This window comes from Streptomyces venezuelae, assembly GCF_008642315.1.
GTDB classification, from domain to species: Bacteria; Actinomycetota; Actinomycetes; order Streptomycetales; family Streptomycetaceae; genus Streptomyces; species Streptomyces venezuelae_D.
In genome coordinates this window covers 1-55,942 of record NZ_CP029192.1, presented here as the reverse complement: position 1 = coordinate 55,942, position 55,942 = coordinate 1, and the positions used below count along the sequence as shown (strand labels likewise).

General features: G+C 72.0%; 52 protein-coding genes and 2 pseudogenes (1 of these 54 cut by a window edge). 38 read left to right on the top strand and 16 right to left on the bottom strand.

Going from position 1 to position 55,942, the window contains the following annotated elements; translation table 11 throughout:
• Positions 1-301, top strand: partial view of a pyridoxamine 5'-phosphate oxidase family protein gene (locus DEJ48_RS00265; RefSeq protein ID WP_411757408.1) — the 3' portion only. The gene continues 116 nt to the left of window position 1, outside the view; the window shows 301 of its 417 coding nt (coding positions 117-417); the start codon falls outside the window, past its left edge; its stop codon occupies positions 299-301.
• Positions 302-330: 29 nt separating this feature from the next.
• Here the strand turns inward: DEJ48_RS00265 and DEJ48_RS00260 are convergent, their stop codons facing one another.
• Positions 331-807, bottom strand: coding sequence for a nuclear transport factor 2 family protein (locus tag DEJ48_RS00260; RefSeq protein ID WP_223831813.1), 477 nt, complete (start codon positions 805-807; stop codon positions 331-333).
• Between the two features lie 175 nt (positions 808-982).
• Here DEJ48_RS00260 and DEJ48_RS00255 point away from each other — a divergent pair, with 175 nt between their 5' ends.
• The 11 genes from DEJ48_RS00255 to DEJ48_RS00205 all read left to right on the top strand — a co-directional run bounded on the left by DEJ48_RS00255 (position 983) and on the right by DEJ48_RS00205 (position 12,515).
• Positions 983-2,458: an FAD-dependent monooxygenase gene (locus tag DEJ48_RS00255; RefSeq protein WP_150213306.1), complete on the top strand. Its 1,476-nt coding sequence runs from the start codon at positions 983-985 to the stop codon at positions 2,456-2,458.
• Between the two features lie 87 nt (positions 2,459-2,545).
• Positions 2,546-3,244 (top strand): antibiotic biosynthesis monooxygenase family protein, encoded by a 699-nt coding sequence (locus DEJ48_RS00250; protein ID WP_150213304.1) that lies wholly within the window; start codon positions 2,546-2,548, stop codon positions 3,242-3,244.
• 97 nt (positions 3,245-3,341) lie between these two features.
• On the top strand, positions 3,342-3,671 hold the full coding sequence (locus DEJ48_RS00245; protein WP_150163894.1) for a TcmI family type II polyketide cyclase: 330 nt from the start codon (positions 3,342-3,344) through the stop codon (positions 3,669-3,671).
• Positions 3,668-4,939, top strand: a complete 1,272-nt coding sequence (locus DEJ48_RS00240; RefSeq protein ID WP_150213302.1) for a beta-ketoacyl-[acyl-carrier-protein] synthase family protein — start codon at positions 3,668-3,670, stop codon at positions 4,937-4,939. Before DEJ48_RS00245 ends, DEJ48_RS00240 begins: the two co-directional genes overlap by 4 nt.
• Positions 4,936-6,147: a ketosynthase chain-length factor gene (locus DEJ48_RS00235; RefSeq protein ID WP_150213300.1), complete on the top strand. Its 1,212-nt coding sequence runs from the start codon at positions 4,936-4,938 to the stop codon at positions 6,145-6,147. Before DEJ48_RS00240 ends, DEJ48_RS00235 begins: the two co-directional genes overlap by 4 nt.
• Positions 6,148-6,221: 74 nt before the next feature.
• Positions 6,222-6,491, top strand: a complete 270-nt coding sequence (locus DEJ48_RS00230) for a phosphopantetheine-binding protein (protein WP_150213298.1) — start codon at positions 6,222-6,224, stop codon at positions 6,489-6,491.
• 13 nt (positions 6,492-6,504) lie between these two features.
• On the top strand, positions 6,505-7,290 hold the full coding sequence (gene fabG, locus DEJ48_RS00225; protein ID WP_150213296.1) for a 3-oxoacyl-ACP reductase FabG: 786 nt from the start codon (positions 6,505-6,507) through the stop codon (positions 7,288-7,290).
• A gap of 41 nt (positions 7,291-7,331) precedes the next feature.
• Positions 7,332-8,276: an aromatase/cyclase gene (locus tag DEJ48_RS00220; RefSeq protein WP_150213294.1), complete on the top strand. Its 945-nt coding sequence runs from the start codon at positions 7,332-7,334 to the stop codon at positions 8,274-8,276.
• 1 nt (position 8,277) lies between these two features.
• Complete coding sequence (locus tag DEJ48_RS00215; protein ID WP_150213292.1) at positions 8,278-9,813, top strand: FAD-dependent monooxygenase; 1,536 nt, start codon at positions 8,278-8,280, stop codon at positions 9,811-9,813.
• A gap of 72 nt (positions 9,814-9,885) precedes the next feature.
• The gene (locus DEJ48_RS00210; protein ID WP_150213290.1) at positions 9,886-11,445 is read left to right on the top strand and encodes an FAD-dependent monooxygenase; all 1,560 of its coding nucleotides are present in this window, start codon (positions 9,886-9,888) and stop codon (positions 11,443-11,445) included.
• A gap of 242 nt (positions 11,446-11,687) precedes the next feature.
• Positions 11,688-12,515, top strand: coding sequence for an alpha/beta hydrolase (locus tag DEJ48_RS00205; RefSeq protein ID WP_150213289.1), 828 nt, complete (start codon positions 11,688-11,690; stop codon positions 12,513-12,515).
• Positions 12,516-12,761: 246 nt separating this feature from the next.
• On the opposite strand, the gene DEJ48_RS00200 is transcribed toward DEJ48_RS00205, so the two are convergent.
• Entirely contained in the window at positions 12,762-13,631 is an 870-nt protein-coding gene (locus tag DEJ48_RS00200; RefSeq protein WP_150220856.1) for a sigma-70 family RNA polymerase sigma factor, read from the bottom strand.
• Positions 13,632-13,932: 301 nt separating this feature from the next.
• Between DEJ48_RS00200 and DEJ48_RS00195 the strand changes: the two genes are divergently transcribed.
• Together DEJ48_RS00195 and DEJ48_RS00190 are read left to right on the top strand one after the other, a co-directional pair.
• Positions 13,933-16,035 carry an MMPL family transporter gene (locus tag DEJ48_RS00195; protein ID WP_223831812.1) on the top strand — a complete coding sequence of 701 codons (2,103 nt, stop codon included), beginning with the start codon at positions 13,933-13,935 and terminating at the stop codon, positions 16,033-16,035.
• Positions 16,036-16,243: 208 nt separating this feature from the next.
• The gene (locus tag DEJ48_RS00190; protein WP_150213285.1) at positions 16,244-16,696 is read left to right on the top strand and encodes a carboxymuconolactone decarboxylase family protein; all 453 of its coding nucleotides are present in this window, start codon (positions 16,244-16,246) and stop codon (positions 16,694-16,696) included.
• A gap of 105 nt (positions 16,697-16,801) precedes the next feature.
• Here the strand turns inward: DEJ48_RS00190 and DEJ48_RS00185 are convergent, their stop codons facing one another.
• Positions 16,802-17,266, bottom strand: a complete 465-nt coding sequence (locus DEJ48_RS00185; protein WP_150213283.1) for a VOC family protein — start codon at positions 17,264-17,266, stop codon at positions 16,802-16,804.
• Positions 17,267-17,465: 199 nt separating this feature from the next.
• Between DEJ48_RS00185 and DEJ48_RS00180 the strand changes: the two genes are divergently transcribed.
• The 9 genes from DEJ48_RS00180 (at position 17,466) to DEJ48_RS00140 (ending at position 28,350) form a co-directional block, all read left to right on the top strand.
• Positions 17,466-17,792 carry a 4Fe-4S dicluster-binding protein gene (locus DEJ48_RS00180; RefSeq protein WP_150213281.1) on the top strand — a complete coding sequence of 109 codons (327 nt, stop codon included), beginning with the start codon at positions 17,466-17,468 and terminating at the stop codon, positions 17,790-17,792.
• Positions 17,789-19,720 carry a hypothetical protein gene (locus DEJ48_RS00175; protein ID WP_150213280.1) on the top strand — a complete coding sequence of 644 codons (1,932 nt, stop codon included), beginning with the start codon at positions 17,789-17,791 and terminating at the stop codon, positions 19,718-19,720. The genes DEJ48_RS00180 and DEJ48_RS00175 overlap by 4 nt, the downstream gene beginning before the upstream one ends.
• Positions 19,717-21,114: an amidase gene (locus DEJ48_RS00170; protein WP_150213278.1), complete on the top strand. Its 1,398-nt coding sequence runs from the start codon at positions 19,717-19,719 to the stop codon at positions 21,112-21,114. The genes DEJ48_RS00175 and DEJ48_RS00170 overlap by 4 nt, the downstream gene beginning before the upstream one ends.
• Before the next feature lie 3 nt (positions 21,115-21,117).
• The gene (locus DEJ48_RS00165; RefSeq protein WP_150213276.1) at positions 21,118-22,617 is read left to right on the top strand and encodes a glutamine synthetase family protein; all 1,500 of its coding nucleotides are present in this window, start codon (positions 21,118-21,120) and stop codon (positions 22,615-22,617) included.
• Between the two features lie 97 nt (positions 22,618-22,714).
• Positions 22,715-24,004, top strand: coding sequence for an adenylosuccinate lyase (gene purB, locus DEJ48_RS00160; RefSeq protein WP_150213274.1), 1,290 nt, complete (start codon positions 22,715-22,717; stop codon positions 24,002-24,004).
• A complete protein-coding gene (locus DEJ48_RS00155; RefSeq protein WP_150213272.1) occupies positions 23,988-24,428 on the top strand; it encodes a GNAT family N-acetyltransferase in 441 nt (146 codons plus the stop codon). Before purB ends, DEJ48_RS00155 begins: the two co-directional genes overlap by 17 nt.
• Before the next feature lie 75 nt (positions 24,429-24,503).
• Entirely contained in the window at positions 24,504-25,265 is a 762-nt protein-coding gene (locus tag DEJ48_RS00150; protein WP_150213270.1) for a response regulator transcription factor, read from the top strand.
• Between the two features lie 68 nt (positions 25,266-25,333).
• Positions 25,334-26,788 carry a multicopper oxidase family protein gene (locus DEJ48_RS00145; RefSeq protein ID WP_150213268.1) on the top strand — a complete coding sequence of 485 codons (1,455 nt, stop codon included), beginning with the start codon at positions 25,334-25,336 and terminating at the stop codon, positions 26,786-26,788.
• Between the two features lie 26 nt (positions 26,789-26,814).
• Positions 26,815-28,350 carry an MDR family MFS transporter gene (locus DEJ48_RS00140; RefSeq protein WP_223831811.1) on the top strand — a complete coding sequence of 512 codons (1,536 nt, stop codon included), beginning with the start codon at positions 26,815-26,817 and terminating at the stop codon, positions 28,348-28,350.
• A 94-nt stretch (positions 28,351-28,444) separates the two neighbouring features.
• On the opposite strand, the gene DEJ48_RS00135 is transcribed toward DEJ48_RS00140, so the two are convergent.
• The 3 genes from DEJ48_RS00135 to DEJ48_RS00125 all read right to left on the bottom strand — a co-directional run bounded on the left by DEJ48_RS00135 (position 28,445) and on the right by DEJ48_RS00125 (position 33,327).
• Positions 28,445-29,530: a methyltransferase gene (locus DEJ48_RS00135; RefSeq protein WP_150213265.1), complete on the bottom strand. Its 1,086-nt coding sequence runs from the start codon at positions 29,528-29,530 to the stop codon at positions 28,445-28,447.
• Positions 29,531-29,659: 129 nt separating this feature from the next.
• The gene (locus DEJ48_RS00130) at positions 29,660-31,303 is read right to left on the bottom strand and encodes a lyase family protein (protein ID WP_150213263.1); all 1,644 of its coding nucleotides are present in this window, start codon (positions 31,301-31,303) and stop codon (positions 29,660-29,662) included.
• The gene (locus DEJ48_RS00125; RefSeq protein WP_150213261.1) at positions 31,300-33,327 is read right to left on the bottom strand and encodes an FAD/NAD(P)-binding protein; all 2,028 of its coding nucleotides are present in this window, start codon (positions 33,325-33,327) and stop codon (positions 31,300-31,302) included. The genes DEJ48_RS00130 and DEJ48_RS00125 overlap by 4 nt, the downstream gene beginning before the upstream one ends.
• Before the next feature lie 745 nt (positions 33,328-34,072).
• Between DEJ48_RS00125 and DEJ48_RS00120 the strand changes: the two genes are divergently transcribed.
• Positions 34,073-34,894 (top strand): AfsR/SARP family transcriptional regulator, encoded by an 822-nt coding sequence (locus DEJ48_RS00120; RefSeq protein ID WP_150213259.1) that lies wholly within the window; start codon positions 34,073-34,075, stop codon positions 34,892-34,894.
• Between the two features lie 189 nt (positions 34,895-35,083).
• On the opposite strand, the gene DEJ48_RS00115 is transcribed toward DEJ48_RS00120, so the two are convergent.
• The 3 genes from DEJ48_RS00115 to DEJ48_RS00105 form a co-directional block, all read right to left on the bottom strand.
• Positions 35,084-36,097 (bottom strand): ParB/RepB/Spo0J family partition protein, encoded by a 1,014-nt coding sequence (locus tag DEJ48_RS00115; RefSeq protein WP_223832406.1) that lies wholly within the window; start codon positions 36,095-36,097, stop codon positions 35,084-35,086.
• Positions 36,098-36,493: 396 nt separating this feature from the next.
• A complete protein-coding gene (locus tag DEJ48_RS00110; RefSeq protein WP_150213255.1) occupies positions 36,494-37,483 on the bottom strand; it encodes a winged helix-turn-helix domain-containing protein in 990 nt (329 codons plus the stop codon).
• Positions 37,484-37,701: 218 nt separating this feature from the next.
• Entirely contained in the window at positions 37,702-38,088 is a 387-nt protein-coding gene (locus DEJ48_RS00105) for a winged helix-turn-helix transcriptional regulator (RefSeq protein WP_150213253.1), read from the bottom strand.
• A gap of 101 nt (positions 38,089-38,189) precedes the next feature.
• On the opposite strand from DEJ48_RS00105, the gene DEJ48_RS00100 reads away from it, so the two are divergent.
• The 4 genes from DEJ48_RS00100 (at position 38,190) to DEJ48_RS00085 (ending at position 40,998) form a co-directional block, all read left to right on the top strand.
• A complete protein-coding gene (locus DEJ48_RS00100) occupies positions 38,190-38,591 on the top strand; it encodes a RidA family protein (RefSeq protein WP_150213251.1) in 402 nt (133 codons plus the stop codon).
• A 92-nt stretch (positions 38,592-38,683) separates the two neighbouring features.
• Entirely contained in the window at positions 38,684-39,445 is a 762-nt protein-coding gene (locus tag DEJ48_RS00095) for a HEAT repeat domain-containing protein (RefSeq protein WP_223831810.1), read from the top strand.
• A 5-nt stretch (positions 39,446-39,450) separates the two neighbouring features.
• Entirely contained in the window at positions 39,451-40,458 is a 1,008-nt protein-coding gene (locus DEJ48_RS00090; protein WP_150213250.1) for a HEAT repeat domain-containing protein, read from the top strand.
• Positions 40,459-40,584: 126 nt separating this feature from the next.
• A complete protein-coding gene (locus tag DEJ48_RS00085) occupies positions 40,585-40,998 on the top strand; it encodes an ANTAR domain-containing protein (RefSeq protein ID WP_150213248.1) in 414 nt (137 codons plus the stop codon).
• Between the two features lie 56 nt (positions 40,999-41,054).
• Here the strand turns inward: DEJ48_RS00085 and DEJ48_RS00080 are convergent, their stop codons facing one another.
• The 3 genes from DEJ48_RS00080 to DEJ48_RS00070 form a co-directional block, all read right to left on the bottom strand.
• Positions 41,055-42,917 carry a C40 family peptidase gene (locus DEJ48_RS00080; RefSeq protein ID WP_223832405.1) on the bottom strand — a complete coding sequence of 621 codons (1,863 nt, stop codon included), beginning with the start codon at positions 42,915-42,917 and terminating at the stop codon, positions 41,055-41,057.
• Between the two features lie 164 nt (positions 42,918-43,081).
• Positions 43,082-43,432: a cytochrome P450 gene (locus DEJ48_RS00075; protein WP_223831809.1), complete on the bottom strand. Its 351-nt coding sequence runs from the start codon at positions 43,430-43,432 to the stop codon at positions 43,082-43,084.
• 198 nt (positions 43,433-43,630) lie between these two features.
• Positions 43,631-44,212, bottom strand: a complete 582-nt coding sequence (locus DEJ48_RS00070) for a TetR-like C-terminal domain-containing protein (protein WP_150213242.1) — start codon at positions 44,210-44,212, stop codon at positions 43,631-43,633.
• A 131-nt stretch (positions 44,213-44,343) separates the two neighbouring features.
• On the opposite strand from DEJ48_RS00070, the gene DEJ48_RS00065 reads away from it, so the two are divergent.
• Positions 44,344-45,576, top strand: coding sequence for an FAD-dependent monooxygenase (locus DEJ48_RS00065; protein ID WP_150213240.1), 1,233 nt, complete (start codon positions 44,344-44,346; stop codon positions 45,574-45,576).
• Positions 45,577-45,724: 148 nt separating this feature from the next.
• The gene (locus DEJ48_RS00060) at positions 45,725-46,465 is read left to right on the top strand and encodes a class I SAM-dependent methyltransferase (RefSeq protein WP_150213239.1); all 741 of its coding nucleotides are present in this window, start codon (positions 45,725-45,727) and stop codon (positions 46,463-46,465) included.
• A 66-nt stretch (positions 46,466-46,531) separates the two neighbouring features.
• Here the strand turns inward: DEJ48_RS00060 and DEJ48_RS00055 are convergent, their stop codons facing one another.
• Positions 46,532-47,245, bottom strand: a complete 714-nt coding sequence (locus DEJ48_RS00055; protein WP_411757520.1) for a S1 family peptidase — start codon at positions 47,243-47,245, stop codon at positions 46,532-46,534.
• Positions 47,246-47,540: 295 nt separating this feature from the next.
• Here DEJ48_RS00055 and DEJ48_RS00050 point away from each other — a divergent pair, with 295 nt between their 5' ends.
• On the top strand, positions 47,541-48,413 hold the full coding sequence (locus DEJ48_RS00050) for a calcium-binding protein (RefSeq protein ID WP_150213237.1): 873 nt from the start codon (positions 47,541-47,543) through the stop codon (positions 48,411-48,413).
• A gap of 208 nt (positions 48,414-48,621) precedes the next feature.
• On the opposite strand, the gene DEJ48_RS00045 is transcribed toward DEJ48_RS00050, so the two are convergent.
• Positions 48,622-49,326 (bottom strand): GntR family transcriptional regulator, encoded by a 705-nt coding sequence (locus DEJ48_RS00045; RefSeq protein ID WP_150213235.1) that lies wholly within the window; start codon positions 49,324-49,326, stop codon positions 48,622-48,624.
• A gap of 154 nt (positions 49,327-49,480) precedes the next feature.
• Between DEJ48_RS00045 and DEJ48_RS00040 the strand changes: the two genes are divergently transcribed.
• The 3 genes and pseudogenes from DEJ48_RS00040 to DEJ48_RS00030 form a co-directional block, all read left to right on the top strand.
• Positions 49,481-50,053 carry a YbhB/YbcL family Raf kinase inhibitor-like protein gene (locus tag DEJ48_RS00040; protein ID WP_150213233.1) on the top strand — a complete coding sequence of 191 codons (573 nt, stop codon included), beginning with the start codon at positions 49,481-49,483 and terminating at the stop codon, positions 50,051-50,053.
• 8 nt (positions 50,054-50,061) lie between these two features.
• Entirely contained in the window at positions 50,062-50,754 is a 693-nt protein-coding gene (locus DEJ48_RS00035) for a metal-dependent transcriptional regulator (protein ID WP_150213231.1), read from the top strand.
• Positions 50,755-50,916: 162 nt separating this feature from the next.
• Positions 50,917-51,375 (top strand): annotated as a pseudogene (locus DEJ48_RS00030) (ATP-binding protein); the annotation flags it as partial.
• Positions 51,376-51,430: 55 nt separating this feature from the next.
• Here DEJ48_RS00030 and DEJ48_RS00025 read toward each other — a convergent pair.
• Entirely contained in the window at positions 51,431-53,017 is a 1,587-nt protein-coding gene (locus DEJ48_RS00025; RefSeq protein WP_150213229.1) for an oxidoreductase, read from the bottom strand.
• Positions 53,018-53,363: 346 nt separating this feature from the next.
• Here DEJ48_RS00025 and DEJ48_RS00020 point away from each other — a divergent pair, with 346 nt between their 5' ends.
• From DEJ48_RS00020 to DEJ48_RS00005, 4 genes are all read left to right on the top strand, one after another.
• The gene (locus DEJ48_RS00020; protein WP_150213227.1) at positions 53,364-53,831 is read left to right on the top strand and encodes a hypothetical protein; all 468 of its coding nucleotides are present in this window, start codon (positions 53,364-53,366) and stop codon (positions 53,829-53,831) included.
• A 299-nt stretch (positions 53,832-54,130) separates the two neighbouring features.
• A complete protein-coding gene (locus DEJ48_RS40890; RefSeq protein WP_317850890.1) occupies positions 54,131-54,343 on the top strand; it encodes a hypothetical protein in 213 nt (70 codons plus the stop codon).
• On the top strand, positions 54,258-54,797 hold the full coding sequence (locus DEJ48_RS00010) for an HAD family hydrolase (RefSeq protein ID WP_317850951.1): 540 nt from the start codon (positions 54,258-54,260) through the stop codon (positions 54,795-54,797). Before DEJ48_RS40890 ends, DEJ48_RS00010 begins: the two co-directional genes overlap by 86 nt.
• Positions 54,798-55,072: 275 nt before the next feature.
• Positions 55,073-55,642 carry a transcriptional regulator gene (locus DEJ48_RS00005; protein ID WP_150213223.1) on the top strand — a complete coding sequence of 190 codons (570 nt, stop codon included), beginning with the start codon at positions 55,073-55,075 and terminating at the stop codon, positions 55,640-55,642.
• 44 nt (positions 55,643-55,686) lie between these two features.
• On the opposite strand, the pseudogene DEJ48_RS40070 reads toward DEJ48_RS00005, so the two are convergent.
• A pseudogene (locus tag DEJ48_RS40070) lies at positions 55,687-55,942 on the bottom strand (hypothetical protein); the annotation flags it as partial.

Below are 55,942 nucleotides of genomic sequence, written 5' to 3'. Positions count from 1 at the left end.
CCTGACGCCGGTGCGCTTCACCTGGGACGCACCGGCCGGCCTGGCCCGCGTGCTGACCGTGAACACGACCCGCAAGGTCAAGAACGTGCTGGCCGCGCCGCACGCACGCGTCGCACTGTGCCAGGTGGACGGCTTCGCCTGGGTCAGCCTGGAGGGCACCGCCCGCGTCGTCGAGGCCCCCGAACGCGTCGCCGAAGGGGTCCGCCGCTACACCGAGCGCTACTTCTCCGGCCCGCCCAGCCCGCCCGGCCGCGTGGTCGTGGAGATCACCGTCGACCGGGTGCTGAGCCTGAACTGCTGACCTGCCGCCCGCGGCGGACCCGCCGGTCATCAGCCGCGGGCGCCGGGCGGCACCCCGTCCACCCAGATCAGCCCGAAGGCGAGCCGGGTCAGCCGCCAGCCGCCCGCGGTGCGGCGGGCCGCACCCGACACCGAGGTGCCGGTGGTGAACAACTCCGGGCCCGGGCCGCCGGGATGGTGCACGTGCGTGGACAGCAGATTGGCGCGCAGCGCCGCCTCGTCGCCCAACAGGTCCACCACCGCGGGCGAGTTCAGATGCTGGGTGCGCGCGAAATTCTCCAGCGCGGCCCGGTGCCACGCGGCGAGCCCGGCCCTTCCCTCGTGCCGGCTCAGCGGAAATGCGACCACCGCGTCCTCGGTGAACAACGTGCGCGCCCACGCGTCGTCGAGCTTTTCGGTGTCCAACGCCAGCAGATAGCGGTCCAGGAGACCGCGCACCGTAAAGGCATCCACCATGGCCGTATCCGGAGAGTCCGGAGTGAAGGATTCAGCTTCAGTCGAGGTCATGCTTGAGAATGCGCCCACAAACCCGCACCGACCAACCCCGCCTGTCAAAGATCTGACGTTGTCCGCACGTTTCTGTAGTGGACTGCAAAAGCTGTGTACCGGCGTCCCTTTACCGGCTGCTCGGGCGCTGTCCATACTCGTAAAACATCAACCACACGACGGCGGATGGGCGACGATGGACAATTATGACGCGGACGTGATCATCGTAGGTGCAGGACCCACCGGTCTTATGTTTGCCGGTGAGTTGGCGCTGCACGGAATTTCCGTGACCGTGCTCGACAGGCTCGCCGAACCGATGCGGCAGTCACGCGCTCTCGGCTTCTCCGCGCGCACCATCGAGGAATTCTCCCAGCGCGGACTGCTCGCCCGCCTCGGCGAGGTCGACGTCATCCCCGCCGGGCACTTCGGCGGCGTACCGCTGGACTACCAGGTGATCAGCGGCGGTTCCTACGGCGCCCGCGGCATCCCCCAGTCCCGCACCGAGGCGATGCTCGCCGGCCACGCCACCGAGCAGGGCGCCCGCATCCTCCGCTCGGTGGAGGTCACCGGCCTCACCCAGGACGCGGACGGAGTGACCCTGCACACGGCCGGCACCGGGGGAGAGGCCAACGGCGGGCAGCTGCGCGCCCGCTACGTGATCGGGTGCGACGGCGCCCGCAGCGCGGTGCGCGGCGCCGCCGGCATCGACTTCCCCGGCACCGAGCCGGCCATCGAGCTGCGCTTCGCCGACATCGCCGGGGTGCGGCTGCGGCCCCGCTTCGCCGGCGAGCGGGTGCCCGGCGGCATGATCATGGTGCTGCCGCTGGGCCCCGACCGCAGCCGCATCATCTACTACGACCGCAGCCGACCGCTGCGCGAGAGCACCGAGCCGATCACCTTCGACGAGGTCGCCGACACCTTCCAGGAACTGTCGGGCGAGGACATCCACGCCGCCACCCCGCTGTGGGTGAGCTCGACCACCGACGTGAGCCGGCAGGCCGCCCGCTACCGGCAGGGGCGGGTGTTCGTGGCGGGCGACGCCGCGCACATCCACTTGCCCATCGGCGCCCAGGGCATGAGCGCCGGCGTGCAGGACGCGGTCAACCTCGGCTGGAAACTCGCCCTCGTCCTCAAGGGCCTGGCCCCCGAGACACTCCTCGACACCTACCACGCCGAGCGCCACCCGGTCGGCGCCCGCATCCTGACCAACACCCTGGCCCAGCGCATCCTCTACCTCGGCGGCGAGGAGATCACCCCGCTGCTGGAGGTGTTCACCGAACTCGTCCGCTACGAGTCGGTCCAGCGCCACCTGGTCGGCATGGTCACCGGCCTGGACATCCGCCACGACGTCGGCGCGGGGGAGCATCCCCTGCTCGGCCGGCGCCTGGCCGACGGCGAGCTGACCTGCGAGGGCCGGCCCACCAGCGTCCACGCCCTGCTGCACACCGGCCGCGGCGTGCTCCTCGACCTCGGCGGCGACAGCCCGCTGCCCGCCGCCGCCAAGGCCTGGTCGGACCGCGTCGACATCGTCACCGCACGGCCCGGCCAAGGCCTGCCCGCCGCCGACGCGATCCTGCTGCGCCCCGACGGCTACATCGCCTGGATCGCGCCCGACCCGGACGCGAGCACCCTGCCCGAGGCCCTGGAGCGCTGGTTCGGCCCCGCCGCCTGACCGCCGCCCGAGCACACCGCCGCCCGCCGCCCGGCCCGCACGCCGCGCACCCACCCCTGACAGTCCGACAGGAAGAGACCCGACGCCATGCCCTACATCTCCACCCAGGACAAGCACCTGACCGTCCTCAACCTGTTCACCACCGACAAGCCGGAGAACCAGGACCAGCTGATCCAGGAGATGCGCAAGATCGTCGACACCGCGGCGTTCGACGGCTGGATCTCCTCCACCGTGCACGCCGGACAGGACAGCCCCGGCACCGCCAACTTCATCCAGTGGCGCAGCGGCGAGGACCTGGAGAAGCGGTACGCGGGCGAGGAGTTCAAGCACCGCACGCTGCCCGTCTTCCAGGACATCACCACCTCCATCCGGCTGCTGCAGAGCGAGATCGTCTACACCCAGCGCCACCCCTCCCAGGGCGAGGCGACCGAGGTCTCGCCCGACCGCGACGACCACACCGTCATCGAGATCTTCAAGGTCTCCCCGGGCAACCAGGACGAGCTGATCGCCGAGCTCGGCGAGGGCCAGTCCTGGCTGGTGGACGTGGAGGGCTACCGCTCGCACAGCGTCTTCAAGGGCCTGCGCGCCCGCTTCCTGGACGGCCCCTTCGCCGTCGTCTACTCGCAGTGGGCGAGCAAGGAGAGCTACGACGCCCACCGCCGGCAGCCCTCCGCGCAGCAGTCCGAGGCGCGCCAGAAGTCGCAGGCCCGCATCGACGCCCTGAAGACCGAGAGCGACTGGAACTCCTACCGGGTCATCCACAGCCGCGCCGCCGCCGGCGCCTGAGCCGCCCGGACCGGCCGCGCGCGCCGCGCGCCCGCCCGGCCGGTCCCGCCCGTCCCCGTCGACCACGGCGCCCGGCGCCCACCGCAAGGAGCGAGGTATGCACAGCACGCTGATCGTGGCCCGGATGGCGATCGACTCCAGCCGCAGCGTCGCCGAACTGTTCACCGACTTCGACGCCACCGACATGCCCCACCGGATGGGCACCCGGCGCCGCCAACTCTTCGCCTACCGCGGCCTGTACTTCCACCTGCAGGACTTCGACTCCGACGACGGGGGCGCCCGCATCGAACACGCCAAGGACGACCCCCGCTTCGTCCGGATCAGCGACGACCTCAAGCCGCACATCGAGGCCTACGACCCGGCGACCTGGCGCTCCCCGGCCGACGCGATGGCCCAGCGCTTCTACTCCTGGGAGGCCGGCGCATGACGCGGCGCCGCGTCGCCATCACCGGCCTGGAGGTCCTGGCCCCCGGCGGCCTTGGCCGCAAGGAGTTCTGGCAGCTCATCAGCGAGGGCCGCACCGCGACCAGGGGCATCACCTTCTTCGACCCCGCCCCCTTCCGCTCCAAGGTGGCCGCCGAGGCCGACTTCTGCGGCCTGGAACACGGCCTGAGCCCGCAGGAGGTGCGGCGCATGGACCGCGCCGCCCAGTTCGCCGTGGTCACCGCGCGCGGCGCCGTGGCCGACAGCGGCGCCGAACTGGCCGAGCACGCACCCCACCGCGTCGGCGTGGTCGTGGGCAGCGCGGTGGGCGCCACCATGGGCCTGGACGACGAGTACCGCGTCGTCAGCGACGGCGGCCGCCTGGACCTGGTCGACCACCGCTATGCGGTGCCGCACCTGTACAACTACCTGGTGCCCAGCTCCTTCGCGGCCGAAGTGGCCTGGGCGGTCGGCGCCGAGGGGCCCTCCACGGTCGTCTCCACCGGCTGCACCTCGGGCATCGACGCCGTCGGCTACGCCGTGGAGCTGGTGCGCGAGGGCTCCGTCGACGTCATGGTCGCCGGGGCCTCGGACGCACCGATCTCCCCGATCACCATGGCGTGCTTCGACGCGATCAAGGCGACCACGCCGCGCCACGACGCGCCCGAGCGGGCCTCACGGCCCTTCGACAGCACCCGCAACGGCTTCGTGCTGGGCGAGGGCGCCGCCTTCTTCGTCCTGGAGGAACTGGAGGGCGCCAAACGGCGCGGCGCGCACATCTACGCCGAGATCGCCGGCTACGCCACCCGCTCCAACGCCTACCACATGACCGGACTGCGCCGGGACGGCGCGGAGATGGCCGAGGCCATCCGCCTGGCCCTTGACGAGGCCCGCCTGGACCCCGAGCAGATCCACTACATCAACGCCCACGGCTCGGGCACCAAGCAGAACGACCGGCACGAGACGGCCGCGTTCAAACGGGCGCTGGGCGAGCACGCCTACGACACCCCGGTCAGCTCCATCAAGTCGATGGTGGGCCACTCGCTGGGCGCCATCGGCTCCATCGAGATCGCCGCCTCCGCGCTGGCCATGGAGTACGACGTGGTGCCGCCGACGGCCAACCTGCACACCCCCGACCCCGAATGCGACCTGGACTACGTGCCGTTGACCGCCCGCGACCAGCGGGTCGACACGGTCTTGACGGTCGGCAGCGGCTTCGGCGGATTCCAGAGCGCGATGGTGCTCACCTCGGCGCAAAGGAGCACCGTATGACGGCGGTCGCGGTCACCGGCATGGGCATCGCCGCCCCCAACGGCCTGGGCGCGGCCGACTACTGGGCGGCCACCCTCGGCGCGAAGAGCGGCATCGGCCGCATCACCCGCTTCGACCCCTCGAGCTACCCCGCCCAACTGGCCGGCGAGATCCCCGGGTTCGAGGCCGCCGACCACCTGCCGGGCCGGCTGCTGCCGCAGACCGACCGCGTCACCCGGCTCTCGCTGGCCGCCGCGGACTGGGCGCTGGCCGACGCCGGGGTGGACGTGGCCGCCTTCGACCCGCTGGACATGGGCGTGGTCACCGCAAGCCACGCGGGCGGCTTCGAGTTCGGCCAGGACGAACTGCAGAAACTGTGGTCCAAGGGCAGCCAGTTCGTCTCCGCCTACCAGTCCTTCGCCTGGTTCTACGCGGTCAACAGCGGCCAGATCTCCATCCGGCACGGCATGAAGGGCCCCAGCGGCGTCGTCGTCAGCGACCAGGCCGGCGGCCTGGACGCGCTGGCCCAGGCCCGGCGCCTGGTGCGCAAGGGCACCCCGCTGATCGTGGGCGGCGCCGTGGACGCCTCGGTGTGCCCCTGGGGCTGGGTGGCCCAGCTCGCCGGCGGACGCATGAGCGACAGCGACGAACCCACCCGCGCCTACCTGCCCTTCGACCGCGACGCCCGCGGCTACGTGCCCGGCGAGGGCGGTGCCCTGCTCACCCTGGAGCCCGCCGAGGCGGCCCGCGCCCGCGGCGCCACCTGCTACGGCGAACTCGCCGGCTACGGAGCCACCATCGACCCGCCCCCGCACAGCGGCCGCTCCTCCACCCTGCGCACCGCGATGCGCACCGCGCTGGAGGACGCCGGCATGGCGCCCGGCGACATCGACGTGGTCTTCGCCGACGGCGCGGGCGTACCCGAGCTGGACCGGGCCGAGGCCGCGGCGATCAGCGAGGTGTTCGGCCCGGGCCGCGTCCCGGTCACCGTGCCCAAGACGATGACCGGCCGCCTGCACTCGGGCGCCGCACCCCTGGACGTGGCCTGCGCACTCCTTTCGATGCGCGCCGGCCTCATCCCGCCCACCGTCCACATCGACCCCTGTCCCGAGTACGACCTGGACCTGGTCCTGTACCAGGCGCGCCCGGCCACGCTGCGCACCGCGCTGGTGCTGGCCCGCGGCCACGGCGGGTTCAACTCCGCGATGGTCGTACGCGCCGCACAGTGAGCCGCCCGGGCGGCGCCCCCGGCGGCCCGGCCGCCCGCGCCGGCCGGGCCCGACACGAAGGAAGCAGACCCGACATGAGCGAGCAGCCCTTCACCCTGGACGACCTCAAGCGCATCCTCGTCGAGGCCGCGGGCGCCGACGAGGCCGCCCCGCTGGACGACGACATCCTGGACACCACCTTCGGCCTGCTGGGCTACGAGTCGCTCGCCCTGCTGGAGACCGGCGGCTGCATCGAGCGCGAGTACGCCATCGCCCTGGACGACGACACGCTCAGCGACGAGCTGACCCCCCGTGAACTGATCCACACCGTCAACGAGCGGCTGGCCGCCGCCCGCGCGGCCTGAAAGGACACCCGCCATGACACAGACCGCCCCCCGCCTCGCGCTCGTCACCGGCGCCACCAGCGGCATCGGCCTGGCCGCCGCCCGCCTCCTCGCCCAGCAGGGCCACCGCGTCTTCCTGGGCGCCCGCACCGCGGAGAACGTGGCCTCCACCGTCAAGCAGCTGCGCGAGGAGGGCCTGGACGTCGAGGGCAGCGCGCTCGACGTACGCGACAAGACGTCCGTCACCGCCTTCGTGAGCGCCGCCGTGGAGCGCTTCGGCCCGGTCGACGTCCTGGTCAACAACGCCGGCCGCTCCGGCGGCGGGGTGACCGCGGACATCGCCGACGAGCTGTGGGACGACGTCATCGACACCAACCTCAACAGCGTCTTCCGCATGACCCGCGAGGTGCTGACCACCGGCCGCATGCGCGAGCAGGGCCGCGGCCGCATCATCAACGTCGCCTCCACCGCAGGCAAGCAGGGCGTCGTGCTCGGCGCCCCCTACTCCGCCTCCAAACACGGCGTCGTCGGCTTCACCAAGGCCCTCGGCAACGAACTGGCGCCCACCGGCATCACCGTCAACGCCGTGTGCCCCGGCTATGTGGAGACCCCCATGGCCCAGCGGGTGCGCCAGGGCTACGCCGCCGCCTACGAGACCACCGAGGAGGCGATCCTCACCAAGTTCCAGGCCAAGATCCCCCTCGGGCGCTACAGCACCCCGCAGGAAGTCGCCGGCCTCATCGGCTACCTGGCCGGCGACACCGCCGCCTCCATCACCTCCCAGGCGCTCAACGTCTGCGGCGGCCTCGGCAACTTCTGACCACCGCCCCGCCCCGCCCGCCCGTACAAGGAGCAGCAGTCATGACGACGCGTCAGGTCGAGCACGAGATCACCGTCGGCGCGCCCGCGGCCACGGTCTACCGCCTGCTGGCGGACGTGAGCCACTGGCCGCAGATCTTCCCGCCCACCATCCACGTCGAGCGCGAGGAGACGGGGAAGAACCAGGAGCGCATCCACATCTGGGCCACCGCCAACGGCGAGGCCAAGAACTGGACCTCGCGCCGCACCCTGGACCCCGACAAGCTGAGCATCGACTTCCGCCAGGAGGTCACCACCGCGCCCGTCGCCGCGATGGGCGGCACCTGGATCGTGGAACCCCAGACCGGGGACACCTCCCGGGTCAGGCTGCTGCACGACTACCGGGCCATCGACGACGACCCCCACGACCTGGCGTGGATCGACAAGGCCGTGGACACCAACAGCACCTCGGAACTGGCCGCGCTCAAGGACAACGTCGAACACGCCCACGCCGCCGAGAGCGAGGACCTGGTCTTCTCCTTCACCGACACCGTTCAGATCAACGGCGCGGCCAAGGACGCCTTCGACTTCGTCAACGAGGCCGGGCACTGGCCCGAGCGCCTCCCGCACGTGGCCACCGTACGCTTCGAGGAACCCGCCCCCGGCCTGCAGATCCTGGAGATGGACACCCGCGCCAAGGACGGCTCGGTGCACACCACCAAGTCCTACCGGGTCGCCCTGGACACCCGGAAGATCGCCTACAAGCAGGTCACCCTGCCCGCCCTGATGACCCTGCACACCGGCTACTGGACGTTCACCGACACCGGCCGGGGCACCACCGAGGCCGCCTCCCAGCACACCGTGTCGATCAACACCGCCAACATCGCCAGGATCCTCGGCGAGCAGGCCACCGTCGCCGACGCCCGCGCCTACGTGCACAGCGCGCTGTCCACCAACAGCCGCGCCACGCTGGGCCATGCCAAGGACTACGCGGAGCGGACGCACTGACATGGACGCGCCAGGCCCCGCCCGTCCCCGCAAGGCCGCCCCGGGCCGCACCGGCGTGCTGGACACCCAGGTCATCGTCGTCGGCGCAGGCCCCGTGGGACTGCTGCTCACCGCCGAACTGTGCCTGCACGGCATCCAGGTGGCCGTCGTCGAACAGCGCCACCGCCCCACCAAGGAGTCCAGGGCCTCCACCCTGCACGCCCGCACCATGGAGATCTTCGACAGCCGCGGCCTGCTCACCGACTTCGCAAGCCCGCCCACCGAGGCGCGCGGCCACTTCGGCGGCCTGCCCCTGGACCTCACCCTGCCCGGCGCCTACCCCGGCCAGCACAAAGTGCCCCAGACCAAGACCGAGTCGGTCCTGGAGGAGTGGGCGCTCTCGCTGGGCGCCGACATCCGCTGCGGCCACCGCCTGGAACTGATCGACCTGGTCCAGGACGGCGAGGCGGTCGAGGCACAGGCCATGGACCGCGACGGCCGCCCGGTGCGGCTGCGCGGACAGTACCTGGTGGCCTGCGACGGCCAGGACTCCACCGTGCGCCGCCTGACCGGCGCAGACTTCCCCGGCCAGGGCGCCACCCGCGAACTGCTGCGCGCCGACGTCGAGGGCATCCACATCCGCGACCGGCGCTTCGAGCGCCTGCCCGGCGGCCTGGCCATCGCCGCCCGCCGCCCCGACGGCGTCACCCGCGTGATGGTCCACGAATCCGGCGCGCCCGCCAGAGAGCGCACCGGCGCCCCGCAGTTCACCGAGATGGCCGCCGCCTGGCAGCGGGTCACCGGCGAGGACATCAGCGCCGGCACCCCGCTGTGGGTCAACCACTTCGACGACGCCAACCGCCAGCTCGCCCAGTACCGGCACGGCCGCGTGCTGTACGCGGGCGACGCCGCGCACCGCCAGATGCCCATCGGCGGTCAGGCCCTCAACCTGGGCCTGCAGGACGCCTTCAACCTCGGCTGGAAACTCGCCGCCGTGCTGGCCGGCCACGCCCCGGCGGGCCTGCTGGACACCTACCACACGGAGCGGCACGCGGTGGGCCGCGCCGTGCTCGCCAACATCCGCGCCCAGGCGATGCTGCTGCTGGGCGGCGCCGAGGTGGAGCCGCTGCGCACGGTCCTGGCCGAACTCCTCGACGACGAGCAGGTACGCACCCGCCTCGCCGGCATGATCAGCGGCCTCGACATCCGCTACGCCGGCCACGACGGCGGCCACCCGCTGGTGGGCCTGCGCCTGCCGCACGCCCGGCTGCGGGTGGGCAGCGCCACCTGCACCACCCTGGAACTGCTGCGCTCGGGCCGCGGGCTGCTGCTCGGCCTGGACGGCCGGGTGCCGGCGGTGGGGGAGCGGTGGGCCGACCGCCTGGACCTGGTGGTGGCCCGCCCCGAGCCGGACTCCGACCCCGGCGAGCTGGCCAAGGCGACCGCGGTCGCGGTGCGCCCGGACGGCTACGTGGTGTGGGCCGCCCCCAGTCAGCAGATGGGCGGCGAGACGGAGTTGGCGGCCGTCCTGGAGCGCTGGTTCGGCACACCGCACTGAGCACCCGCACGACATCCGCACGCCCGCACGACATCCGGACGGCATCCGCGAGCGAGGAGAGGCAGGACAATCATGGCTGGGACAGCGGTGCACACCGACGCCGCCGACGGCACAGACGTCACCGACGTCATCGTGGTCGGCGCCGGCCCGGCGGGGCTGATGCTCGCGGGCGAACTGCGCCTGGGCGGGGCGCGCGTCATCGTTCTGGAGCGGCTCGCCGAGCCGACCGGGCAGTCGCGGGGGCTCGGCTTCACCGCCCGGGCCATGGAGGTCTTCGACCAGCGCGGGCTGCTGCCCCGCTTCGGGCAGGGCCCCAGCCTCGAGGTCAGCCCGCTGGGCCACTTCGGCGGGGTGCAGTTCGACTACACCGCGCTGGAGGACGCCCACTTCGGGGCCCGCGGCATCCCGCAGGACCAGACCGAGGCGGTCCTGGAGGCCTGGGCTCGGGAGCTGGGCGCGGACATCCGGCGCGGCTGGCAGGTGACGGAGCTGGCCGAGGGCTTCGCGGACGGCGACCACGTCGAGGTCGTTGCCGACACCCCCGACGGGGTCCGGCGGCTGCGCGCCGCCTACCTGGTGGGCTGCGACGGCGGGCAGAGCCTCATCCGCAAGGCGGCCGGCTTCGGTTTCCCCGGCCTGCCCGCCACCCGCACCATGTACCTGGCCGACGTCGTGGGCTGCGGCCTCAAGCCCCGCTTCCTGGGCGAGCGGCTGGCGCACGGCATGGTGATGGCGGCCCCGCTCAAGGAGGGCGTGGACCGCATCATCGTCTGCCCGCACGGCGTCCCGGCCCAAGAACGCGAGGACACCGTCACCTTCGCCGAGGTCGCCGCCGCCTGGCAGCACATCACCGGCGAGGACATCAGCGCCGGCAGCGCCCAGTGGGTCAGCTCCTTCAGCGACGCCGCCCGCCAGGCCGACACCTACCGGCGCGGGCGGGTGCTGCTGGCGGGCGACGCGGCGCACATCCACCTCCCGGCGGGCGGGCAGGGGCTGAGCACCGGCGTGCAGGACGCGGTCAACCTGGGCTGGAAGCTGGCCGCCACGGTCCGCGGCACCGCCCCGGCCGGCCTGCTGGACACCTACCACCAGGAGCGGCACCCGGTCGGGCGGCGCCTGCTGATGAACACCCGCGCGCAGGGCATCGTGTTCCTGGGCGGCGAGCAGTCGGACCCGCTGCGCGCCCTGTTCGCCGAACTCATCGGCCACGACGCGGTCAGACGCCACCTGGCCGGCATCGTCAGCCACCTCGACATCCACTACGACATGACCCTCCCCGGCACCGCCCCCTCACCCGCCCCCCACCCCCTGCTCGGCCGCCGCCTGCCCAAGCGCCCGCTGACCGGCGCCGACGGCGAGAGCGACACCGCCCGCCTGCTGCACCCCGCCCGCGGCCTCCTGCTCGACCTGGCCGACGACGCCGCCCTGCGCGCCACCGCCGCTCCCTGGGCCGGCCGCGTCCACACCGTCACGGCCGCCGCCAAACCCTCGGAGGGCACCACCGACGTCCTCACCGGCCTGGACGCCGTCCTGATCCGCCCCGACGGCCACGTCGCCTGGACCAGCCAGGACACCTCCGGCGGCCTGCCCGCCGCCCTGACCCACTGGTTCGGCCCGAAACGAGCGGCGTAGTGCCAACGGGCCCCAGGGCGGCGCGGGTCGAGACACCGACTCCCGGAGCGGACGAGACCGCCGCCACGACCCGACAAGACGGGAGCCGGGCGGCGTCGACAACCCCCGCTCCGCGCGGGGCCGGCCCCCGCGAGGGCCCGGCGCCGGCGGCCCGGCGCGGTGCGAGCCGGGAGGCGCCAACGGGCCCCGGCCCGCACGGGGCTGCCCCGCAGGAGGCACAGCCCGGCGCCGTCCGTGCGGTCGTGCTGGACGCCGGCGGGCTCGCCCTGTCCGCCCTGCTGTGCGAACCCGCGGGCCGCCCGCGCGCGCTGATCGTGGCGGTGCACGGCGGCGGCATGAGCGCCGGGTACTTCCACGGGCAGGCCCGCCCCGAGCTGTCCCTGCTCCACCTGGGGGCCCGGCTCGGCTGCGCGGTGCTGGCCGTCGACCGGCCCGGCTACGGGGCGTCCGCCGCCGACCTGCCCGAGGGCCTGCCGCTGGCGGAACAGACGCCGCTGCTGCGCGCGGCCCTCGCCGGCTTCGCCCGCCGGCACCCGGTGGGCGCCGGCCTCTTCGTGCTGGCGCACTCCTTCGGCGGCAAGCTGGCCCTGTCACTGGCCGCGCAGGCCCGGGACGGCGAGGGGCTGCTGGGCGTGGACATCTCGGGCTGCGGGCGCCGTTACGCACCCGGCGCCGAGGACGAGGTGCGCCACAACCGGCCCGCCGCCCGGCGCCGGCACTGGGGGCCACTGCGCCTGTACCCGCCGGGCACCTTCCGGGCCAGCGCGGGCACGGTGGCGCCGATGCCGGCGCGCGAGGCGGCCGATCTGGCCGGCTGGCCGGGGGTGTTCGACCAACTCGCGCCCCGGGTGCGGGTGCCGGTCCGCTTCACCTTCGCCGAGCACGAGCTGTGGTGGCGCAGGCAGGAGGCGGACCTGGCGGCGCTGGCGGCCGGCTTCACCGCCGCGCCCCGCGTCCTGCTGGAGCACCAGGCGGGCGCGGGGCACAACATCAGCCTGGGCTGGGCGGCCCGCGCCCACCACCTGCGGGCCCTGGCGTTCCTGGAGGAGTGCCTGCCCCCGGGTGCCTGAGAGCCTGTGTCATGACCCCGGCCGGGTGGGCGTCGTCTGGCACGCACTCCCCCAAGGCCTGAAAGGCCAGGGGGGACCCCCAGCCGCGTTGCCGAAACGTCCTGGTAGCTCCTCCCCCAGGCCTGAAGGGCCCGGGGGGACCCCCACCGAGGGCGCTCCGGCGCCTTGCGATCGCACGCACCAGACGACGCCCACTGATCCGACCGGGGTTATGACACAGGCTCTGTGCGCCCGGGAGCGCGGCGCTCAGGCGTCCAGGACCACGATGTCCAGCTCCCGCAGCCGCTCGGGCTCGGCCACCAGGTCGATGGCGGTGATCCGCCCGTCCTCGATGGTGAAGTTGAAGACCACGATCGGGCGGACCTTGGACTGCCACACCGCTCCCACCGACCCGTCGATGAGCGCGATGCGGGCCGCCTCCGCGCCGCCGGAGAAGATGCTCGCCACGCCCTGGGAGCCCTCGGTCAGCGGCGCCGCCCCGATGCGTACCGCCGTGTCGTCGGCGTGCATGGAGGCGTCGGGCGCCAGCAGCGTCAGCAGCCGCTCGAACTCCCCGTTGCGGGCGGCGGTCAAGAAGGCGTCCACGACCTTGTGCTGGCGCTGCAGGTCGGGCAGGGGAGAGGCGCCGTGCACCCGCCGGCGGGCCCGGCTGGCCAGCTGCCGGGTGGCCGCCGGACTGCGCCCGATGATCGCGGCGATGTCGGCGAACGGCACCGCGAAGGTGTCGTGCAGGACGAAGGCCAGGCGCTCGTCGGGGTCGAGGGTGTCCAGGACCACCAGCATCGCCAGGCCCACCGAGTCGGCGAGCACGGCCGCCTGCTCGGGGTCGGAGGTGTCCTCGGTGCGGGGTTCGTCCGTGGGCTCGGCGTGCTCGGCCAGGAACTCCTCGCGCCGGTTGCGGGCGCGCAGCATGTCCAGGCAGACCCGGCTCACCACCGTGGTGAGCCAGCCGTCGAGGTTCTCCACGCTGTCGGTCTCGCTGCGGTGCAGCCGGATCCAGGCCTCCTGCACGGCGTCCTCGGCCTCGTCGGTCGAGCCGAGCATGCGGTGGGCCACGGCCTGCAGCCGCGGCCGCTTCTCCTCGAACGCGCGTGCCAACCGTTCGTTTTCCTGCATGACCACCGTCGTCCCCTTCGATCCCGGTCGGTGTGTGACAAACGCCTGTCACATCTTCGCGCTGCCGGGCGTCATAGCAGTGACGAACGGGACCACCCGCGTGTGACGGGAGGCGGCAGCCCGGGCCCCCAGGGGGCACCGCCGCCCCCGCCCGCGCTCTCTCCCGCATTTCAAGAGCGGAGCTGTCCAGCACAGGCTCCCTGACCCTTTGCGAGCAACCATGACAACGCTACGTCGTCGACCAGACACCCACAGTGACAGTCCAGGCGCCGCAGCCGGATTCCTGGCCCGCTACGCCCGCATGGTCAGCGGACGCCGCTCCAAGTGGGCCGTCCTGCTCATCTGGCTGGTGCTCATCTCCGCCGGCGGCTCCCTGGCCGCCAAACTGGGCGACGTCCAGGACAACGACCCCGAGACCTGGCTGCCCTCCAGCGCCCAGTCCACCCAGGCCGTCGCCCTGGCCGAGAAGCACTTCGCCGACAAGGACAGCAGCACCGCGGTCATCATCTACGCCCGCGGCGGCGGCCTCACCGACGCCGACCGGGACAAGATCGCGGCCGACCGCACCGCCCTGCAGGACGACATCGCCGTCGGCGACGTCGCCAAACCCCAGGTCTCCGACGACAACAAGGCCGCCTTCCTCAGCTACCCGCTGCGCACCAGCCCCAGCGACAACGCCGTGCTCACCGACGCCGTCGCCGACTCCGAGGACATCGTCAAGAAGGACGCACCCGACGGCCTGGACATCCGCATCGCCGGCGAGGCCGGCAGCGTCCGCGACTTCGCCGAGGTCTACAGCGGCATGGACGGCGCCCTGCTCGGCGCGGCCCTCGGCGTCGTCGCCCTGCTGCTCCTGCTGACCTACCGCAGCCCCGTCCTGTGGATCGTCCCGCTGCTCACCGTCTTCTTGGCCAGCCAGGTCGCCAGCGGCGTGGTCTACCTCCTGGCCAAGAACGCCGGCCTGCTCGTCAACGGCCTCAGCGCGTACATCCTGATGATCCTGTGCGTGGGCGTCGGCACCGACTACGCCCTGCTGCTCATCGCCCGCTACCGCGAGGAACTGCACCGCCACGAGGACCGCCACGAGGCGATGCAGATCGCGGTGCGCCGCTCCCTGCCCGCCCTCGCCGCCTCCGCGGCCACCGTCGGCGTGGCCACGCTCTGCCTGGTCTTCGGCAGCATGAACTCCACCCAGGGCCTGGGCCCGGTCGTGGCCATCGGCATCGCGGTGGTCTTCCTGGCGATGACCTCCCTGCTGCCCGCCCTGCTGGTCATCCTGGGCCGCTGGACGTTCTGGCCCTTCGTGCCGCGCCACACCCCCGGCTACGACGCGAGCGCGGAGAAGGAGCACGGCACCTGGGCCCGCGTGGCAGGCGCCGTGGGCCGCAGGCCCCGCGTGATCTGGGCCGCCTCCATCGGCGTCCTGGCCGTCCTGGCCCTTGGCACCACCACGGTGGAGACCGGCCAGACCCAGGCCGAGCAGTTCACCAAGTCCGTCGACTCCGTCGAGGGCCAGCACCTGCTGGCCAAGCACTTCCCGGCCGGCTCCTCCGCGCCCGCCGACATCTACGTGCCCGCCGCCGGAGCCGACACCGCACTGCGGACCGTCCAGGACGTCCCCGGCGTCGAATCCGCCGCGAGCCAGCGCACCGCGGGCGGCTGGACCCACCTGACCGCCGTCTTCGAGGACGCCCCGGACAGCGCCGCGGCCAAGGACACCGTCGAGCGGATGCGCACCGCCCTGGACAAGGCCGAGGGCGAGAGCGCCGAGGCCGTCGTCGGCGGCCAGACCGCGATCGTCCTGGACACCTCCGACGCCCAGAAGGACGAGGAGATGCTGCTGATCCCGCTGATCCTCGCCGTCGTCTTCCTCATGCTGGTCCTGGTGCTGCGCGCGGTGGTCGCCCCGCTGGTCCTGCTGGCGTCGGTGGTCGTCTCCTTCGCCTCCGCCGTCGGCGCGGCCTCCCTGCTCTTCCACGCCATCGACTACCCGCGCATCGACCGCGGCCTGCTCCTGATCGGCTTCCTGTTCCTGGTCGCCCTAGGGGTGGACTACACGATCTTCCTGATGGCCCGGGTCCGCGAAGAGGTCAAACTGCGCGGCCACCGCGAGGGCACCCTCACCGGCCTCACCGTCACCGGCGGCGTCATCACCTCCGCGGGCGTCGTCCTGGCCGCCACCTTCTGCGTCCTGGCCGCCATCCCCACCGTGAACTCCCTGCAGCAGGGCCTGCTCATCGCGATCGGCATCCTCCTGGACACCTTCCTGGTGCGCAGCCTGCTCATCCCCGCCCTCTCCCTCAGCATCGGCCCGCGCATCTGGCGCCCGGGCCACCCCGAGGACGAGGCGCCGCTGCCCAGCGCGCGCCCCGCACAGACCGCCCGCGTCGACGTCGGCACCTGACCGGCGCGCCGGACGGAAGAGGGCGCCGCGCCGCATTCCCCCGGGGCGCGGCGCCCGCCCCGACCGGCTTCCCGACCCCGGTCCCGACCGGCCGTCAGGCCCCGGCAGCCCCGGTGACCTGCCGCTGTCACACTCACCCGCCCCCAGTCGTCATAGAAGTGACGCTGCCTGAAAGCGGCGTCGATGGTGATCCAAGAGAGGAAAAATCATGGAAGCGCGCCTGCAGAACCCGGCGATGATCCTTGACGCCACCCAGCCTGTGCAGGACCTGTACAAGGCGATCTACTCCGGTGGAGTCCCGAAGACGACCCTGGACCTGGTCCACCTGCGCGCGAGCCAGATCAACGGCTGCAGCCCCTGTGTGGACTCCGGGGCCCGCGGCGCCCGCAAGGCCGGCGAGACCGAGGAGCGCCTGTTCGCCGTCTCCGCCTGGCGGGAGACCTCCTACTTCACCGACGCCGAGCGCGCCGCGCTGGAGCTGTCCGAGTGCGCCACCCGCCTCGCCGACCGCTCCGACCCGGTCCCCGACGACGTCTGGGAGCGCGCCAAGGCCCACTACGACGAGAAGGGCCTGGCGGCCCTGATCCTCATGGTCTCCCTGACCAACTTCTTCAACCGCCTGAACGTGACCACCAAGGCGATCGCCGGCGCCTGGGGCTGACCGGCACCCGCACACGGCTGCCGACCGGCACCCCCGCACACGGCTGAGGCCGGCCCCCCTCCCCGAGGCGGGCCGGCCTCAGCCGCATGCGGCACCTACGGCGGCTCACCGGGCGCGCGGCCTCCGGGACGGCACGAGATTGATGCGCCACGCCACCCCGAACCGGTCGGTCAGCCACGCGAACCGGGCACTGAATTCATACCCGCCCGCCGGCATGATGACCTCACCCTTCTCGGAAAGCGCCGCGTAGAAACGATCGAATTCACTTTCCGATTCGCACTGCACGTATATCGCGGTCGCGGGGGAGAACTCATACGAATCCCACGGCGCAAGATCGTATCCAACGGCCCCCGGCGGCGGCATGTTCGTGCACATGAACATCTGCCCGTCGAGTGTAAAGAGAGCGTGCTGCAGCGTCCCTTCCTCCCACCCCGGCTCCCCGGCGCGGGCCCGGATCATCCGGTGCACCTCGGAGTTGTCGAAGAGCGAGGTGTAGAACTCCAGGGCCTCCTCGGCCTGGTTCCTGAAGGCCAGGAACGTCATCAGTTTCGGCGTCGGCGTCGCAGGCATCGTGGCTGCTCCTGTTCGTGGTCGGACCCCCTGGGGGCGGTTTCCCGGCACGACGGTAGAACCGCCCGTCACTGTTCAACCGGGCAATTCCCCGGTTGAACAAAGCAGTCGAGTACGCCACCACCGAAGCTCATGGAGTGGTCGAGACACCGTCGTAACGATGTGGGCGTCTCGAACCGACCCGAAGGGTGAGTGTTCCGTGAGCGAGAACGCATTGCCGGCGGCGAAATCCGCCCGTTCCGAGCGGATCGCCGCGCGAACTCGCGGCGAGAACTGGAAGAAGCCACCGCGCCGCATAGAAACCTCGGAGTGCATCACGTGCGACAGCTGCCTGCGCAGCTGTCCCGAGGAGTTCGGCGCCATATTCGACCGCGGTCTCGACGTCATCATCATTCCCGAACTGTGCTCGGGCTGTCCCGCCTGCGTCCTGGAGTGCCCCGTCGACTGCATCTACGTCGACGAGGACTGGGAGGCCACCGACGCGAGCCTGTGGAGCCACATCGACCTGTCCGCGGGCACCTCATGACCGGGCCCGCCGAACGCGAGAGCCGCCGCGCCGCCAACGCCCGAAAGCGCCTCAGCCGCCGCCCCAGCCGGCTCGGCACCACCGCGGGCACCGCACCGGGACCCGACCGCGCCCGCGAGCCCGGCGCCGGATTCCCCGCCCTCCTGGAACGGGTCTGGCAACGCGCCCGCACCGCCCCCGACCTGCGCACCAGCGTCGACATCCTCCTCGGCCTCGACGGCCACGTACCGCCCCAGGTGCAGCTGCGCGCCCTGTCCACCACCGAGGAAGCCGCCGTCCACGCCCTGTGGGGCCTGACCTGGCGCGAGGACACCCCCGCCACCCCCGACACCACCGCCGCCGGCGCCGAACCGGCCGTCGACCTCATCGAAGCCGCCGCCGAGGAACCCGTCTTCGTCGGCGAACTCGCCCTGGCCACCACCGGCCGCATCGTCCTGCGCGGCCCCGCCCAGGGCCCCCTGGACCGCCGCCACCTGGTCGGCGGCGTCCTGCGCGTGCCCTGGTCGCTGCAGGCCGCCCGCGCCTACCACGCCCGGACCGACCGCGCCGCCGCCCGCACCGCCCACACCCTGGCCGACTGCCGCGCCTGGCTGGAGCGCCAGGGCGAGAAGGGCCGCGACGAACTCCTGGAACAGGCCAAGGAAGCGGCCCTGCGCACCGCCCCCTTCGTGCTCCACCAGGAAGACCGCCAGTACACCAACTTCCGCGAGCAGAACAGCCTCACCGGCAAAACTTTGTGGCCCGGGCACCCCGACTGCGTCCTGAGCAGCCTGCAGCAACTGCCCCTGGAACTCTGGTCGGACCACGACGTGCAGCTGGTCATCGGCCTGACCCTGCTCATCCGCTCCGCCGGCGCAGGACGGGTGGAGGAGGCCAACGGCACCCAGCTGAGCATCGACCACGTCGCCGCCATGCTGGAACGCATCCGCCACTCCTACAACAGCGTCCCCGGCGAGCCGGTCGCCCCCGCCGCCTCCCACCGCGTGGAGGACCTCAAGACCCTGGCCGAAGCGCTCGGCGCACGCCGCCGCCAGGTGATCCGCCAGGTCCCCCTCTACCGCGAGATCCACGGCACCCTGATGCACAAGGTGGAACGCATCGCCGCCGACACCGACGGGGTACGACGGCGCGACGAGGAACTCAGCCGCCGCCTGGCCGCCCGCCTGCCGCTGGCCGGCACCACCCTGGACGAACTGGGCCGCCGCCTGGCCGCCGACCCCGGCTGGCTCGCCCGCCCGCACGGCTCCCACGCCACCGGCCTGGAAGCACTCGTCCACGAGAGCGTCACGGCCGTCGCCGACGTCTTCGCCGCCGACTTCGCCATGAGCCGCGGCATGCGCTCCCTGCCCGCGCTGATCGGCGCGCTGCGCGCGGAGAGCTGGGCGGAGATCTGCGGCTGGGACATCACCCACTACTTCTGCTGCGTGGTGCCCCGCCCCCAGGCACGCGCCCACTTCGGCGGCTCGGTACAGGCGATGGCGGACGCGGCCTGGGCGATGTCCTCCCGCATGCAGTACAACTCCTGGCACTTCGTGCCCGGCAACCTGCCCCGCCACCCCGCGGTGGTGGCCCGCGACCACTTCGTGCCGCCCACCATCCCCGACATCGCGTTCTTCTCCGACCAGCACCACCACGGGCACGTCAGCAACCAGGTGCGCTTCTCCATCCGCTCCCCGCAGCCCGTGGAGGTCGCCGGACGCACCTTCAACGGCTTCGTCGACCTGCGCCTGCTGCGCTGCGCCGGCACCCCCTTCGCCGAGCCCGACCTGCTCGCCGCCCACCGCGCCTCCCGCTTCATCGCCCGCGCCACCGCCCTGGCCGCCGAACTGACCCTGAATGGCACCCCCATCGAGGTCACCGCCTTCGACGCCCCCTGGCACTGGCACACCATCACCGCCGCCGACACCTCCCAGGGCACCCCACGATGACCGCCGGGGCGATCGGGGAGCTCACCGCGCGGCTGCGGCGGCGTGAGACGAGCGTCGTCGAGCACGTGCAGGCCGTACTGGACGCCGTACGCGGCCACGACACCCTCCACGCGTTCGTCGCCGCCGCCGGCGACGAAGCCCTGCGCGCGGCCGAACGGGCCGACGACCGCATCCGCGAACGCGGCACCCGGGCCTGGCAGGGCGCCCCGCTGCTCGGCGTCACCGTCTCGGTCAAGGACCTCCTGCAGACCCGCGACCTGCCCACCACCCGCGGCTCCCTGCTGCCCAACCACCGCCCCCCGACCGACGCCCCGGCCGTCGCCAGGCTGCGCGCCGCGGGCGCCGTCATCATCGGCAAGACGACCACCTCCGAGTACGGCTGGAGCGCCGCCACCCTGGGCCGCACCGCCCCGCCCACCGCCAACCCCTACGCGCCCCACCTCACCGCGGGCGGCTCCAGCGGCGGGGCCGCCGCCGCGGTGGCCACCGGTCTGGGCGAGGGCGCCCTGGCCACCGACGGCGCCGGCTCCATCCGCATCCCCGCCGCGTTCTGCGGCGTGGCCGGCTACAAACCCTCCTACGGACGCGTGCCCTACGTGCCCAACGGCGTCGACCGCCTCGCCCACCAGGGCACCCTGGCCCGCACCGTCACCGACGCGGCCGCGCTGGCCGCCGTCATCCAAGGCCCCCACCCCGCCGACCCCGACTCCGGCCTGGGCTCCATCGACCTGCCCGCCGACCGGCACCGCCAGCACATCGGATGGATCGAGTACGAGGGCACCACCGACGAGATCCGCAAGGTCACCGAACAGGCGATGAGCGCCCTGAAAGACCAGGGCCACCACGTCGAACGCGTCCAGGTGCGCTGCGACGACCTCTACCCGGCCCTCGTCGACATCCTGGCCGCCGCCGAGGCCGCCGGCACCTCCCGCGAGGACGAGGAACACTGCGATCCGGGCCGGCTGGAGATCGTCCGCCACGGCCGCACCCTGAGCGCCGCCACCCTGATGCGCGCCGAAGAGGTCCGCCAGCAACTGCGCACCCGGCTGCGCTCGGTGATGCGCCGCCACCACCTGCTGGCCATGGCCACCGTCCCCATCGAACCCTTCGACCTGAACGCCATCGCCCCGCCCTGGGCGGCCGACCCCCGCGACCTGCTCTGGCTGGCCTGGTCACCCGCCTCCTACCCCTTCAACATGACCGGCCAGCCCGCGGTGACCCTCCCGGCCGGCCTGACCGGCTCCCAACTGCCCGCCGGGATCCAGCTCGTGGGCCCCGTCGGCGCCGACGAACTGGTCCTGACGGTGGCCCACCGCCTGGAGAGGGAGCTGGGAGCCCTGCCCCCGCCCCGCCCCGGGCCCGCGCTCGTCCCCGCCACCGAAAGGACCCCCTGACCCATGTACACCCGCGCATGGCGCTCCGTGGCCGCCCAGGACGCCGTCGGCACCCCGTCCTTCGTCGCCGACCACCACCTGTGGTCCGAGGAGCAGTTCGCCGCCGCCGAACAGATCGAGGCCGACCTCGCCCACATCGACTTCGTGCGCCTGGCCTTCTGCGACCCGCACGGCCTGGCCCGCTCCAAGACCCTGACCGCGGACACCTTCCGCTCGGTCCTGCGCAACGGCATGAACTTCAGCCCCGGCCCCTTCCTCTTCGACACCGGCCACGCCATCGCCGTCGACTTCCTGGGCGACCCCGGCCTGGGCGTGGAGGAACTCGCCGGCGCGGGCAACTTCATCCTCGTACCCGACCCGCTCACCTTCCAGATGCTGCCCGACACCCAGCCGCGCACCGCCTGGGTCATCGGCGACGAATACCTGCGCGAGGGCACCGCCCATCCGCTGTCCTCCCGCGCCGTGCTGCGCCGCCTGAGCGAGCAGTACACCGCCCACGGCTACACCCCGGTGACCGGCCTGGAAGTCGAGTGGTACCTCACCCGCCTCCTGGAGGAGACGCCCGGCAACACGGGCAACGGCTTCGGCCTGCAGGGCGAGGCCCCGCGCGTCGCCGCGATGAACGCCGGCTACCAGTTCAACCTCGACGCCCGCTACGACTCCGTCGCCCACATCACCGACCCCCTGGCGATGCACCTGACCGCGCTCGGTCTTCCGCTGCGCTCCATGGAACACGAATCCGGGCCCGGCCAGGTCGAATCCACCTTCGCCCCGATGTCCGCCCTGGACACCGCGGACGCGATGCTGCTGTTCCGCACCGCCACCAAACGCTGGTGCGCCCGGCGCGGCCACCACGCCTCCTTCATGTCCCAGCCGCGCCTGGACGCCTTCGACCCCAGCGGCTGGCACCTGCACCAGTCCGTCCTGGACACCGCGAGCGGCCGCAACCTCTTCGCCGCCGACGGCCCCGCGGGCGGCCTCTCCCCGCAGGCCAAGGCCTACGCGGACGGCCTGCTCGCCCACAGCCGCGAGCTGTTCCTGCTCTCGGTGCCCACCGTCAACGGCTACCGACGCCTCAACTCCCGCCACGCGCTGGCCCCCACCCGCATGGACTGGTCCATGGAGGACCGCAGCGTCATGCTCCGCATGGTCGGCGGCGGCACCGGCGCCCACATCGAGAACCGCAGCGGCGAACCGTGCGCCAACCCCTACCTGGCCATCGCCGCCCAGCTCTTCGCCGGCCTGACCGGCCTGACCGGCACCCCGGAGGCCGCACCACCGGCCCCGGCCGCCGGGCAGCACGTGCCGCAGTCCCTGGGCGAAGCCCTCGCCGCCTTCACCGCGGGCCGCGCCGAACACCTCCTGGGCCGCCCGCTGGCCACCTGCCTGACCCGCCTCAAGGAGAGCGAACTGCGCCGCTACGAAACCTGGTGCGCCACCACCGGCACCAGCCCGGACCAGGTCACCGCCTGGGAACAGCGCGAGTACTTCGAGGCGTACTGAGCATGCCGACCACCCGCATGCCGACCACCCGCGTGCCGACAACAAGCGCGCCGACCACCCGCGTGCCGACCACCACCCGCAGAACAGGGGCCGTTGCATGATCGCCCGATACACCCTGCCCGAGATGGCGGAACTCTTCAGCGACCAGAACCGCTACGCCACCTGGGTCCGCGTGGAGATCCTCGCCACCGAGGCACAGGTACGCCTGGGACGCGTCCCCAAGGACACCGTGCACGACATGCGCCGCGCCCCGGTGCCGCTCGCCCACCGCATCGCCGAGATCGAGAAGGACCGCGACCACGAAGTCCTCTCCTTCCTCGCCGCCTACTGCGAGAACATCCCCGAATCCTCCGCCCGCTGGGTCCATCTGGGCATGACCAGCTACGACCTGGTCGACACCGCCCTGGGCCACACCCTGGCCCGGGCCACCGACCTGCTCACCGCCGCCGCCCGCCGCCTGCGCCGCACCCTGGTGGCCCGGGCCCGGGAACACTTCGACACCCTGATGGTGGGCCGCACCCACGGCATCCACGCCGAGCCGACCACCTTCGGCCACAAACTCGCCGGCTACGCCTTCGCCGTCGACCGCTCCCTGACCCGCCTGGCCGCCGCCCGCGAAGCCGTCGCCGTCGGCACCGTCTCCGGCTCGGTGGGCACCTACGCCCTCATCGACCCCTACGTCGAACAGTACGTGTGCCAGTCGCTGGGCCTTGGCATCGAACCCGCGCCCAGCCAGGTCGTCGCCCGCGACCGGCACGCCCAACTGGTGCAGGCCGTCGCCGCGCTGGGCGCCTGCGTCGAACAGATCGCCCTGGAGATGCGGCTGCTGCAGCGCACCGAGGTCGCCGAGGTCGAAGAACAGCGCGCCCCGGCCTACCAGGGCTCCAGCGCCATGCCCCACAAACGCAACCCCACCACCAGCGAACGGCTGTGCGGCCTGGCCCGCCTGCTGCGCGGCTACGCCACCACCGCCCTGGAGGACGTCGCGCTGTGGCACGAGCGGGACCTGGCCCACCAGTCCGTCGAGCGGGTCATCCTGCCCGACAGCCTGGCCGTGGCCCACTTCCAGGCCACCAAGGCCGAAGAGCTCCTGGCCCACCTCACCGTGCGCCCCGAGGTGATGCGCGCCGCACTGGAGCGCGCCCACGGACTCATCTACAGTTCGGCCGTCCTGGTCGACCTGCTGGGCGAGGGCACCGAACGCGAGCGCGCCTACCGCCGCGCGCAGGCCGCCGCCAACCGGACGGCGGCCACCCACACCCCCTTCAAGGACACCCTGGCCACCGAGGGCGTCGAGCTGCGCGAAGAGCTGCGGCCCGAGCGTTTCCTCGTCCACCACGACGTCATACGGCGGCGATTGGAGAAGCTCGATGAGCTGGAAGACTGAACGCGCCCACGGAGCAGACCTCGACCTGGACGAGGTCCTGGCCGTCTACCACGCCTCCGGCCTGGGCGAGCGCCGCCCGGTCCAGGACCGCGAGCGGATGGCGGCGATGGTGCGCGAGGCCAACCTCGTCGTCGTCGCCCGCGAGGCGGACGGCACGCTGATCGGCATCGCCCGCAGCATCTCCGACTTCTCCTACGTCACCTACCTCTCCGACATCGCCGTGATCCGCCGCCACCAGCGCTCGGGGGTGGGCCTGGCCCTGATGGAGGAGACCCGCCGCCAGGCCCCCGACGCCAAGGTGGTGCTCCTGTCGGCGCCCGCCGCCACCGGCTACTACCCGCGCGTGGGCTTCACCCGGCACGAGTCGGCCTGGGTCCTGAACCCCGGACAGCCCCTGCAGGGCCCGCCGGCCCCAAAACCCTAGGCGGACCCGGAGCACCGGGCGGACCACACCTGCGCCACCGGCCCGCCCGGGCACCGCACACCCCACGGGGGAGGCATGAGCCACATACCGTCACCGGCACTGCTGGAGCCCGTCGCCGCCGTGCCCGAGACCGCCCGCCCCACCGAGCCGGGCACCCCCACGCCGGCCCGCGCCCCCACCGGCCAGCGCATCCTGGTGGTCGACGGCGACGCGGCCCTGGCCGGCTCCCTCACCGCCCAGCTGCGCCGCCACGGCCACGACCCGGTCGGCGTGCGGCACGGCAGCGCGGCCCTGCACGCCTACCAGGACGTCGAACTGGTCCTCCTCGACCTCGACCTGCCCGACCTGGACGGCCTCCAGGTGTGCCGCGCGATCCGCGAGGTCAGCCGCGTCCCCATCATCATCGTCACCGCCCGCCGCTCCGAACTGGACTGCGTCCTTGGCCTGCACGCGGGCGCCGACGACTACGTCACCAAGCCCTACGGACTGCGCGAACTCATCGCCCGTATCGAAGCGGTGATGCGCCGCACCCGCTGGCAGCCCGCCGCGGCCCGCGAGATGGACCTGGGCCGGCTGCGCATCGACGTCGACTCCCGCCAGGTCACCGTCGACGACCAGAACGTCGCCCTGACCCGCAAGGAATTCGACCTGCTGTGCCTGCTGGCCGCCCAGCCCGACACGGTCATCCCGCGCAAACAGCTCCTGCAGCAGGTGTGGGGCGACTCCTGGTCGCGCCGCACCATCGACACCCACGTCAGCAGCCTGCGCGGAAAACTCGGCGGCAACGGCTGGGTCGTCACCGTACGCGGCGTGGGCTTCAAACTCGGCACCGGCTGACCCCCGGCCCGCCGCCCACCGCCCCCTCCTTCCCGCCGCCAGCGGCGCCGACCAGCCCTGGAGAGACCATGATCACCCGACGCAGTGCCCTGAGCGTCACGCTCGCCGCCGGCGGGGCGGCCCTCACCGGCGCCGGCCTCACCCCGCTGCTCGCCGCCCGCGCCCGCCCCACCACCGGCACCCCGGCCGCCGCCAAGGCCCAGGCGGTGGAGAAGTTCCGGCGCCCGATGCCCCTGCTGGCCGAGAAACGGCCCACGGGCCGCACCGCGACATCCGACGTGTACGTGATGACCATGAAGCCCGCCCGCGCCCAGATCCTGCCCGGCCCGCCCACCGACGTCCTCACCTACGACGGCCACTTCCCCGGCCCCGTCATCCGCGCCCGCACCCACCGCCCCGTCATCGTCCGCCAGCGCAACCGCCTCACCGTGCCCACCGCCGTCCACCTGCACGGCGCCGAGGTGCCCCCCGACAGCGACGGCGACCCCATGGACGTCATCGAACCCGGCACGGACCGCCTCTACCACTACCCCAACCGCCAGCCGCACGCCCCGCTGTGGTTCCACGACCACGCCCACCACCTCGAGGCGGAGAACGCCTACCGCGGCCTGTCCGGCTCCTACCTGCTCACCGACGCCACCGAACGCGCCCTGCCCCTGCCCCGGGGACGCTACGAAGTCGTCATCGCCCTGCGCGACGCCCGCTTCGACGCAGCCGGCCAACTCGCCTACGCGATGGGCGACCGGGCCCGCAACACCCTGCTCGCCAACGGCGTGCCCTACCCCTACTTCCAGGTCGCCGCCCGCAAGTACCGGCTGCGCCTGCTCAACGCCTCCAACCAGCGCCGCTTCGAACTGCGTCTGGCCGACGGCAGCCCGCTCACCCAGATCGGCTCCGACGGCGGCCTGCTCACCGCCCCCCACACCACCGACCGCATCGCCCTGTCCGCGGGCGAACGCGCCGACGTCGTCGTGGACTTCTCCCGCTACCCGGTGGGCACCAGCGTCGTCCTGAAGAACACCACCGGCACCGGACCCGCCGACGAGATCGGCGAGATACTCCGCTTCGACGTGGTGCGCACCGCCCACGACCCCAGCCGCATACCCGCCCGGCTGCGCACCCTGCCGCCCCTGCCCCGCCCCGACACGGAACGGACGGTGGTGCTGCGCATGGACGAGGGCGGCGAACACCCCGGCGCCTACATCGACGAGAAGGAGTACGACCCCCAACGCGTCGACGCCCAGATCAAGTTCCGCACCAGCGAGGTCTGGACGGTCACCAATGCCAACGCCCGCGCCGAGCACAACTTCCACCTGCACCTGGTGCAGTTCCGCGTCCTGGAACGCGCCGGGCGGCCCCCCGAGCCGGGGGAGAGCGGCCTGAAGGACACCATCCACCTCGCCCCCGGCGAAACCGTCCGCCTCCAGGCCCTCTTCGACAGCTACCGCGGCCGATACCTCTACCACTGCCACATGTTCGAGCACGGTGTGCGGGGCATGATGGCCACGATGCACATCCGATGAGGCGCACCGGCCAGAAGGAGGAGCCCGTGGACGCCCCGACGGACCAGGCCCCGGCAGCACGGCGTGAGCGGGGCCCGCGCAGCGTACGCCTGGCGCTGATACCCCTGCTCCTTGCCATGCTGCCCTCCTCGCTGGGCACCACCATCGTGGCCACCTCGATGCCCACCATCGCCGGCGAACTGGGCGGCACCGCCTACCTGTCCTGGGCGGTGACCTCCTACACGCTGGCCGCCGCCGCCTCCATTCCCGTCTGGGGCAAGCTCGGCGACATGTACGGGCGCAAGCGGTGGCTCGTGGTGGCGATGTCGGTGTTCCTGACCGGGTCGCTGCTGTGCGGGCTCGCCCAGGACATGCCCGAGCTGATCGCCGCGCGCACCGTGCAGGGACTGGGCGGGGGAGGCCTCGCGGTCGGTGTCATGGCGGTCATCGGCGAACTGATCCCGCCGCGCGAACGCGGCCGCTACCAGGGCATGATCACCAGCGTCATGGTGTTCTCCATGACCGTGGGCCCGCTGATCGGCGGCTCCATCACCGACTCGGTCGGCTGGCGCTGGGCGTTCTGGGTCAACCTGCCCGTCGGCCTGCTCTCACTGGCCCTGATCGCCCGCCTGGTGCGGGTGACCGGCCGGCGCAGGAAGGCCCACATCGACTACGTGGGCGCGCTGCTGCTGGTCGTGTGCATCGTCTCCTTCGTGCTGGTGGTCACCTGGGGCGGCGTCGAACACGCCTGGACCTCGGCGACGATCGTGACGCTGTGCGTGCTGTCCGCCGCGGCGCTGGCCGGCTTCGTCCACGCCCAGTCCCGGGCCCTGGAACCGGTGCTGCCCCCGCACCTGTTCGGCGACCTCAACTTCTCCCTGATGGCCGCGCTCAGCTTCACCAACGGCTTCGTGATGTTCGGCGCAGTCCTCTACCTGCCGCTCTACCAGCAGGCCGTGCACGGCGTCTCCGCGACCGGCTCGGGCCTGCTGCTGCTGCCGATGCTGGGCGCCCTGGTCCTGGCCTCCCAGCTGTCGGGGCGCACCGTGGCCCGCACCGGCCGCTACAAGATCCTCCAGGTCACCGGGTCGGCCGCGATGCTCACCGGCACCCTGCTGCTCTCGCACGTGGGCACCACCACCTCACGCCTGTCCGCCGCGCTGTTCATGGCCCTGCTGGGGGCCGGCATGGGCTTCTTGGGGCAGAACGTGATGACCGTCGCCCAGAACAGCGTCGGCGCCCACGAGGTGGGCGTCGCCTCCGCCGCGATGACGCTCTTCCGCACGCTGGGCCAGTCGGTCGGCGTCGCCGTCATGGGCACCTTGTTCAACCACCGTGTACGCGAGGTGATGAGCGGCCACACCCACGGCACCGCCCTGCACCGGACCCGTCTGGACGCCGAGAGCATGAACCGCCTGGACGCCGGGGTGCGCGCGTTCTACCGCGGTGCCGTCGCCCAGGGCGTGCGGGGCGCGTTCGTGCTGGCGTCGCTGGCGGCGGGCCTGGCCCTGCTGGCCGCGCTCCTGGTCCGCGAGGTCCCCCTGCGCGCCACCCGCAAGCAGCAGCACAAACAGGGCACCTGACAAAAGGCTCCGGCGCCGCACCCCCCTCTTTCTCCCCCGGCCGTGACGGCCGGGGCGGGGGTGCGGCGCCGGAGCGGGCACCGGGCGGGTCGGCTCAGCGGGCGCTCGCCTCGACGATCGAGATCGCCGCCGGGGTCTGCACCACCCGCTCCAGCTGGAACCCCGCCTTGCCCAGCAGGTCGGCGTACTGGGCGCGGGTGCGTTCCTTGCCGCCCACCAGCAGCATCAGCCACAGGTCGACGAGCTTGCCCGAGTGCGGTCCGTTGACCTTGTCGGGCACGACCATCTCCATCACCAGCAGGCGCCCGCCGGGGTTCATCGCCTTGCGGACGTTGCGCAGGATCTCCAGGGCCTGCGGCTCGGGCCAGTCGTGCAGGATGTGCTTGAGGATGTACGCGTCCCCGCCGGCCGGCACCGCGTCGAACAGCCCGCCGTCGGCGATCGTGCACCGCTGCGACACCCCCTGCTCGGCCAGGAAGCCGGCGGCGCCGTTGGTGCCCACCCGGGGGTCGGAGAGGATCCCGCGCGCGGCGGGCGTCTTCTTCAGCACCCCGGCCAGCAGATCGCCGCGCCCGCCGCAGAAGTCGACCACGGTGGCGTAGCGGGCGAAGTCGTAGGCGGCCAGCAGCGGTTCGGTCTCCGTGCCCGACATCGCCCCCATCCCGTCGGTGAAGATCGCCCCGTACTCGGCGTTGGCCTCCAGGTACTCGAAGGCGCCCATGCCGCGCAGCTTGGGCAGGCTCGGCTCACCGGTGCGCACCGCGTCGACCAGGTGCCCCCAGTCCTCCCAGTGGATGGGGTGGCCCATCAGCCGGGCTATCCCGTACATCGACATCGGGGCGTCCTTGATCAGGGCCCGTGCCATCGCCGTCAGCGCGAACCGCCCGTCCTTGTGCTCGGTGAAGATGCCGTAGGTCGCAAGGAGGCGCAGCAGGCGGTGCAGCGAGTCGGCGTCCGCCCCGGCGCGCTCGGCGATCTGCTCCGGGGCCAGCGGCCCGTCCTGGAGGGTCTCGGCGATGCGCAGTTCGGCGGCGACGTAGATCGCCTGGCTGACCATGGCGCCCTGGACGAGTTCGAGCAGCGCGAACGGCGGGGGTGCGAGCTTGCGCGTCAGGCTCTGCAGCGCGGCGCGCACGCTTTCGACGGCGCGGACGACACGGGCGGGCGGCAGTGGCGGCATGACATTCCTCCGGCTGAGTGCTGGACGGTTGCGGACGAAAGCGACGGTGCGAGAGAAGACAGAAGAGAACAGGGAGAGAAGGAAACAGGGAGAGAAGGGAAGAGCGGGGAAGGCAGGGGCGAGCGGGTTTCATCCCCGCAGCGCACGGTCCACCAGCGGCCCCGCGGCCCCGGTGTAGTGCCGCGGATCGAGCAGCCGCGCCAGCTCCTCCTGGCTCACCACCCCGGCAAGGGCGGGCAGTTCGGCCAGGACCCGGCCCAGCGGCCGCCCGGTCTCCCGCACCTGCTGCGAGGCGCGGGACAGCAGCTGCTTGGCCACGCTCCTGCCCAGCAGGGGCGCCAGGTGGGCCGCCAGCCGCTCGGAGACGACCTGACCGGCCGTCATATCAAGGTTGGCGCGCATCCGCTGGGGATGCACCACCAGCCCGGCGGCCAGCTCGGCGGCCGCACGGGCGGCGCCCCCGGTCAGCCGCAGGCACTCGCGCAGCGGCTGCCACTCGGCATGCCACAGCCCCGCCGAACGCTCGTCCTCGGTGGGCAGGCACTGCGCGAGGACCGCACCGAGCGCGGGCACCTGGACGGCGGCCGAGCGGATCAGGGTGGCCAGGACGGGATTGGCCTTGTGGGGCATCGCCGAGGACGCGCCGCGCCCGTCGGGGGCTGGCTCGGCGACCTCGCCGATCTCGGTACGGGCCAGGACCTGCACGTCCGCCGCCATCTTGCCCAGGGCACCCGCGGTATGCGCCAGCGCGGCCCCCAGGTCGGCGACCGGGGTGCGCAGGGCGTGCCAGGGCAACACCGGCCGCCCCAGCCCCGTCTCCACGGCAAACGCCCCGACCAACGCGTCCAGCACGTCCCCGTCGCTGCGGGCGCCGTCGTCGCCAGGGGCCCGGTCCGCGTGCTTCGGGGTCTGGTCCGCGTGTTCGGCGGTTTGGCCCGTGTGCTCGGGGGCCCGGCCCGCTTCCTTCGGGACCTGGTCCGCGTGCTTGGGGCTCTGGTCCGCGCGCTCCGGGGTTTGGCCCGTGTGCTCCGGGACCCGGCCCTCGCCCTCTGGGACCCGGCCCGCGTCCTCCGGAGCCCGGTCCGCCCGCTGCGGGGCCTGTTGGGCGTACTGCAGGTAGCCGGCCAGCGTGCCGGCCGCTCCGCCCAGGGAGATGACCAGCGACTCCTCGGCGACCCGTTCCAGGCGTGCGACGGACTCCAGCACCAGGTGGCGCCAGCCGGCCGCCTTGAGTCCGAACGTGGTGGGCACGGCGTGCAGGGCCAGGGTCCGCCCGGCCATCACCGTGTCGCGGTGGGCGCCCGCCAGTTCGGCCAGCGACGCGGCCGTCTCGCGCAGGTCCGCGACGATCAGCCGCAGGGCACGCGCGGCCACCAGCATCGCGCCGGTGTCGAAGACGTCCTGGCTGGTGGAGCCGCGGTGCACGTACTCGGCCGCCTCCGGCGCCCGGCGGGCGACCTGCCGGGTCAGCGCGGCCACCAGGCCGACCACCGGATTGGCCGTCGAGCGGGCGGCCAGCGCCAGGGCGCGCACATCGAAGTGCTCGGCCCGGGCGGCGGCGGTGATCGCCTCGGCGGCCGCGGCGGGCACCGTGCCCGTGCGCGCCTGCGCCCGGGCCAGCGCCGCCTCCGCGTCGAGCATCGCCTGCAGCCAGGCCTCGTCGCCGACCGCGGCCTCGACGGCGGTGCCCGCCCGCACCGGCGACAGCAGCCCCGCGTCCGGCTGCGCCGGGGGAGCGGCCGCCTCCGGGCCGCCGCTGCGTTGTGTCCTCACGGCTGCACCCCTTCGCCTCCGGCTGCTTTGACCCTGTCCTCGCCAAGCCCGGGGCCCGCCGCCGCGCGGGCCGGGGCGGGCAGGGCCAGCACCGCCCCCGCGATGGCGTCGGAGTCCTCCAGCGTCACCGACCCGACGCCGGGCCGGATGCCGGCGGCCGTCACCCAGTGCACCGACTCCGTGGGCACCCCGTAGGCGAAGCGCCGCCGGTGCGCCGCCCCCTGGGCGTCCAGCAGCTGGAAGGTGCGAGTCACGGCGAGGCCGCCCGTCTCGTACTCCTCGACGCGGTAGGGGCGGCACTGCCCCGCGGCGAGGAGCCCGCGCATCAGCGGGTCGTCCGTGCGGCGCAGGTCAATCTCGGGCAGCCGCGCCTCGATCAGCACACCGGCCCGCACCCGCACGCCGGGCACCAGCGCCGAGGTCCCCACGAACCCGGCCCCCGTCCCCGCCCCCGCGCCGCCGCCACCGCCCTCGGCGGCGGTGACGCGGATGCCGGGCAGGGACACATCGAGCACCCCGGCCTCCATCAGCGCGAGCATCTCCTCCACCCGCCCGGCGGGCGGCCCGATGGACAGATAGGCGTTGAGCGGCGTGTACCAGCCCTCCAGCTCGCCGCGGTGCGAGGCGCCCGAAAGACCGCCGTGGTCCACGGCCAGCCGGATCTCGTTGCGCAGGTCGCGCAGTACGTCCAGCGCGGCCTTCAGCGGCCCGCGCACATTGCCGCGCCGCGCCTGCGCCACGTCCTGTTCGAGGTGGCCGCGCAGCCAGGACCGGAACTGCGCCGCGTCGGTGAAGACCCGGGAGCCGTAGGGGCGGGCGAGCGCCTCCCAGTCCCAGCGCGCCTCCCGGCCGATCCCGGCGGCCGCCAGCACCTCCTCCTCGGCCGGCCCCGGCGCCGCGGCCAGGAAGGCCGCCGCGAAACGGGCCACCGCCGCGGGCGCCTGGTCGCGGCCGGCCAGCAGCGCCTCGTAGTACACGCACTGCACCTCTTTGGAGATCAGCGGCCACAGGTCGCGGCGAAAGCACAGCGGGCCGCGGCCCGGCGCGCGCAGCGCCGCGACGTGCCCGGCGGTCAGCAGTCGCGGCCGGTAACGGCCGTGCGCGCCTTTCTCGTTGTCGCCGCGGGAGTGGTACGGGATGCCGCGCCGCGACCCGGCGTGCAGCCGCGGCTCGCGCCCCGATGGCCGGTAGACCAGCCGTCTGCCGACCCGCTCGAAGCGGCCGCCCCTGCCCTGGGTGAGCAGCGACATGTAGTCGAAGAAGTTCAGGCCGAGACCGCGCAGCAGCACGTCCTGGCCCGGCGCGAGGGGGGAGAGGTCCACGTCGGCGGGGTTGGCCGGCGCGACGTACAGCAGATCGTGCCGGGCGGCGAAGTCGGCCAGCGCGGCCTCGTGTTCACCCGGCCGCACGGGCAGGTGCCCCTGGGCGAGCACCACCGCGGACAGCCCCGAAAGCCGCGTGCCGTCCTCCAGCACCACCGTCTGCGCCCCCGCCCTGCCGGCAGGGGCGGTGTCCTCATCGGTGAGGGACACCGCCCGCACCCGGTGCACGCGGATGTCCACATGCGCCGGCGCGTCCGCCACGACCTGCGCGAACGCCCAGGCCAGATACCGCCCGTACAGGGCGCGGGTGGGGTAGCTGTCCGGGCCCAGCGCCCGCGCCTGGTCCAGCACGCCGGCGCCGCACGGGGTGGCGGGGCCGGGCGCCAGGGCGCCCCGGCCAAGGGCTCTGGCCCACTCGTAGAGGCTGGGTCCCTCCTCCAGCGGGCCGCGGATGCTGACGCTGTCGTCGGTGTAGACGGTGACCTGCGAGGCGACGGTGTTCATCAGCAGGTGCGGCGACTGCGCGGGCCGCCACACCCGGCCCGCGCCGGGCGGTGCGGGATCGACGACGTGCACGCTCACCCGGTCCCACAGCGGGGACTTGCGTTCCTGCGCGCAGATCCGCTCGAGCACGGAGAACCCGCGCGGGCCGGCGCCGACCAGGCACACCTCGGTGTGCTGAGCCAGGGGTCCTTGGGGCATGGTCGCGTGCTCCTTGTCGCGGAGGGCATACCGGCCTGAGAGGGCAACCGCCGCCGGGCGGTGCGCACCCACACTCCCCACGAGGTCAGGAGGCGGGCTCAACCAGGACTCGCGTCCCGGCGGAGTCCGCGGCCGCCCGCGGATCTCCCGACAGGCTGCCGGGGAAGGGAACCGGCAAGGAAGAGGGCAAGGAAGCGGGAAGGACCGGCAAGGACCGGCAAGGAAGCAGCCGCATTGCGCGTCCCGGTCCGCACGCACCGCTCTCGCGCGTTTATCAGAACTCCGCCGGAAGGTCCACGGCCGGAGGAATGCGTGAATGCGGACATGGCGCCGTGCCGGACACGGTCCCGTCCGGCGCAGCGTGACAGATCACAATCGGGCAGACCTTATTACAAGTGCGCGCGGCAGGGGAGACCTCATGTACGGAAGGGCGGCGGAGGTATTACCTCCGCTTCGCCCCCGGCGGACCTGTCGGGGCGCCCAGGGAAGCACTTGCCGCACCCGGCAATGAGTCGACACAATTCCGCTGGCCCATCAGTTATCGGTGGACAACGGCGAAAGTGACATCAGAGGGATACCTGAAAAGCGGTGGAGTATCTGCAGATCCGGGGCCGCTCCGGCGGCCGGTGTACCCGACGGATCGGTTGGCAGAGAGAGGCTGTGAAGTCCGCCATGCGACATGCGCTGCAGATCAGATTCGGTGCCGGCTCGCAAACGCGAAGCCGCCGGATTCTAGGAGGAATCTGTGAGGGTAAAAGTCCTCGGCCCGCTTGGTGCCGATGTTAACGGTGTGAATGTTGTGCCAACCGCAAGCAAGCCCCGGCAGATCCTGGCGCTTTTAGCCCTCTACCCGAGAAGGGTCGTGCCGATCTCGACGCTCATGGAGGAGATCTGGGGGGTCGACCTGCCCGCCAGCGCCATGACGACCCTGCAGACCTACATCCTCCAGCTGCGCCGGCGCCTGGGCACGGCCATGGGGCCGGACGCCGCGGGCAGCGCCAAGGACGTCCTGGTGACCCGGTACGGCGGCTATCTCCTGCAGATCCCGCCCGAACAGGTAGACGTCCACGAGTACGACCGCCTGGTGGCCGGCGGCCAGCGCGCCTTCGACAGCGGCGACGACCGGGCGGCGGCCACCCTCTTCGGGCGGGCCCTGGACCTGTGGGACGGGTCCGCGCTGGTCGACGTGCGCATGGGCTGCGTACTGGAGATCGAGGCCACCCGCCTGGAGGAGAGCCGCCTGGTCACCCTGGAGCGGCGCATCGACGCCGAGCTGCGCCTGGGCCGGCACTGCGAGTTCCTCGCCGAGCTGAGCGACCTGATCGCCCGGCACCCCCGGCACGAGGGCCTGCACTCGCAGGCGATGGTGGCGCTGTACCGCTCGGGGCGCCAGGCCTCGGCCCTGGATGTCTACCAGCGGCTGCGCTCCCGGCTGATCGAGGACCTGGGGGTGGAGCCGTCGCCGCAGTTGCAGCGGCTTCATCAGGCGATTCTCGCGGTCGACCCGCGGCTGGACGTGATCGCGGGGCCCCGTCCCTCCTCCACGTTCGACCGCTACGCGAGCTGAGCGGGCCCGTCCGCGGTGCCGTCGGCGGCATCAGCACCTCTTTGCGCGGCACACGTTCTACGCGGAGAGATGCCGCCCGCACCGTCCGGCCCGCCCCCGGCACGCGGGGGCCGACTGCGGAATTTCCTCAGTTGGACGCCCCGACGCCCCGACGCCCCGACGCCCCGGCGGGAAAACCGCCCGGGCGCCTCAGTTGGAGGCCTTGGAGCAGTCGTCGCACAACAGCTCCATGCGCGTGGCGATGCAGTTCCACTGGGCCGCGCACGCCCGGGCCAGGGCGGCGATCTTCCTCGCCTGGTGGGCGGGGGCCTGCAGGACCAGGCCGGGGTCGCTCTTGCGGATGATGCGGGCCTCCAGCCAGCGGATCATCTCCCGGCCGTCGTTGCTGTACTTCAGGGCGGGGTCCCGCTTCAGCGACTCGAGCTGGGCCAGGGGGTCCACGAGGGGGAGGGCCGCCTCGGGGCCGTGCGGCGCCCGGCTCCTGGCCTCCGCGCCGGCCGCGGCTCCCTCCTCCGCGCTGCGCAACCGTTTCTGCGCCTCCCGGGCCGTGGGCGCGGGCAGCGCGCCGGTCCCGGCGCTCTCCCGCAGGACGGCATCCGGCTCCGCGGGCAGAATGTGCGCACTCTTCTGGCGTTCTTTGTGGGAATTCAGCGGCCGTACGCGGCCGTCACGTCCGACTCTCATCGGGGCCTGGGCGATTTGTCCCGCGAATTTACGGCGCAGCACCCCGACGGTCTTGCCGGAAAGGCCGGTCTTCATGGCCACCGCCCGGTCCGACCACTCGGGGAAACTCTCCAGGATCTTCATCGCCGACTTCTTGCGGTCGGAGAGAGCCAGCGCCAGGCCGTGCTTCAGGTTCAGCTCGACGGCCAAGAGGAAGGCTTCCCTGTTCGATCCCTCGAAGTAACGGACCTCAATGGTTTCCTCGCCGTTCAGCCGCGCCACGTGCAGCCGGTGCATTCCGTCGATGACCTTCATCGTCGAACGGTGCACGATGATCGGCGGAAGTTTATCGGTGCAGGCCGCCAGAGTGCGTACATGATCCTGGTCGACACCGGCGAGACGGGGAGAATCCGCGTCACGGAGCAAGGTGATCGGAATCCTGATGATTGAAGCAGAAACTTCGGTCGAGTGGTCGGGCCCGACGGGCCGACAGAATTGATCTTTAGGAAGTTCCCCTCCAGGGGTGGCCTCCCCTGGCATTCCGATCATCACGCTGCTTCTCCTCCCCCGGACCGAAGCGCATAACGCGGCGAGAGTATCATGAGATTCCGCCATGAACAGAGAACTCTCCGGGATTTCATGCAATTGCGTTATGCCCGTTTTTTCCGGAGAAGGCCCCCGGCAACAGAATCCACCGGCGAGCACCGCGGCGGACCGACAACAAGCCATCTCACCCACACCCCCCACCTCCGTCCCCGCGGCCCCCCGAGCCGCCCCAGACCAGCCCCGACACCCCCCGAACCGCCCCCGGCCCCACAGCACACCCCAGCCACCCGCCCACCCGCCGGGCCCTGCGCACCCCGTGCGCCCGCCCCCACCCAGTCCACCCCCGAACCACCCCGCCCGGCCACCCCCACATTCAGCCACGCACCACCCTCACCCCGCGGTCCCGAGCAAATGGGTCCCTGCGTAAGTAGCGGTGTGCAAAGCGGTATTGCGGTGCCGCACGGTGTGCGAGAGACCCGCGGTGCGCAGCACCGTCGCATGCTGACTCGCGCTCGCCGGCGAGATCCCCGCACGACGCGCGAGCTCACCGGTCGTACAGCCCGGATGCTCGGCAATGGTCCACAGCACCACGGCCCGCGTATGACCCAGCAGCGCCGTCAGGGAATCGGGGACCGTACTGAGCACGCGGGCCGTCTCCACGGACGGCAGAAAAAGGTCCGTGTCACGTACACCTACGGGATAGGTCAGCCACGGCTGAGGCTCGGCGGATTCGTCAACGGCCGGAAACACCGCCCCGAACACCGACGGAATCAACAGCAGCCCGCGGCCCGCGAGATGAATGTCCCCCTCGAGCCCGGACGCCATCGTCAGCTCCAGCACCGGCGCGTCCCACCGGATGCAGCGCGGGTTGAGCCCCGACAGCAGCATGTCCAGCCCGCCGTGCGCCACCTGACGGGCCCGCAGCGCCCGGTCCGCACGGCTGAGCGCATCCATGTGCTCCTGATACGGCGCGACGACCTCCCGGTGCGCATGCGCCATCGCATCGGCCAGCTCCCCGAGCAGGCGCCGGTCACTGCCCAGCGACCGCGTCCACGCCGGTGCCGCCCGCCCCTGGCCGCGCTCCGCCCACGCCTGCATGTCCCGGCGGATCCGGGCGGCCGGGGTGGCCCGCACCTGCTCCACCGCCTCCTCGATGCCGGCGGCCCCGGCATGGTCCAGGAAGCCGACGCTCCAGCCCGTCGGCGGAATCAGGTCGAACAGCCGCCGCAGCGACTGCCGCCGCCAGGCCCCGAACCGCGCCGCATGCGCACCGTCCTGCAGCAGCCGCACCGCGATGTCCAGTTCCAGCACCGGACGGGGCCCCTCGGCCAGCCGGGTCCGGGCCAGATCGGCGGCGGTGAAGTGGATACGCAGCGGCATGCGCAGAGCCTGATCAAGATGTCGTTATTCGGGCTAGCCCAAAACACGTCGACCTGCATCACCGAACTGCGCCACGCTGGACCACGAGCAGCCCCGCCCCGGCCCCTTCGAGGGGGCCGGCCCCAGAGCGTGGGACGGCCGTGTCACGGGGGAACACGGCCGTCCCGCCCCACCCGGGTGTTGTCCTTTGAACCGAGGCCGGGCCACGTCGAATCGGCTCAGGCGTCGTCGAAACGGCCGCGCGCGTTCTCGATGTGGCCGAGGTGGCGGTGGGTCCAGCCGCAGATGGCGTCGACCGCGATGCGCAGGTCCCGGCCCGGGGGAGTGAGGGTGTACTCGACCCGCGGGGGCACGGTGGGGTGCACCTTCCGCCCGGCCAGGCCGTTGCGCTCCAGCATGCGCAGGTTCTGCGTGAGCATCTTGTGGCTGATGCCCTCGACCTCGTCGCGCAACTCGCTGAAGCGCAGGGTGCGTTCGCCGAGCGCCTCGATGATCAGGAGCGCCCATTTGTTGGCGACGTCGGAGAAGATCTCCCGCGCCAGGGAGTCCGCACGCCGCAGGTCGGCGTCCTCGGGCAGGCCCTTGAGCTGCTGCTTGGTCACCATGAGGTTCCCCTGTCACCAAAAAGTGCGTTCTTCCGGGTCGGCCCACACTCTCCTATGGTTCCTGGGTAACCACAAGAGAGCGATCCGGAAGGACCAGCACCATGACCACCTCCGACGTCTTCAACCACGACGTGCCCGCCGAGAGCGACTTCGGCTACGTACAGGCGATCAGGTCCGGCGACCTCGTCCACGTCTCCGGCCAGCTCGCGTTCGGCGAGGCGGGCGAACTCCTGCACGCCGGTGACTTCGCCGCCCAGCTCGAGCAGACCCACGCCAACATGGACAAGGTCCTCCGCCACTACGGCGCCACCCGCAACCAGATCGTCTCGCAGACCCTGTACGCGGTGGACCTGCAGCACAACGCCGCGGCGACGATGGAGGGCAACCTGGCCTACTTCGGCGAACACCGCCCGGCCGCCACGGCCTTCGGCGTCAGTGAACTGACCTTCCCCGGCCAGGTCATCGAGATCAGCTTCATCATCGACACGAAACTGCCCGCCTGACGTCCGACTTTCGGGGGCACGCCTTCGGCCCGCCCCGCTTGACCTTGACACAGTGGCAAGGTCTTCACTGCCTGCCAGAGAGAGGCGGGCCGATGACCACGACCACACAGACCCCAGACCCCACGCGCGTACTCCAGACACTGCACGCGCTGCGCAGCACCAACTCCTCCCTGCGCCTGCGCGCCGCCCTGGCGGCGGGCACGTCCCCCGATGCGCGCTATGTCGACGCACTCGTCGAACGAAGCGCCACAGAGCCCGAGTTCTTCGTCCGCGACATGCTGACGTGGGCACTCACCCGCCACCCCGTGTCCCTGACGCTGCCGGAACTGCTGCGGGAAGTCCGCTCGGAACGGGCGCAGGCGCGCAGCCAGGCCCTGCACACCCTGTCCAAGATCGCGGACCCGCGGGCCTGGCCGGCCGTCACACCGGAGCTGCTGGGCGACGCCGACGACGAGGTCGCCCGCAGTGCCTGGCGTGCCGCGGTCGTCCTCGTACCGGAAGGTGATGAGCCCTTGCTGGCCGCCGCCCTGGCGGCACAGCTCGGACGCGGCGGGCGCGAGACACAGCTGAGCCTCAGCCAGGCACTGGCCGCACTGGGCGACGTCGTCGAACCGGTCCTGCGCAAGGCGGCCGAGGACCACAACCACGACCCCGACGTACGGGCCCACGCCCTGGCCACCCAGTGGCTGCTGCGCGACCCGGACGCCGCATTCACGCCGGCGATCGAGGAGGCCAGACGCACCGTGGCCCTCACCGGCGCTCCGCTGGACGGCGGCACGCCCCAGGGCGGCGGCACGCCCCCGGGTGGCGGCACAGCCCAGGGCGGCGACGCCTTTCCGCAGGACGGACAATAGGGCCCGTGCTGATCGGTGAGGTGGCAAGACGGTCCGGAGTCAGTGCCCGCATGCTCAGGCACTACGAATCCCTCGGCCTGGTCCAGCCCTCGCAGCGGACCGACTCCGGCTACCGCGAGTACTGCGCCAAGGACATCCGGCGGATCTTCCACATCGAAAGCCTGCGCTCACTGGGCCTGTCGCTCCGCGACATCGGGCGCGCCCTCGACGACCCCGACTTCACCCCCTCGGCGCTCGTGGGCGACCTCATCGGCCAGACACAGGACCGCATCGCCACCGAGACCGAACTGCTCACCCGGCTGCGCCGCATCGACGCCGCCGACCCCACCGACTGGCAGGACGTCCTGAAGGTCGTCGCGCTCCTGCAGGCCCTGGGATCGCACAACGCCGACACCCGCCAGCGCGCGGCCCTCTCCACCGCCCACGGCACCCCCGTGCCGGTGGAGGCCCTGGTCGAGGCAGCGCTGAACGAAACGCAGCCGAACGTCGCGGGCACCCTGCGATGGGCGCTGGCGCAGGCACCCGACCACGCCCCGGCACTCCTGGCCAAGGGTCTTGGCTCACCCGTGCCCGCGGTACGCGGACGCGCCGTCCAGGCCCTGGCCAAGATGCCCGACGGCGAGAGCACCGCGCACCTGCGCCGCGCCCTGGCCGATCCCGACCCCGAGGTCCGCGGGCAGGCGGCCCTGGCGCTGGGAACACGCGCGCAGACCGCAGCGATCCCCACGCTCATCGACATGATCGTCACGGGGATCAACGACACCGACGCGGCCGACACCCTGAGCCGGCTCGCGGGCGAGGACACCGCGACGGCCCAGAGGATCACCACCCGCCTCCTCGACCACCTCGCCCACCACGCCACCGGGCCACCCGCACGCGGACGCCTGACCCAAGCACTCGCGGACATCCCCGGAACGAGCGCCACCCAGGCCCTCGTGGAGCTGTCGCACGACACGGACCAGGCCGTCGCCCTGACCGCCGCCTACCTGCTCACCACGCGTTCCGCCCCGTGAGAGGCCTCGATCCCAGGGGGCTTCTGCTGCGGGCGGCGGTGCGGAAAGCTTGTACCGTCCCGGTGCACACAACAGGGCACACCCCAGGGACACAACAGGGCACACCCCAGGGAAGAGGGTGAGGGCATGACGGTTCCCGAGGCAGCTCCCAGCGGCCCCCTGTGGCGGGACCGGCGCACCCAGCAGCGCATGGAGCAGTACGCCAGAGCCGCCGCCCAGCAGACCTGGAGCGTGCAGAAGCAGCAGCGGGCTGTCGAGATGCGGCTGCGCGCACTGTCCATGCGCGTGTTCACCCAGGCCGCGCGCGCGGCGCAGCCCCCCGCCGCCGTCCCGCCCGCCCCCGACCGCCACGGCACACCCACAGAACGCGCGGTGCGCGCCGCTGTGGTCACCGAACAGGCCAAAGGCGTCCTCGCCGCGCGCTTCGCCTGCACCCCGGAGCAGGCCCTGTTCCTCCTGCACGAGCACAGCCGCAGAACCAGCCTGCCCATCGCGGTCCTCGCCCACCAGGTCGTGCGGCACCGGGGCCTGGCCGCGTAGCCCTGCGCCACCACGGGCCGGGGCGGCGGACTCGGCGGGACGCACCCGCCGCCATGTCAGAGGCGGTGGACGGTGTGCAGGGCGTCCGCGTACAGCCCGGGCCCCTCCAGCGTCGATGCGCCCGAGACATCGGCCATGGTCGGCCCGTCGACGCTCTTGCGGCTGGAGAGGAAACGCCGCTTTCCCGCCCGGTCGAGGCCGAGGTGGATGCCCACGTGGTCGACGTCGTAGGCGTCGGGATCCGCCGGGTCCCCCGCATTGTCGCCTGCGTCGAACAGCACCAGGTCGCCCGGCTGCAACTGCGTCAGGTCCACCCCGGTGCCGCCACTGCCCGCCGCCCGCTGTGCGACGCGGACGCCCGGCGCGAAGTCCACCATCGCACCGGACTTGCGCGGCAGTGCCTTCTTCGCCGGGTCCTTGACCGCCACCATGTCCACGCCCAGGTGGAAGCCGTAGACCATCCGCACGTACCCCGAGCAGTCCAGGTGCCGGCCCTGGTTCTCCTCGGGCCTGCGGGTCATGTCGGGGAAGGTCCACGGCTGTTGCATGTAGTCGTGGAAGTCCGCGCCGACGGGCAGCAGTCCCTGGCTGTCCGGCTCCCCGTATCCCGCCTCGCCCAGCACCTCGGCGCCGCCCACCCGCGCGTCCGCACCCCGCAGGTGCGGGGCGCCGGGCAGGAACATCATCGCGTACGAGAACATGTCGGGGGCCATGGAACCGGCCCAGCCGCGCACCACGGCCTCGAGGGCCGGCGTCCACGCGCCGTCGAAGGGCGCGTCCAGCAGCCGTACCCAGTCGCGATGGGTGACCAGGGGCGGCGTCTGCCAGGTGGCCTCGCTCACCTCCAGGCGCCGGACGGTCAGGGTGAGGGGCAGGTTCGTACAGCCGGGGGAGGCGAACCCGCGAACCCCCACCCGCCCGCTGCGCAGCCCCGCCTGCCCGTCCTGGACCTCCGCGGTGGGTTCCGCGGGTTCCACCCCGGCCGCGGGCCACGCGGTGACCTGCGCCGTCGCACCCGTACGCCGCACCCGGATCTTCCACACGTCACCGGCCCGCACCCCCGTGGCGAGCGGGCCCGCCTCGGCCAGCACCACCGTCCTGGCGTCCGCCACCTTCTCCACGCGCAGGTCGACCTCACCGCGTGTGGTGAAGGAGAGCCGCGCCCGGTAGTGCGCGCTCCCGCCCCGGTAGCCGAAGAGCAGGGCAAAGGAACAGGCGTTGCCCACGGGCACCTTGTCGAAGGAGGCTTCGCAGGTGACGTCGACGTCGGATATCCCGTCGTCGGTCACCGTGGCGTAGCGGCCCGCCTCCGTGTCCTTGAGGACCATCGTCGCCGCGCCCTGGTGGTGCACACCGAAGTCGGCGTCGCCGGCCGAACCCCCGTACACACTCCAGGTCCCGCCGCCGGGGGAGGAGCCCCAGCCGGGCCTGAGCTGTTCGGCGGGCGGGAGCCGCGGGTCGGGGACGAGCCGGTCGAAGGTGTCGGTGAAGGGCTGCTTGTTCTCCGTGAACGTCCGCTCGGGCCCGGACATCAGGACGGTGCGCGCCCCCTTGGTCAGCACGGCGACGCGCTGCTGCCCGTGCCGCACCTCCGTGCGCTCGGGCGTACCCGGCAGCACCGCCGTGCTCAGCTCCCCGAGGCAGGAGCGGGCGAAGGCGGCGGTGTCGTACGGCGTCCCGGTGAAGGTCATCGAGGAGCGCGGCCCGGTCACTGATGCGGCACCGGGCAAGGGCGCCGCGGCGGGCGGTGCGGCGGGCGGCGCGGCGGGCGCGGACGCAGCACCGCGGTCCGCGGCGGCGCCACGTCCGGCAGCCGCGGCAGCCGGCGAGAGGGCGGCCGGGGAGACCGAGGCCGAAACGGTGAGCGCCCCAAGAGCGCCGAGAAGACTACGACGGGAAGTATCGGTCACGCGCCACATCATCCCCACGGCCCCCCGGAAGCACCGCATCCGGCACACCGGCCACCGGGCGAGGCCCGGACACCGACGGTGCCCGGGCCGACGTCCCCGGTCGCTCAGTACCAGTACCAGCGCCGGGCCGGCTTGTTGGTGAAGATGCGTCGCATCGTCGCGGCCATGACCAGTCACCTCCTTCCCGTCTGGTGGGCGGACGGGGGGTCTGGGGTGCGGTGCAGAGCGAACGGCCGCGGAGCGTTGCCCTCCGACATGACCGCGCGCGCATCACCACCGGAGACGGTCACAAAGGCGTGGTCGGTCAGGGCGGTCAGCGACTCGGTGAGGAGCGTGTGCGCCACCGCCGCGCCGGCGCAGCTGAAGGGCCCCATGCCGAAGGGCACGTACGGTCCGTGGCCGCCGCTCTCGGCCCAGCGCTCGGGCCGAAAGACGTCGGGGGCGTCCCAGTGGCGCCCGCCGCGCCGCTTCCCCCCCCGCCGAGAGCGCGGCGCGCGGTTGCCGCGCCTCGGCGAACTGCCCACGGACCGCGGCGAGTTGGACTCCGGTGTCGCCCTCGGGCCTGCCCGCCCGCGCCGCACTCATCGAGGTGATCCGCCCCGCCGGGCCGGACGCGCCGCAGTGCCCGCAGAACGCGAGCGCGTCAGGAGCGGCCGTGTGCGGACGGCCCGTGCGCGGCGTGCAGGGCTGCCCGCCCGCTCACTGCGCCGCCGCCCGCCCGCTCACTGCGCCGCTGCGCGCTCGCGCGCCGCCCGGATCGCCAGCACGTTGTCGACCAGCCGCACCGCCTCGGTCGCCGGGTCCATCGGCAGGGCCAGCAGTGCACGCACATAGGCCGGCGCCAGCACCAGTTCGAAGATGTCCATCCAGGTCAGCACGGTGGCGCCGGCGGCGTCCAGGGTGGCCTGGATCTGCTGGATGCGGGGCTCGGCGAAGCCGCGCGTGTCCTGCCCCTCGCCGCCGGCCCGCAGCAGGGCCCGGAAGAACGCCAGATGGCCGGGCCGGGTCAGGTCGCCGAGCAGGTTGGTGATCCAGGTGTGCAGGTCGGCCCGCAGGTCGCCGGTGGCGGGCAGCGGCGAACGGCTGTCCAATTCGTCCACCACCGCGTCGATGATCAGGCCGTCGGCGCTGCGCCAGCGGCGGTAGACGGTGGCGAGGTGGACGCCCGAGCGGGTGGCCACCTCGGCGATGTCGACGGTGCCGTCGGCGGATTCGGCCAGCAGCTCGCGGGTGGCCGCGCGCACGGCTTCGCGGGTGCGGGCGGTACGGCCGCCGGGGCGGGCTGTCCCTGATGCTTGCGTCACCGCTCCACTCTATCGCGAAACTCTTGCATTAGGACGTCCGAGGGGTCTACGTTAAATGCGAAACATTCGCATGAGGGGTTGCTGGGGCGCCCCCTGCGGCCCGAAGCGGAAGCAAAAAACCGGAGGATGCCGTGGCCCACGTACTCGTCGTCGGCGCTGGAATCGCGGGGGACACCCTCGCGCTGCTCATGGAACGGGACGGCTGGACGGTCACCGTCGCCGAGATCGCACCCGCCCTGCGCACCGGCGGCCAGACCGTCGACCTGCGCGGCGACAGCCGGGAAGTCCTCGAGCGCGCCGGACTGCTCCAGCAGGCGCTGGACTGCCTGGTCCCGCAGCGCGGCGCCGCCTGGATCGATACGCGCGAGCGCCGGCTGGCCGAGATGCCGGTGGAGGCATTCGACGGGCGCGGCTACGTCTCCCGGGAGGAACTGCTGCGCACAGACCTCGCCCGCATCATCCACGAGGCGACCGGACCGGGCGTCACCCACCGCTTCGGCGAGACCGTGGAGACACTGCAGGACACCGCAACCGGAGTACGCGCCCGCTTCCGCAGCGGCACGACGCAGACGTTCGACCTCGTGGTCGGCGCCGACGGCGCGCACTCACGGGTCCGCGCCCTGCGCTTCGGGCCGCAGGAGAACTACCGCAAGCCCCTCGGCCTGGCCCACGCCTGGTTCACCCTCACCGAGCGACCCGCCACACCGCCCCTTCACGGCTGGTTCCTCACCCACAACGCACCCGGCCGCCGCGCCGTCGAAGCCCGCCCCGGCCACCCCGGACAGCAGGAAGTGGGCCTGACCTTCGCCGCCGACACACTGCCCCCGCGACACGACCGCGACGCCCAGTTCGCCCTGCTGGAGCGGACGTTCGCCGACGTCGGCTGGCGCACCGCCGAATTCCTGGCCGCGGCACGGCAGGCCGACGACTTCGCGCTGGACACCTTCGACCAGATACACGTGCCGTGCTGGAGCACCGGCCGGACCGTCCTGCTCGGCGACAGCGCCTGGTGCGCCAGCCCGCTCAGCGGCCTGGGCACCGCCCTCGCCCTGCGCGGTGCCGCCGAACTCGCGGCCGCGCTGCGCGCCGCGGGCGCACCCGGCGACACCGCGCGCACACCCGCCGCGCTGACCGCCTTCGAGCAGGCCATGCGGCCCAGGACCACCTCGGCGCAGCAACTCCCGCCCGGCCGGGTCACCTCCATGGCACCCAAGTCCGCGCTGGGCATCCGGATCAACGCGCTGGCGATGCGCGCACTCCAGTCGAAGGCCGCGCGCCCACTCGTCCGCAAGGCCTTCGCCGGCTCCGAACACGGCCGCACCGACACCCCCGCGACAGAGCCCCGCACGACCCCGGCCATCTGACCGAAGACACGCCACACCGCACCCGGCCCAACGGCCCGACAACACAACACAGCACTGCACTGCCCGGCACAGAGTGAACCAAGGGATAACGGCCGGCCGGCGCCCTAATCGTGTTGACCACCCCGGCCGGCAGTGCTGGACTCGCCCCGTGGACAGCATCCCCGCCAACCGGCAGCTCTGGAACCGGATCAGCAGCGCCTACCAGCACAAGCACGACCCGCACATCGGCGCCGCACCCCGGCTGTGGGGCATGTACTCCCTCCCCGACACGCACCTGAACGCCCTGGGCGAGGTCACCGGCCGGCGCGTCCTGGAACTCGGCTGCGGCGCCGGCCAGTGGTCCAGAGCGCTCGCCGCCGAGGGCGCCACCGTGATCGGCCTCGACCTGTCCGAGGCCCAACTCGCCGCAGCGGCCCGCGCGATGGGCCCGGCCCGCTACCCGCTGGTGCAGGGCGCAGCCGAACAGCTCCCCTTCGCTGCCGACACCTTCGACCTGGTGTTCTGCGACTTCGGCGGGCTCAGCTGGGCACCCCCGCACCTGGCCGTCCCCCAGGCCGCCCGCGTCCTGCGCCCCGGCGGACGCCTGGTCTTCAACGTCGCCAGCCCCTGGTTCGAAGCCTGCTACGACGAAGCCGCCGCCCGCGTCACCACGACACTGCAACAGGACTACTTCGGCCTGGACACCATCGCCGAAGGCGGCGGCGCGATGAGCTACCAGCTCACCTACGGAGACTGGGTCAGGGTCCTGCGCGGCGCAGGCCTGGTCATCGACGACCTCATCGAGCCACGCCCCGGCCCCGCGACACCCAACGGCTACAACGAAACCCACCCGCCCGACTGGGCCCACCGCTGGCCGGCGGAACTGCTCTGGGTGACCCACAAGCCGTAAGCCCCGCCGCCCCCCCCACCGCACGCACCGCGCGCCCAGAGGCCGAGGCCCCTTACCCCGCCGGCGCTATCGCCGGATGACCGAACGGATCCAGGAGAGCTGCTGGGAGACCTCCCCGGCCTCGGCGCTCTTGTCCCGGTCGGAACCGTTGAAGACACCGATGAGAGTCTCGGTGCCCCGCGGCCCCACGGTCATCACCGGGCCCCCGGAGTCGCCTCCGGCGGGAATCCCGGACACCTTCTTCATGCAGAAGTCGGGGCCGCCCGGCGCGGTGTGGCCCGCGCACAGCGGATCGTTCGCCCGCACGACCTTCAGGTCCGACTGCTTGAGGACGGGGGACTGGCAGGCGCTCTCGTCCGTGGTGCAGGTGGCACCCCACCCGTACTGCCGCACCACCTGGCCGCGCTTGACACCGACCGTGGACAGCCGCGCCGTGGGGACGTTCATCACCGGGACCTTGACGAGCATCATGTCGGCGCGCGAACTGCCCACGCGCTTGCCCGGCAGGGGGCGCACCGTGGTGCCCCTGCGCATGTCGAGATGGCCCACCCGGAAGGAGATCCGCTTGTCGGCGACCGGCTGCGCCTGCTCGTAGAAGCAGTGCGAGGCGGTGAGGATCCACTGGCGGGCGACCGCTGTGCCGGTGCACGCCGGTTTGCCGTCGACGAGCATGCGCACCGCCCACGGGCCATAAGTGCTCTTGGACCCGCCGATGACGGCGGAGGCCGGAGCGGACGAGAGCACCGAGCTCACGACCAGCGTCAGGACGGTCACCAGCATCATCCGAACGCCACGCACGCGACGCACCATGCAGAACAACTCCTCTCAAAAGTACAGCCGTACAGAAGGTGAGAGGCCCTGCCGAGCAGCGGCGTTCCCCACGAGCCGCACCACATCGGGCCCGCGCGGAAAGTTCTTCGGCGCGCCCGCTCGGGCGAGCTCATGTCCACACCCCGGTCACCACAACATCCGCCCCTGTTCATGCGCCGCCGGGCAACTCCCCTCTGTGGCCTCCTGTCTAACCGGGTGACCGCAAGCACCACCGCACACGTACACCCTGAAGGGTCACTTCCGCATGCGCATTCACCGGACCATCGCCACCACCGCCACCACCGCCCTCGCCCTGACGCTCGGTACGGCCGCCTTAGCGGCGTCGACGGCCCAGGCCGCCCCGTCCGCCGCCCCCTCGGCCGCCGCGTCCACCGCCTCCGTCGTCATCGAGGACGGCGAGCTCTGGTACAAGGCGGCCGCCGGTCAGCAGAACCAGGTGACGGTCGACGAGAAGATCGACCACCGCGGTGAGAACGACTCCTACTACGTCCTCACCTTCCACGACCGCTACGACATCTCCGTCTCCGCCGACGCGGCGCAGTGGGACGAGTGCGTGTACCCCGAGGAGGGCGACCGCACCGCCGTGCGGTGCGCGGTCAAGATCCCGGAGAACTCCGACGACTCCGACAGCTACGACATCGACCTCGGCGACCTGAACGACACCGCCACCCTCGGCCCCGACAGCCGGGCGTGGGCCGGGATCTACGGCGGCAAGGGCAACGATGTCATCAAGGCGTCGGAGTCCGCGCTCCTGCACGGCGGCGAGGGCGACGACCGCCTCGACGGCGGTGGCGGCCCGATGGGCTTCGGCCCGTGGGGCGACGCGGGCAACGACACCCTCACCCACTGCAGCCAGGACTGCTTCGGCGGCCCCGGCAACGACTCCCTGACCGGCACCGGCGAGGCGAACAACCTGCACGGCGAGGACGGCAACGACGTACTGCACGGCCAGGCCGGCGCCGACGTCCTCTACGGCGGCAAGGGCAACGACAAGCTGTACGGCGAGGCGGGCAACGACACGCTGTGGGGCAACAGCGGCGACGACATCCTGTGGGGCGGCACAGGCACCGACAAGCTCTCCGGCGGCCCGGGCCGCAACGAAGTCCACCAGGACTGAACCTCCAACGAGGCTCCCGCCGACGTGAACACGGCCTTCGTACTGACGTACTGACGTACTGATCCTGTGCTCCGACCAAAGACGCACTCGACCAGCACGAAGGCCACAGGGGGACCGCAGGGGGCCGCAGGGGAAGGATCCCTGCGCCTCACGATGCCCGGCCGGCTGCGCCGCCGCGGCACCACACTCCCAAGGCGCCGCCTCCGGCTCAGGCGTCGTTGGCGGGTTCGTGGCCGGTGCAGCCGGTCAGCCCGGCGGCGGTCTGGGTGAGGTGCAGGGCCAGTACCTCGGCCGCGGTGTCGGCGTCGCGGGCCAGCGCCGCCTCCTCCAGGCGGCGGTGCTCGCCCACGCCGTCCCGCTCCGGGTGACGCTGCGTCGACAGGCGGCGGGCCAGCTCGCTCGCGGTCCACATCCGGTCGAAGGTGTCCAGCAGGACGGGATTGCCGCACCCCTCCAGCAGGGTGCGGTGGAAGACCCGGTGGGCCTCGGCCCACGCGGCGCTGTAGTACGCGCCCTCCTCCGCCACATACACCGGAGTACGCGACAGCCGGTGGTGGGCGGCCCGTACGCGGGCCTCCCAGTCGACGTCGCCGCGCTCGACGGACATGCGCAGCACCACCGGTTCGATGGCCCGGCGGGCCTCCGCGATCTCCTGCCAGCGGCGGTCGGAGAAGGCCGGGACGGCGAAGCCGCGGTTGGGCAGCCGGTCGGCGAGGCCCTCGCCGACCAGCCGCACGAGCGCCTCACGCACGACGGCCAGGCTCACACCCCGTTCCTTGGCGAGGTCCTGCGGTTTGAGGGCGTCGCCGGGGGCGTGCTGCCCGCGCATGATCGCGTCCCGCAGGTGTGCGTAGACCTGCTCGGAGAGCATCCGCTTGCCCGGCAAAGCCGGAGTGTGTGCCGTCTGAGTCATGCCTGAAGCATAGACGATCCACCAGATAATCGATTATCAATGCTATGGTCGATTCAGTGGTCGGCGAGAGACGGACAACAACGCCTCCACAGACGCCGCACGCCCCGACCGCATCACCACCACCCCACAGCACGCCCCCGAAAGGAACGCCGCAATGAACACCAACACCCCTGGCACCCACACCCCCAACACCCCCGCCGCCAACAACCCCTTCGCCCGCCTCCCCGAGGCGGCCCCCTTCACCGTCACCAGCACCACCGTCACCGACGGCGCCCCCTGGCCACCCGAGCAGCACGCCTCCGCCGTCCCCGGCGGAAAGGACCTCTCCCCGCAGCTGTCCTGGAACGGCGCCCCGCAGGGCACCAAGAGCTACGCCGTGACCGTCTACGACCCCGACGCCCCCACCGGATCCGGGTTCTGGCACTGGGCAGTCGCCGACATCCCCGCCACCGTCACCGAGCTGCCCGAAGGCGCCGGCGACGACACCGGCTCGCACCTGCCCGACGGCGCCTTCCAACTGCCCAACGACGCCCGCGCAACCCGCTACATAGGCGCCGCCCCGCCCGCCGGACACGGCCCGCACCGCTACTTCGTCGTGGTACACGCCCTCGACGTCGCCTCCATCGGCGTCCCCGCCGACGCCACCCCGGCCATCCTCGGCTTCACCATGGCCGGCCACATCCTGGGCCGCGCAGTCCTGACCGCCACCGCCCAGACCCCCGCCTGACCCACCGCATGCCCCGACTCATCGACACCACCCAGATGTACCTGCGCACCATCCTGGAACTCGAAGAGGAAGCCATTGCCCCCCTGCGCGCCCGCATCGCCGAGCGCCTGGACCAGAGCGGCCCCACCGTCAGCCAGACCGTCGCCCGCATGGAACGCGACGGCCTGCTGCACATCACCGGCGACCGGCACCTGCGACTGACAGAGCAGGGCCGCCGACTGGCCACACGCGTCATGCGCAAACACCGGCTCGCCGAGTGCCTGCTCGTCGACGTGATCGGACTGGAGTGGGAACAGGCCCACGCCGAAGCCTGCCGCTGGGAACACGTGATGAGCGAGACCGTCGAACGCCACCTCCTCGACCTGCTGTGGCACCCGACCACCTCGCCCTACGGCAACCCGATCCCGGGCCTGGAGGAACTCGGCCAGAAGAACACCGCAGACCCGCTCCCCGACGAGAGCACGATCAGCCTCAGCGACCTCGCACCAGGACCGAACGGCACGAGCGCGGTCGTACGGAACATCAGGGAACTGATCCAGACCGACGCCCAACTGATGCACACCCTGCGCCACGCAGGCGTGCGGCCCGGCGCGGTCGTGAGCGTGACATCCTCACCCACCGGCGTCACGGTCAGCAGCGGCGGGACGGCCGCCGAACTCCCCGCACAGGCCGCCGCACACGTCCTCGTCGCCAGACACTGACCACTCCCAACCCACAACGACAGAAAGCCAGTCGGGCCGCGACCCGACCTCAAAAAGCACAAAGAAGCTCCTGGCAGACGGGCCCACCCCAAGACCCCGCCCGCCAGGAGCACTTGCGCTACGAAGACGCCGGCCGCAAACAGACAGACGGCGGCGCCACGACTCTGTCTGATCGGCGACTCCGGCACCGGCAAGTCCCACCTGCTGATCACCCTCGGCACCGAGGCCGCCTTGGCCGGCTTCCGGGTCCGCTACACACTCGCCACCAAACTGGTCAACGAGCTGGTCGAGGCCGCGGACGAGAAGATCCTGGCCAAGACCATCGCCCGCTACGGACGCGTCGACCTCCTCTGCATCGATGAACTCGGCTACATGGAGCTGGACCGTAGGGGCGCTGAGCTGCTGTTCCAGGTGCTGACCGAACGGGAGGAGAAGAACAGCGTCGCCATAGCCTCCAACGAGTCGTTCGGCGGGTGGACCAGGACGTTCACCGATCCGCGGCTCTGCGCGGCCATCGTCGACCGCCTCACCTTCGGCGGGAACATCATCGAGACAGGCACCGAGTCCTACCGACTCTCCAGTACCCGGGCGGCCCGAGCACAGGGCGCCGTCGCGGGCTGACCGCTCCTGGTCCTTCATTGCGAGGCCGCCGCAGAATCCGATGGCTGTTGGTTCGTTACTGACGGTTGATCGCCCGTGAGATGCCAGCGGCGACGGTCGTGGCCAGGATCCACCCGGCAGCGGTCAATGCGTAGGCGAGCCACTGCCCAGTGCTTCGTGGTGCGAAGGCGACGTCCTGTCCGAAGGCGGTGATCGGGACGAGCAGGTCGAGCGTGTAGACGACAGCGTTGAATGGCGGCGCCTTCTCCGGTTCGAGAGGCGCGGGAGGATGGGCTCTGAAGAAGAGTGCGCCGCAGGCGAGCAGAGTGGTGAGCCAGAGGGCGGCGCGGAGTGGCCGGTACCCGTAGCCGACGGTCGCGTCCTGGATGTAACCCCAGATGCGGGTATGCAGGGGGAGCATGGCACGGCGATGGCGTTGCTTGGCGAGGAGCACGGTGCGTGCCTCGTCCTCGTGTCCGAGCCGTCTGTAGGCGGCTGCGAGCTGCTCGTACGGCTGAGGGAGGTAGGCGTCGGTGCTGCGCCGGAGCCAGTGGAGCCGTTCGGCGGCCGACAGGGGAATGGCGAGGGCGTCGTAGGTGGTCTCGGCCAGTCGGAGGTCGGCGGGCCAAGTGCCGGGGGTGTCGTACAGGGTGCCCAGATGGGCGTTGCTCGCGTCGACGGTGCCAGCGATCGGCTGCTGGGTGCGCAGATCGGTCTCCCGGGCCTGGGCCAGCCGCAGGGACAGGGCAGTGCCGCCGGGGTTCGTCAGCGTGGCATCGCGGAAGCTGAGCTGCGTGCCGATGCTGCTGCCGTCGAGTTTGATGCCGCCGTCGACGCGGAGCCCGTGGCCGAGGTCGAAGTTGTGGGCGACGTTGACGTCAATGGCCTCCAGCGCAACGTCGCCGGCGTTGTTCAGCCGAGCCCCACAGAATCCGATCGCCGCAGCGACCGTGGCACCGGAGAGGATGATCTGCCCTTCGGCGCTGAAGCCCGGGTGGAAGGTGAAGTCCTCGGTGATCTGGACGTGGTAGGCGTCCAGGGCGTGGCCGTCGGGGTTGCGCAGGGAGGCGCCCTCCAGGTCGAACTCACCGGAGATGGCGGCGCCGGAGCAGCGGAATGTTCCCCGGACCGCCAGGTTGGTGCACAGCACGTCGCCGCCCGCGATGAGGCGGACAGCGGATATCGCCTCGGCACCAGGAACGGTGATCACGGTGTCGCGGAGGTCGAGGTCGCTGTGGATCTGGGCGCGGGTGAGTACGAGGGGCCCGGTCAGGTGGCAGCGGGACAGGACCAGCCTGCCGTCGATCTGGGCTGTATCAGCGGCGAGACCTGGCAGGGCGCATCCGGTCAGGGCCAGCTCGCGGATTCTCGCGCCCCGGAGCAGGGGCACTTCGTCGAACCGACATTCGTCCAGGACGACCGGTACGGGAATCTCGGCGAATTGTAGATCCAGCCTGCCCGTGATGCGGGCGCCGGTCAGGCACAGTGCCGGGCGGTCGCCCGGGGCGGGATCGGTACCGGCACCCAGCAGCAGCGCCGCAATGACCTCGGCCCGCACCGCGGGTTCCGCCGATTCCGGGGCGTCGCGGACATTGACAGCGCCGCCCTGGGCGAAGGAGTTCCACAACTGACGTTCACCAGCGCTGAGTTCGTCGAGATGCATGATCGACGATCTTTCCGGTTCGGGCCCGCCCACGACAAGTCCCGATGAACCCCGGCCCCGCGGACGAAGCAGCCATGAGCCTGTCGACGCCCACCAGCATCCCTACACCGTTCAGGCGAGCACTCCGATACGCCAGCCGCAAGACCCCAGGTGTTACCAGAACTCAAGACATCGCCCTGCGGCGAAACGAGGCGTTCTCGGAGAGCGACAAGCGGTGTCGGATCCCGTTGATAAAACCAGCGCGGCCGAGGCGGTCCAAAAGGCCGTTCACCGGGTAGGTCGCCGCGGAGGGGCGGGATACTGAGAGACTCCAGGCATGGGATCTTGGGGGACTCTGGGGCCAGCGGTGTTGTCTCTGGCGGGTGTTGCGCTTGGCGCGGTCGGGTCGCTGTTCGGACAGCACTTGGTGTCACGGGCGAGTACCCAGCAGCTGGAAGCTCAGCAGCTGGCCGCGCATCGCGCCGAGCTCAAGGAAGTAATCCTGAAGTTCCTGAGTATCGCGTCCCGGGTAGAGAAGGCGGCGCTCACAGGCCCGCAGGACAGCGACAGCGCGGTGGACGACATGCTCGGCCAACTCGTCGACGATCTGTGGCTCGCGCAGGCGGAGATCGATCTGGCGGCCAGGACGGAACCGCTGCGAGGCACTGCCTACCGCTATGCAGCTCGCCTGGCCGAAGCAGCCCGCGGCGAGGTCGCCGACGCATCCGCACTGCGCGGGCCACAGGTCCAGTTCATGGACGCAGCCTATGACGATCTGTGGCCCGGTCAACGACGGGCGGCTCAACTCTCCGGCACCACCGGCCGGGACGCGTGAAACGATCTCGCGGTGGCTGGTGTGATCACAGCATCGGGCTTACAGCGTTGTTGGTTCCCATCGACATATTCGAGCTGTCTGATCGCTAAGTGCTGCCCAAAACCGTCGGCAAACGTTGCTCGCTCTCGCTTACGAAACCAGCCCGGCGACCGCGTCCTGCCGGCGCCCGCCGCGATAGTGCCTGATCCGGTCCCCGATAGGGAGTCCGCTGCAACCATGCCCCGACTCCTCGCTCTGTTCTCTGAGCTTAGGGCGCCCGCAAGTTGGGGATATGGGAGTCCAGCGAGAGAGGGGGCACCGTGGCGAAGCTGGTGCTGTGGGACATCGACCACACGCTGATGACCATGCGCGGACTCGGCGGTGACCTGTGGGCCGTTGCATTCGAGGAGGCCACAGGCGTGCCGCTGCGCGAGCAGGCCTCGGTGACTGGGTCAACAGCGCGTCATCCTGCGCGAGACAGCGAGGCTCCACGACATCCCCTTCAGCGACGACCTGTTCACACGGTTCGCTGACGCCCTCGGCGCTGTCCACCTGAGGCGGGCGGCCGAAGTACGCGAACGCGGGCACGCACTGACCGGAGCCGCCACGGCCCTGGCAGCGCTCGACAAACGCGGGGCCCGGCAGTCAGTGGTGACCGGCAACATCCGCGGCGCGGCCGAGGTCAAGCTCGCGACGTTCGGCCTTGACACGTATCTCCGGCTGGACGACGGCGCGTACGGGGAGGACGGCGAGGAGCGGTCCGAGCTGCTCCTCGCGGCGCTGGCTCGCGCAGACGTACCGGCCGCGGACGCCGTATTCCTCGGGCACACCCCTGCCGATGTAACGGGCGGGCGGGACGCCGGAGTGCGTGTGGTGGCGGTGGCCACTGGCAAGACGACACGGGCCGCGCTTCAGGAGGCTGGGGCCGAGGCCGTGCTTGACGAGCTCGCTGACACCGGACGGGTCCTCAACGCGATCGGGGCCTGAAGAAAGGGCCCTTGTGAATTTACGTGTGGGTGTCTCCGGCCTTCAGGGGTGTTACTGGGCAGAGTGGTGAGGTCGTCACTGCGGGCGATCTCGCGGACACCGCCCATACGACATTGATGAGGGAAAGCCACGCCTCCACAAAAGCCGACCCAACGGCAGTACAGCTAACGTCATTTCAACGAGAACTTGGCAGCTACTATTGGCCTCAAGCGCGGGAAAAATAGCGGGAGTTAAGGTATCGTGTAAACTACAGAACCTTACAGAAAGGGGCCCTCATGCCGGAAAGGACACAAGATTTCGGGCATTACGGGGCCCGAGGAATCAAGGGCAGTGAAGCCGTCGCACGTCAACTCGACCAGCTCACCGAATTCATCGCCACCCCGATCACACAACAACGCGGCCTGATGGCGCGGTTGAGATACCTGACTCGCACAGACCACGCCCGCCGGGCTGCGCGCGACGCCGGCCTTACGGTCACCGACCGCACCCTCAACGCCTGGCTGACAGGCAAACGCCGCCCCTCTAAGGCCAACCTGGCGAAGATCGAGGCCGCTTACCGTGCGGTACGCCGCCAGAACGTGGCCCGCTACCTGCTGCGCCGGCTGAACAACGGGGGAGGGACCCGAGTGGAGATCCATCCGTTCAACCAGTCCCAGGTGGACCGGCGGTTCCAGAGAGTGCTGGAGTATCGCAGCCTCAACATCCGTCAATGGGACGCCATTATCCGGTCCTGGGCGGCTGGAGATGCGACGGCCCAGGATGATGCCTGGGTGGACGCGATTGTGGATCTGGGGTCGCAATGGGGGCAGTACGAATACGTTTCGGCCGTGGGGTTTGCTGCATAAACTGACGAGGCGTCATTTCTGACGCTCTGTCAACTGACGGAGCGTCAGTATATCGACGGCGCGCTCCCTTTTGCTGCTGCTTTTAGTGAAAGCCGCGGAGCGGATTTCACCCGGAAATCGCGGAGCGAATTCCGGTAGGCCGAATCGCGGAGCGAATTCCGGTAGGCCGAATCGCGGAGCGATTCGAGCCCGCGGACAACGGAGTTGTCCGCGCTGGCGACGGAGTCGCCAGCTGCCGCGCGGAGCGCGGCTTTTCCGCCGCGTAGCGGCGGCGCGTCGTGTCTGCGGAGCAGACCGCGC

Excerpts from the sequence above, each read along its gene's own strand:
- DEJ48_RS00260 (WP_223831813.1), bottom strand. The coding sequence starts at position 807 with ATGACCTCGACTGAAGCTGAATCCTTCACTCCGGACTCTCCGGATACG.
- DEJ48_RS00255 (WP_150213306.1), top strand. The coding sequence starts at position 983 with ATGGACAATTATGACGCGGACGTGATCATCGTAGGTGCAGGACCCACC.
- DEJ48_RS00250 (WP_150213304.1), top strand. The coding sequence starts at position 2,546 with ATGCCCTACATCTCCACCCAGGACAAGCACCTGACCGTCCTCAACCTG.
- DEJ48_RS00245 (WP_150163894.1), top strand. The coding sequence starts at position 3,342 with ATGCACAGCACGCTGATCGTGGCCCGGATGGCGATCGACTCCAGCCGC.
- DEJ48_RS00240 (WP_150213302.1), top strand. The coding sequence starts at position 3,668 with ATGACGCGGCGCCGCGTCGCCATCACCGGCCTGGAGGTCCTGGCCCCC.
- DEJ48_RS00235 (WP_150213300.1), top strand. The coding sequence starts at position 4,936 with ATGACGGCGGTCGCGGTCACCGGCATGGGCATCGCCGCCCCCAACGGC.
- DEJ48_RS00230 (WP_150213298.1), top strand. The coding sequence starts at position 6,222 with ATGAGCGAGCAGCCCTTCACCCTGGACGACCTCAAGCGCATCCTCGTC.
- fabG (WP_150213296.1), top strand. The coding sequence starts at position 6,505 with ATGACACAGACCGCCCCCCGCCTCGCGCTCGTCACCGGCGCCACCAGC.
- DEJ48_RS00220 (WP_150213294.1), top strand. The coding sequence starts at position 7,332 with ATGACGACGCGTCAGGTCGAGCACGAGATCACCGTCGGCGCGCCCGCG.
- DEJ48_RS00215 (WP_150213292.1), top strand. The coding sequence starts at position 8,278 with ATGGACGCGCCAGGCCCCGCCCGTCCCCGCAAGGCCGCCCCGGGCCGC.
- DEJ48_RS00210 (WP_150213290.1), top strand. The coding sequence starts at position 9,886 with ATGGCTGGGACAGCGGTGCACACCGACGCCGCCGACGGCACAGACGTC.
- DEJ48_RS00200 (WP_150220856.1), bottom strand. The coding sequence starts at position 13,631 with ATGCAGGAAAACGAACGGTTGGCACGCGCGTTCGAGGAGAAGCGGCCG.
- DEJ48_RS00195 (WP_223831812.1), top strand. The coding sequence starts at position 13,933 with ATGGTCAGCGGACGCCGCTCCAAGTGGGCCGTCCTGCTCATCTGGCTG.
- DEJ48_RS00190 (WP_150213285.1), top strand. The coding sequence starts at position 16,244 with ATGGAAGCGCGCCTGCAGAACCCGGCGATGATCCTTGACGCCACCCAG.
- DEJ48_RS00185 (WP_150213283.1), bottom strand. The coding sequence starts at position 17,266 with ATGCCTGCGACGCCGACGCCGAAACTGATGACGTTCCTGGCCTTCAGG.
- DEJ48_RS00175 (WP_150213280.1), top strand. The coding sequence starts at position 17,789 with ATGACCGGGCCCGCCGAACGCGAGAGCCGCCGCGCCGCCAACGCCCGA.
- DEJ48_RS00170 (WP_150213278.1), top strand. The coding sequence starts at position 19,717 with ATGACCGCCGGGGCGATCGGGGAGCTCACCGCGCGGCTGCGGCGGCGT.
- DEJ48_RS00165 (WP_150213276.1), top strand. The coding sequence starts at position 21,118 with ATGTACACCCGCGCATGGCGCTCCGTGGCCGCCCAGGACGCCGTCGGC.
- purB (WP_150213274.1), top strand. The coding sequence starts at position 22,715 with ATGATCGCCCGATACACCCTGCCCGAGATGGCGGAACTCTTCAGCGAC.
- DEJ48_RS00155 (WP_150213272.1), top strand. The coding sequence starts at position 23,988 with ATGAGCTGGAAGACTGAACGCGCCCACGGAGCAGACCTCGACCTGGAC.
- DEJ48_RS00150 (WP_150213270.1), top strand. The coding sequence starts at position 24,504 with ATGAGCCACATACCGTCACCGGCACTGCTGGAGCCCGTCGCCGCCGTG.
- DEJ48_RS00145 (WP_150213268.1), top strand. The coding sequence starts at position 25,334 with ATGATCACCCGACGCAGTGCCCTGAGCGTCACGCTCGCCGCCGGCGGG.
- DEJ48_RS00135 (WP_150213265.1), bottom strand. The coding sequence starts at position 29,530 with ATGCCGCCACTGCCGCCCGCCCGTGTCGTCCGCGCCGTCGAAAGCGTG.
- DEJ48_RS00125 (WP_150213261.1), bottom strand. The coding sequence starts at position 33,327 with ATGCCCCAAGGACCCCTGGCTCAGCACACCGAGGTGTGCCTGGTCGGC.
- DEJ48_RS00115 (WP_223832406.1), bottom strand. The coding sequence starts at position 36,097 with ATGCCAGGGGAGGCCACCCCTGGAGGGGAACTTCCTAAAGATCAATTC.
- DEJ48_RS00110 (WP_150213255.1), bottom strand. The coding sequence starts at position 37,483 with ATGCCGCTGCGTATCCACTTCACCGCCGCCGATCTGGCCCGGACCCGG.
- DEJ48_RS00105 (WP_150213253.1), bottom strand. The coding sequence starts at position 38,088 with ATGGTGACCAAGCAGCAGCTCAAGGGCCTGCCCGAGGACGCCGACCTG.
- DEJ48_RS00100 (WP_150213251.1), top strand. The coding sequence starts at position 38,190 with ATGACCACCTCCGACGTCTTCAACCACGACGTGCCCGCCGAGAGCGAC.
- DEJ48_RS00095 (WP_223831810.1), top strand. The coding sequence starts at position 38,684 with ATGACCACGACCACACAGACCCCAGACCCCACGCGCGTACTCCAGACA.
- DEJ48_RS00085 (WP_150213248.1), top strand. The coding sequence starts at position 40,585 with ATGACGGTTCCCGAGGCAGCTCCCAGCGGCCCCCTGTGGCGGGACCGG.
- DEJ48_RS00080 (WP_223832405.1), bottom strand. The coding sequence starts at position 42,917 with ATGTGGCGCGTGACCGATACTTCCCGTCGTAGTCTTCTCGGCGCTCTT.
- DEJ48_RS00055 (WP_411757520.1), bottom strand. The coding sequence starts at position 47,245 with ATGCTGGTGACCGTCCTGACGCTGGTCGTGAGCTCGGTGCTCTCGTCC.
- DEJ48_RS00050 (WP_150213237.1), top strand. The coding sequence starts at position 47,541 with ATGCGCATTCACCGGACCATCGCCACCACCGCCACCACCGCCCTCGCC.
- DEJ48_RS00045 (WP_150213235.1), bottom strand. The coding sequence starts at position 49,326 with ATGACTCAGACGGCACACACTCCGGCTTTGCCGGGCAAGCGGATGCTC.
- DEJ48_RS00040 (WP_150213233.1), top strand. The coding sequence starts at position 49,481 with ATGAACACCAACACCCCTGGCACCCACACCCCCAACACCCCCGCCGCC.
- DEJ48_RS00035 (WP_150213231.1), top strand. The coding sequence starts at position 50,062 with ATGCCCCGACTCATCGACACCACCCAGATGTACCTGCGCACCATCCTG.
- DEJ48_RS00025 (WP_150213229.1), bottom strand. The coding sequence starts at position 53,017 with ATGCATCTCGACGAACTCAGCGCTGGTGAACGTCAGTTGTGGAACTCC.
- DEJ48_RS00005 (WP_150213223.1), top strand. The coding sequence starts at position 55,073 with ATGCCGGAAAGGACACAAGATTTCGGGCATTACGGGGCCCGAGGAATC.